Below are 51,076 nucleotides of genomic sequence, written 5' to 3'. Positions count from 1 at the left end.
CCGTCCGCCGCTAGGGTCCGAAGACCCTCGCTCGACTTGCATGTATTAGGCACGCCGCCAGCGTTCGTCCTGAGCCAGGATCAAACTCTCCAATAAAGTTTGTTTCTGGTTCAAAGCTGGCAAATCATTTAATGATAGACTCATCAACGCTTTCGCTGTTCAGTTTTCAAAGAGCATTTTTTGTCGAACGTTTATTACTCTATCACGTCCGGCGTGTTCGAGTCAAGATCTTTTTTTAAGTATCTTTTCTCGTATTTGGTTCATCGCTCGTTGGCGACAAGGAATACTCTAACACATCTGAAATTCAAAAACAAGAGCTTTTTTTAATACAAGTAGACAAACAGGGAGAAACCCGTTGCCATTGGGCTCTCCCTGTCCTTTCGCGGCGAGCTACTGCGCCGTATAGCCTCCGTCGATCACAATTGCTTGACCAGTCACACCCTGGGCTTTGTCACTGGCCAGAAATGCGGCATAATTTGCCACTTCCTCCACGCCGAGCAGACGCTTCTGCGGCACCAGCGGATACAATACCTCTTCCAATACTTTCTCCAGCGGGACGTTACGCGTTTTCGCCAGATCCGCCATCTGGTTCTGAACCAGCGGCGTATTCACATACCCGGGACAAATCGCATTCACTGTAATCCCCGAAGCTGCTCCTTCCAGTGCAGCCACTTTGGTCAACCCGATCACACCATGTTTAGCGCTATTATAAGCCGCTTTTCCGGCAAAGCCGATCAAGCCGTTGATGGATGCCATATTCAAGATACGTCCGCCGCCCTGCTGCTTCATGATCGGAAACACATGCTTGATCGCGATAAAAGGAGCGGTCAACATAATCGAGAGCATCTGCTCGAACTTGGCCGTCGGAAAATCTTCAATCGGCGAGACATGCTGCAATCCCGCATTATTCACCAAAACATCCAGTCTTCCAAAAGTATCAATCGCATTCTCGATGCTCGCGCGAACTTGCTCTTCGCTCGTCACATCGCAACCCCTGCTGATGGCTTCATGCCCCTCCTCCCGCAACCGGGCTGCAGCCGCTTGGGCTGCTTCCTGGTTCAGATCGAGGATCATGACTTTGGCGCCTTCCCTGGCGAACGTCCGCGCGATTTCCAGGCCGATCCCGCTCGCTGCTCCCGTGATGACTGCCACTTTTTGCTCCAATAATCTCTCCATACCTGAGGTTCTCCTCTCTACATTTCAAATCTGAATGACTAAGCTGACTTTACATGAACAAGGAGGCACCGAACGCCAGGATAAAGACAGCCAGCGTTTTTACGACAGTAATCGCAAAAATGTCCTTGTACGACGTCCGGTGGGTCAAGCCTGTGATCGCCAACAGGGTGATCACCGCACCGTTGTGAGGCAAAGTATCCATCCCGCCCGATGCCATTGAGGCAATCCGGTGCAAGAGCTCGGGACTGATTCCCAGTGCATTGGCCATCTCCAGGTATTGCTTGCCCATCACTTCCAGCGCGATAGACAGACCACCAGAAGCAGAACCTGTCACCCCGGCAAGCACGTTCACTGCGATCGCTTCTGACACCAGCGGATTGTTGCTCGCCCCCACGATCCATTCCTTAATCACCGTAAAACCAGGCAGTGTTTTGACAACGTTTCCAAATCCAACCTCGGAAGCCGTATTGAAAATGGCAAGCAATGCTCCTGCAGCCGCAGTAGACAATCCCGCAGCCAATTTGTTTTTTACTTCCCTTGCATTGATCAGCATGGCGGCAATAATCCCCAAGCCAAGCGCGAGAATCAGGGCCCAGGAGGAAGACACCGTTTTTACATTCGCGATCTTGAAGCTCTCCTCCAGCATTTTCGCATCATACCATCCCTCTACCGAGAGGCCGCTGCGGCTGAACAGAAAGTTTCCGACCAATACAATCGCCAGCGGCAGAATCGCCAGCCAAATGTTCATATAGGATTTGTTTTGATTCGCTTGCAGTTCTGGCTCATTGATATGCCCTTCTCCATATCCTTCCCCGGCAGCTGCTGCTTGCTTGCGCCGGCGTTCCAGCCAGTACATCCCCGCTGCAAATACCATGATCGCTCCAATAATCCCGACCAATGGTGCCGCATAGGCATCGGTGCCGAAGTAGGTAGTCGGGATGATATTTTGAATCTGCGGAGTCCCCGGCAAAGCATCCATCGTATACGTGAAGGCACCCAGCGCAATCGCTCCCGGGATCAAGCGCTTGGGAATATTGGCTTCGCGGAAAATGGCAGCCGCAAACGGATAGACGGCAAACGCTACGACGAACAAGGAAACGCCGCCATAGGTCAAAATCGAACAGGCAAGCACGACAGCCAGAATCGCCCGATTGGAGCCCAGGGCTTTGACGATATGATGAGCAATCGACGAAGCGGCTCCGCTCATCTCCATCACTTTTCCGAATACCGCACCTAATAGAAAGATAGGGAAAAAGGATTTCACATAATTGGCTGCGTTCACCATGAAGGTTTCGGTATAGCTAGGCAGCAGCGCAATGCCTGACATCACCACTGCGAGCAAGGTAAAAATCGGCGCGAAAATAATGACCGGATAACCCCTGTAGGCAAAAAACATCAATAATCCCAGAGCAAGAAGAATAGAAAATACCTCAATAAACATACAATGCCCCTTTCGTTCGGCCCGCTCCAGCTCTGGAGGGCCGCTTGTCTTCTCCATCACCTTTCATCCATTCAAAACAGCGTTTAGCCCTTCCCCCTTCCTGCTCAATCTCAAGTAACCGCTTTCATGACCGTTTATAAAAGCAAGTAGCATGCCAATCGCCTCCAAGTTTGTGAAAATCCCTTCTCATCAGGCATTTCTCCACTTCCATACGCCCTGCCTCTCCCAAGACCCCCTCTGTTTTTCCAGAAATCCGGAATTTCCCTTCCGCAATCCCGGAATATCGGAACGTTCCCTTGTATCCGCTACCCCTCCCGATATTCCACGAATCCGGAAAGCAAAAAACCCCTTCTGTATCGACGCTCAGAAGGAGTTCTCTTCTCATCAGGTAGCCAGGCCATGCTTTTCCCATTTCTCATAAAAGGACGACTTGCTGATTTTCAGCAGTTTGGCCGCCTCCAGCTTGTTGCCTTCCGCCTCTTGCATCGCCATCAGCAGCGCCTCTTTCTCCGCACGCTCCAAGGTTTCCTTTAACGATTGTACAGGTCGGGACGGCCGTGACTCCACAGACGCTGGCAGCCAGAGATGTTCTTTTTTCAGTTGATCTCCCTCGAGCAGATGCAGCGCCCGCTCCAAAACGTTGTTCAACTCCCGGACATTGCCCGGCCAGGAGTAGCTGCGCAAAACACTCCACGCTTCATCATCAATCGATTTGACGCTGATGCCCGTCGATTCCACCAGACGCTGGAGCAGATTGGAGACCAGCTCTGGCAGATCCTCCAGCCTCTCCCGCAATGGAGGAATCTCAAGCGAAACCACGTTGAGCCGATAATAGAGGTCTGCGCGGAATTTCCCGTCCTTGATAAGTGCCGGAAGATCCTGGTTGGTCGACGCGATCACGCGGACATCGATCGGCGTGGAACGCACAGCGCCGACTCGTTCCACTTCTTTTTCCTGCAGGACACGCAGCAGCTTGGCCTGCAGCGGAAGGGGCATGTCCCCGATCTCATCGAGCAGAATCGTGCCGTGATCCGCCAGTTCGAACTTCCCCTTCTTCCCCCGCCGGGCTGCTCCCGTAAACGCGCCTTCCTCATAGCCAAATAATTCAGACTCCAGCAGCGAATCGGGAATGGCCGCACAGTTGACCCGGATAAACGGCCCCATCTTCCGCTTGCTCTCCGCATGAATCGCATGGGCAAACAGTTCTTTTCCCGTCCCACTCTCTCCGGTGATCAGCACCGTGGAGTCGCTTTTCGCCACCTTTTGCGAAAATTTCTTCAGCTCTTTCATCTTCTGGCTGTAGCCGACGATCTGATCAAAATGATACGTGGCTCCCAGCCTGCGGCGCAGCTCTTTCTTATAATAGGTCAACTCATCCTTCAACTGTCCGACCATCGCTGCCAAAGAGGCCAGTTCCTTCACATCCTGGAACAGCACCGTTCCCAGAACGGCAATGACCTGTCCCTCATCCATGATCGGGATCCGGTGGGCAATCATCTTTTGCCCTTTGATCTGCTGGATGTCCGCAATTTCAGGAACGCCCTCCCGACCGACGATATGCATGCGGGTATTTTCAATAACCTCCGTCACAGGCTTGCCAATCACATTTTCCTGAATGCCGAGAAACTCCCGATAGCTGCGGTTGAACAAGAGAATATTCCCTTCCTTGTCCGTCACAACCATCGGCTCATGGGCGTTCTCAAAAACAACCTCCAGCAGCTTGCTGATTTGTTGCAGATTCAAGTCCAGGACGATTCCCTCCTCGTTTGGAACATAATTGCTACAGAGTAAAGTTTGCCCTAGAAATGGTGCAGAGGCAAACCTTTTTCCTTCAGTCTTAGAAAACACTCAATTCCCACTCATTGGCCACCCATTCCAGTAACTTGATTCCGGCTACGCTGTTTCCCGCTTCATCGATGGCAGGAGCAAAAATCCCGATTCCGCAGCCTTCCGCGAATGGAAAAGAAGCGTTTTTTCCCACCCTTGGAGGAACCGTAGCGAGAATACCGCCAGATACGCCGCTTTTTGCCGGAATGCCGATAAAGGCAGCCATCTTCCCGGAAGCGTTGTACATGCCGCAGGTGAGCATCAGTGCCTTCGAGATTTTGGCGATTCGCTTGGAGAATAGGGCTTTATTCTGAATCGGATCATAGCCGTCCCGTGACAGAATGAAACCGATGCGGGCAAGGTCAGCCGTGTTCACTTCGATGGAACACTGCTTCAGGTAGACCTCAAGCGCCTCCTCTACCTCTGTCTGCAAATACCCCGAATCCTTCAGATAATGAGCGATAGCACGATTGCGATTCGCTGTTTCCCATTCGGAAGAGAAAACCTCTTCGTTGATTCGTGGACGCTTCCCCGTCAAATCTTCATAAAACTGCAAAAGAGACTCCACCTTGTCCTCCGGTCTCCTGCCGGGAAGCATGGAAGAGATGGTGATCGCTCCTGCATTGATCATGGGATTAAAGGGCTTCCCCGGCTGACTGGATTCCAGACGGATGATGGAATTAAACGCATCGCCTGTCGGTTCGACATCTACCATTTCCAAGACGCGAGTAATCCCCTGGCAGATGCAAGCCAGCATGAAGCTGATGACTTTTGAAACGCTTTGCATCGTGAAGGGCTTCTCCCACTGGCCTGCATGGACGATTCTGCCATCCCATCCCATGATACAAATTCCCAAATCCGAAGCATTCGCATTCGCCAATGCCGGAATATAGGAGGCCGTTTTCCCTTCCTGAGCAAAGGGGAGACAGTGAATCACGGCTTCAGCCAAACGGGCTTCCACTGTTTGATGTTCTCTGGACCACATATCCTGTGTCATGATCTTGCTTCACCTCATAAAAAACAGATCGGGCAGCCATCCTCGCTGCAATACCAGACTCCCCTACTGCTTACTATTCCCCAAGCAGCAATAAATGTGGAAGATGAGGCATCCTTATTCCTACTAATCTTTGAAAGTGTTATAATACTGAACAGATAAATTATTTGAAAATAAGGATAATACTGAAAAATAAACGCAGAATGGTTCTTACTTTTTTAAGGAAGGAACATGCTATGCTGTATTTTTCGAAGGACATTTTATATCATTTTTTACTCATGCTTTTCCCCATTACCATTTACCAAAACTTTCTCAAGGAAGACAATCGGGTTCGCAGATTACTCCACTCAAAGTTTTTGTTCATTGTCCTCATCACATTGATCCTAACCATGTCGAACCCTATCGTGTATCATGAAGGGTTTATTTACGACTTCAGAGTGATTCCCATTGCCATAGCGTTTCTATATGGGGGGATACGGCCGGGTTTGCTCACGATTACCGTGATGCTGTTATACCGTTACGCATCCGGTGGAGGAGGCTTCTATGTAACGCTATTCAATTACATTATAGCGGCAATACTCCTTATTCTCATTCAGCGGAAATTTGACAGCCTGCAAATGAAAACGAAGATCTTCATGATTAGCGGCTTTTACTGGGCGATTGCATGCACACGGGGGGTCACTCTGGTCATGATGGATCAAACGGATCAACTTCCTTTTATGCTTGCTTTCTCCATTCTTACCTTTGTAACGCTCGTTATTATTGTATTCATGATTGAGAATATCAATAAGCAATTCGCTCTGAAAGAGGAATTGGAAAGAACCGAAAGATTAAATGTCGTCAGCCAGTTAGCTGCCTCGATTGCCCATGAGGTCAGAAATCCGATGACTTCGATCAAAGGATTTATGCAATTATTGAAAGAAGACAGCAACCTGAATTCCACCCAAAAATACTATATCAAAATATCCCTGGATGAATTGGATCGGACAGAATCGATCATCAACGAATATTTGTCCCTGGCTCGACCTGTCAGCCCCCAAAACGAACCCGTGAATTTATCGCATGAAATCAAAAATACAATCGATCTGATTACCTCATTCACAAACGTCCACAATATCGAGATCCATTCATGTATAGAAGATTCGCTTTATACGAAAGGGAGAAGAGGCGAAATCAAGCAGGTGCTTCTCAATATCATCAAAAACGGCGTCGAAGCTATGGGTACCAAGGGAATCCTCACGATTCGCGCCTATAATAAGAAATCCATTCATGTCATTGAAATCATTGATAATGGCGTCGGAATGACGCAACAGCAGGTCAAACGCATCGGCACTCCCTTTTATTCCACAAAAGATAAAGGTACGGGAGTGGGCCTATCCATTTCTTATAACATCATCAGGAATATGAAAGGCTCCATCGAAGTGGAATCCGAACTAAACAAAGGGACTACATTTACGATCAAATTACCCGTTTATTACGAAAACTGCACGTGAGGTTTTTCCTCTTGCAGCTTCGCGCTTGCTTGGCGTGCAGACATAAAAAACCCAGCCGCATCCGCTGGGTTATATGAGTTGATCTGCTTATTCACCTATCTCGCCAAATACCCGCCGTCGATAATCAGCGGCGCTCCTGTCATAAAGGAGGCTTCATCCGAAGCGAGGAACAGGATGCCATTGGCAATCTCAGCCGGCTCCCCGTAGCGTCCCATCGGATGAGAGTCACCAGCGAACTGCCAGAACTGGTCCATGGTCACGGCGTTTTGCGTATGCTCCTCCGTAATCTGGTTGGTACGCGTGCCACCCGGACAGATAGCATTGACGCGGATGCCTTCTGCGGCGTAGCGTGTCGCCAAGGACTTGGTCAGCTGCAAGGCACCTGCTTTCGTGATATTGTACAGAACCGTGCTTCGCCCCAGCATCTCCTGTCCGACGAACGAGGAGATGGAGCCCAGGTTGATGATCGACCCGCTCCGCTGTTTTTGCATCTGCGGAATGACCGCTTTGCAGCAGAGAAACATGCTTTTCAAATTGATGCCGATACACCGGTCAAACTCTTCGGCAGAAATATCGGTAATATCCTGGATATAGTGTATTCCTGCGTTGTTGACCAGCACGTCGATCCGGTCATGGCGTTGGATGGCGGCTTCCGATAGCCGGATCGCCGTCTCCTCGAGGGAAATGTCTCCGATGACATACGCATGTTGATCGGGATTGGGGGTTGACTGGATGACAGCCTGGAGCCTTGCTTCATCGAGGTCATTCAAAACAAGCAAAGCTCCTTCCTGCGCGAACCGCTCCGCCGTCGCCCTGCCGATTCCGCTGCCTGCACCCGTGATGATCGCCACTTTCCCCTGCAAACGTCCTGTATGTGCCATCCTATCGCACCTCTTCCTTTACTTCCGGCGTAAACAACGGCTCGCTTACCTGTAATGGCGGACATGCCTCTGCCGGATTCAGTCCCATCGTCAGCAAGCCAATCTGATCGGCGCAGGCATCGATGTTCGGAGGCATGATCGGGGCTGTCGCCGCGTCGCGTACCATCCGTTCCAGGTGATATTCCTTCATCATGCCATGAGCGCCGTTGGCGATCGAGGCCGAACGGGCTGCATTGGAAGTAGCCGCTGCGATCATATGCTTCGCCCTTACCAGGTGGAAGAAGGTCTGGACACTCGGACCATACGTATCGCTATGCCAAGCTGCGTGCATCATCGCCCAGTACGCGCCGTTCAGCTCGGCTGCCATTTCCCCGATCCTGCGCCGGCTATCCGGGTGAAAGGCCTGCGGCTGTGCGAAGCCCTTTGGTTTTTTCGCAGTCAGCAGCTCGCTTGCGTAGTTCAGGATCCCTAGCCCTACGCCGAGGTAGACGGCGGCAAACCCGCCAAAAGACCAATTCGCCCCCCGAATGATAAAGTCGTTCAGGAATTCATCTGTTTGATGGAGGACGAGCTCATCCGGCACGAATGTTCCATTGTACTCTACGGTATTGCTGCGGGTAGCCCGCATCCCCAATGTGTTCCAGACATCGTGCACCGTGACGCCTTCTGCCGTGCATCGATCGATCGGCACCAAAAAGCCAATGCTTGCCTGCGGATTGGGATCTCCCTTGGGATGCGCATACAGATAGACGTAATCGCTGGATTCCACCATGGAACAAAACGCTTTTTTTCCATACAAGCGGTAGCCTCCCTCCACCTTGACGGCTGCAAGGGAAGGGGTATACGAGGTTGCGAGCAAGCTGGAGGAGGATGGCTCGGATACGGATGTACAGAACAGCTTCCCTTCTTGCAGGGCAAGGCCGACTACGCGCTGCTTGACCTGTTCGGAGATATCCGGGTGCTGGAGTATCGCCCCGGTGGCATTGGCATGCATGTTAAAGGAGTTGGCCGTAGCCGCACAGCCTTGCGCCAGCTCGGCGATTGCCGCCGAATACCCCAAGAAGCCGATGCCCAACCCGCCGTATTCTTTGGGAATCGCGATTCCGAATAATCCTTTCTCCCGCAGGATCGCGTAATTCTCTTCTGGTGCAGAGCGATCGCGATCATGCTCTGCAGCCCTTGTGCGAAAGTCTTTTGCCAGTTCCTTGCACAGATCAATCACGCTTTGCTGCTCTTCTGTAAAGCGAAAATCCATGACAATCCCCTCCTGCATGATTTCGGAATATTCGAACTAATGGAGACATTATCTCACACCGTCATATATCGAAACGTTAATGGATTAACAGTATCTTCCTATTTCTTCCTGGATATCCTGACATGCCTTTTTTCTCTGCATAAGAAAAACGCGGGAACCCGCGTCCTTTTGCTTTCGTGGTCCTCAATCTGTAGTGGAGCTGAGGAAAAAGGCGAGAACGCTTAGGCGGGTTGGGATCTTCGCTGGGGGACATCCTGAATGTCAAAAAAACCCCGGAGATATTACTCCGGGGCAACCTGTCTTTCTTCCTGGCTTCGCACCAGCGGCTCTTGCGGCATCCGAACCAACGGCAGGATAAACAACATCCCGATGACGAACAGAATCGCCGAACCTTGATAAATCGTCAGCAGGGAAAAATGCTCCTTCAAAACCCCTGCCGCACTCATCGTGATCACCATCGAGCCGGTGAACAGCGGCGTCAAAATGCCGTTTACGCGACCGATAAAGGCGCTCTCCGTATGCTTCATGATCAAGGTGTTGATCCCGATATGAATGCACGGCAGCAACAGTCCTCCGAGCAGGCAGATCGACAGCGTCAGCCACTGCGTCGTGGAGATTCCCATCACGCTGAAAGCAACGGCATTGCCCAACAACCCGATCATCAACAGTCTTTGCGGCGGGACTTTCTTGGCGAAGGTCATCGCCAGCCCCCCGCCGACAATCATCCCGACACCTTGGACAGTCAGCAGCCATTGCAGACTTTCCTTCGGGAGACCCAGTCGTTCGGTAACCACAAAAATACCCAGCGGTTGAATCATTCCCAGACCCAGGCCCGCCGCGGCAAAACAGAAGCCGAGGATGCTCAGTACCCGGTTCGTCTTCATGTAGCGAAGACCGCTGGCCATTTCTTGCAGAAGCTGTGACTTCTCTGCGTTTTTCTCCGGCATCGGATCAGGCGGCAAGGAATACAGGACCGCAGCCGAACAGAGAAAAGCCACTGCGGTAATCCCCATCGCTACTTCCAATCCAAAGCTCTGAAACACAAACGTACCCATAATCGGTCCCAGGACCATAAAGAGCGCGAACAAGGTCTGATAGGCGGACATTCCGGCTTGCAGCTGCTCGGCTGGCACATGCAGCTTGAACAGCTTCATTCCGGACGGCTGTGAAAATTGGGAGAGAATCGCGGAAATCAGTGTCGCAAAAAAGACGGCCTTCCACGTCCCAAAAACAAATGTCACCAGTACAGCAAGAACGGACGCAGCACTCAGCACATCACACCAGACCATCGTCCGCTTGGGCCGCCACCGGTCGGCAAAAGTCCCTGCCAAAAAAGAAAATAAAAAGATCGGGGCATACTCCGCTACCGAAATCATGGAGACGGCAAACGCGTCGCCTCCGGTGCGCTCCATAATAAAAAGCAGAATCGCAAAGTTGCGCACCCATATTCCGATTTGCAAAAACAAACCGGATAACAAAATCGATCGCACGTAACGATTTCGCAGTAAACCTGACATAAAAAAACCTCCTCATCCCTACATTTTCTGGACAGGAGGTTTACATATTTTCACAAAAAAGAAGACAAAAATCCCCCTAATACGGGTGGGAGCTACCTTCTATTTGCCAATATGCATACTAATCCTATCCAGAAAATCGCAAGGTCATATATTCGACTGCTTTCTTGGAATCGGTATTAGATGATCATTGGCGTTTTAGGTCATCCCTTCGCATTAGAATGAACATAGGATACCATAAAAAGTAAAAGGAGCACAAGGAAAAAATCTCAGGAATCCTTGAACCTCAAAAGCCTCATGCTGTTCAAGATCACGATGAGAGCAGCCCCGGTGTCGCTGACGACAGCCAGCCACAGGGTCAGCCAGCCAGGGAAGATCAGAATCAGCGCCGCCAGCTTGATGATGATCGAGAACCAGATGTTTTGCTTGATGATTCGCAGAGCTTTTCGGCTCAGCTTCACAGTATGCGGCAGCTTTTCCAGATTGTCCGCCATCAGCACGATGTCGGCCGTCTCCATCGCCGTATCGGTCCCCGCTCCTCCCATCGCAATCCCCAGATCCGCAGTCGCCAAAGCAGGAGCATCGTTCATGCCATCCCCTACCATCGCAACGACCTGGCCTTTTTGTTGCATCGATTTGACAGCTTCCACCTTCTGCTCGGGCAACAGCTCGGCCTGGAAACGGCTGACCCCAGTCTGTTCCGCCACCTTGCGCGCTGTACCAGCGTTATCCCCGGTCAACATCACAATCTCGCCAATCCCGTCCGCCTTCAGCCGCTGGATCGCACGTACCGTAATCTCCCGGATCGTATCCGCGACTGCGATCAACCCGATGATCCGCTTGGCCGTGCCTACGACGATCAGGGAATGCCCTTCTTCCTGCAGCTTCTCGATCGAATCTTCCCAGTCAGCAGTCGAGACCCCCAGCTCTGCAAACAGCGCAGGTTTTCCGACGTAGTAGGTCTCGCCTGCGATCACGGCTTCCGCGCCTTTGCCGACGATGGCCCGGTAATCGTTCCCGGTCAGCGGGGAAAAACCCCTCTTCTGCGCGTAAGTGACAATCGCCTGCGCGATCGGATGCTTCGCTTGTTCCTCCACCGTTCGGGCGATCCGCAGCAATTGCTCCTCGGACTCCCCTGCAGCGGTCAGCACTTCTTTGACCTCGGGTTTGCCTTCCGTCAATGTTCCTGTCTTGTCAAAAGCGATGGCCTGGATGGCACCTGCTTTTTCCAGGAACGCCCCGCCCTTGATCAATACCCCATGGCGCGCTGCATTGCCAATCGCAGATACAATCGCTACCGGCGTAGAGATGACCAGTGCGCATGGACACGCCACAACCAGCAGCTCCAGTCCCTTGTAAAACCATTCTCCCCATGTGCCGAAGGAAAACAGCGGCGGAAAGACGATGACAAGCATTGCCAGCACCAGTACGATCGGGGTGTAGATCTCGGCAAATTTGTCGACGAAAGCTTGTGTCGGCGCCTTCTTCTCCTGGGCTTCTTCGACCAGATGAATGATGCGGGAAATCGCCGTATCCTCGACGAGATGGGTCACCTTCACTTCCAATGCTCCGCTTTCGTTGACCGTTCCGGCAAAGACCACATCGCCTGCTGTCTTGTCGACCGGAATCGATTCCCCTGTAATCGGGGCTTGATTGACGCTGGAAGTCCCGATGAGGACCTCGCCGTCCAGAGGGATTTTTTCCCCCGGCTTGACGACGATGATCTCGCCTACCCGAATTTCCTCCACTTGCTTGCGAGTCAGGGAATCGCCTGTTTTCACCCAGGCTTCGGACGGCGCCAGATCCATCAGATTGCGGATCGAATCCCTGGTTTTTTCGATGGAGCGCGCCTGCAGCATGTTGCCGACGGAAAACAGCCAGACGACTGTCGCCCCTTCCAGCCATTCTCCGATCGCAGCAGCCCCGATCGCAGCAGCGCTCATCAGGACGTTCATGTCCAACGAACCGCTTTTGATCGCGTAAAAAGCGCTGCGGGCAGGCTTGTAGCCTCCCGTCACGATCGCCAGTGCCCACAAGCTGATGGTGACTGCCTCAGGAACACTGGTAAAAGAACCGATAATGCCCAGCAACAATAAAATACCGGAGAGGATCGTCAGTTGCGTTCCCGTACGATCAGCGGATGCTTCCTTGGCACCCATGCGCCTGGCGAGCGGGCTTGCCGTGTATCCCGCTTTGGAGACCTCCTGCATGACCGCTTCCTTCCCCAGCCCTTCCTCTACGATATGCATCTTTCCTGTAGAAAAATTGACGTTGACCTCTTTGACTGCCGCCAAGGTCCGCATATGCTTCTCCAGCGACTTGGCGCATGAACTGCAATCCATCCCATGTATGCGATATACTGCCGCTCCTGCAGATGCCGCGAACGGCACGGCCTGCTCCTTGTGATCGCCTAGCCCGCATGAAGAGTGATCATGATCGTGTTCGTGGTCATGCTTATGGGCATGTTGTTCTGAACTGGACATCGTCGCTCACCTCGATCCCATTCCCTTGCTCCATTCATTTTATGCACGAATCATTCAAATGGATATTTAATTATTATAATAGTCAAACCAAACACATCATTCAAGTGTAGATTTGAATTTTTCGCCTATTTTTTGTAATGAAAAAGAGACCTCTCTACAAGAAAAGTCTCTACCACCATGCCCTGTCGCTATTCTTTTTATTCCTTGGGTCCCTTTTGCCACTTCGTCCCGCAATCCAGACAAGTGCAGTGAATCACCTTTCGTCTTTCCAGGATCAGCCTCACGATGAAGAGCAAAAACGCCCCGGTCAGACCGAGGAACAAAAAAATCACCGGAGTCCCGTTCAAGCGAATCCCGATCCAGGCGATCACCATTAAGACGAACGCGTAAATGACAACGTATAGGACGCGGTTGATCGATTCCTTGAAATCAATTTTCAGCGATTTGCATTTCGGACACTTGCCGTGTACTTCCATTCTCTTTCTCCTCCCGTGTCGAACACCGATCCGATGTATAAACATGTCCATCTTACACGAAAATGCGGGCTGACACTACTACGTCACGGAACTGTACCTTTTGCCTTTTCACTTATCGCTTGAGTGTTATAATAGGAGGACATTGAGTGTAATGAATAAGAGGTGATTTTCCATGGCGTCCAAACAAAAGGACGACGTCTGTGAAATTCAATGCTTCGATGATGAAAAAGTGAATCGTTTGCGCCCCTTGGCACACGAATCAGAAGGCGTTGCAAAAATCTTCAAGGCTTTGGCCGACGATACCCGTGCCAAGATCATTCATATCCTGTCTTTGGAAGAGGAGCTGTGCGTCTGCGACATCGCAGCCGTCATCGGCAGTTCCATTGCGAACACCTCTCATCATTTGCGTCTGCTGCGCAACATGGGGTTGGCGAAATACCGCAAAGAAGGCAAGCTGGTCTTCTACTCCCTTGATGACGACCATGTGCGCCATCTGATCTTTGCCGGCGTCGAGCATGCCAAAGAACAAAAGGCATTGATCCCCAAAGCATGAGCTTTCAAAAGCTTTGCTCCATCGGAGTTCCGGTGGGGACAAAGCTTTTTTTACCCCTTCCCTTTCGGTACTGGAAATAATAATATAGTACCATTGTTACCAAAACGAATCCACCGCGACGGGAGGGACGATTTCCTTTGAAAAAAAGACTGCAGCAAGCGGCATTGGAGCTGATCGTGAAAAAAGGATTGAAATTTACGATGAACGATCTTGCTGCTCTGTTGGGGATTAGCAAGCGTACCATCTATGAGCATTTTGAATCCAAAGAGCAGATGATCAGCGTGATCGTCGATGAGGCCATAGCGGAAGTCAAGCAGGCGGAAAAAGCGATTTATGACCATCAGGACTGGAGTTCGGTGCGAAAATTAAAGGAGGTTCTCTCCATTCTTCCCAGCGGACTGCATATTGGCGATGTCCGTCTGCTGGACGAAATGAAGCGATTTGCTCCGGAAGAATGGAAAAAGATCGATCAATTGCTGCAGGAGGAATGGGATACGGTAACGGCCATTATCCACGAAGGCATTGCCAGCGGCGAGCTGCGCCCTGTCCATGTGCCAACTGTCATTCAGATCATGCGCGGAGCCTCGGGAGCTATCTTTGACCCCGGATTTTTAATCCATTCCACGGAGTCACTCACCAGTGCCGTACACACGATGGTGGATACGTTGCTCTATGGCATCACAACACGAAAAGACGAAAGGAGCGAGTAACAATGGCTTGGGTCTACTTGATGTTTGCCATTCTGCTGGAGGTGGCGGGGACAGTGTCGATGAAGCTGTCACAAGGGTTTACCAAAGTTTGGCCCTCTACACTGATGGTCGTTTTTTATCTGTTGGCGTTTTCCAGTTTGAACTTTTCCCTGAAGCAAATTCCCGTCAGTGTCGCCTATGCGATCTGGTCCGGCATCGGGACTGCCGCGATCGCTGTGATCGGCTTTCTGGTATTCCAGGAATCGTTGAACGTGTGGAAAGCTGTCTCTATTCTTCTGATTATCCTTGGTGTCATTGGATTGAATATCGGTGGAGAAGGTGCATCCTCATGACTGTATCAAGCCCGAAGCAGCCTGACATGCGTATTTTGCGCTGGTTTTTCCTTGTCACGGATGTGGCGTTTATCCTCTACTTCGGTTTCACCGCAGCGGGTCTGATTCCGGTAGAGTACGCCTACTCTGATTATACGAACCCTATCCTCGTTGCCTGGAATTGGTCCTTCTTTCCTTTGGATATGATGATCTCGGCTTCGGGACTCGGCGCTATTTATTTGCATCGAAAAAAGGCTCCAGCATGGAAGTCTGCAGCCTTTCTTTCGCTCATTCTCACCTTTTGCTCCGGTTTCATGGCGATTTCCTATTGGGCCATCCGGTTGGAATTCGATCTGACCTGGTGGATCCCGAACCTTGCTCTTATGATCTACCCGCTGTTCTTCCTTCCTGCCTTTTGGAGAACGGCTTACGTCAGTGATCCATTAGCCAAATAGCTGTGATTGCTTGCGGAGGAGCGCCTGGTACTCTTCTGGGGTGTCGACATCCAGGCCCCAGTCCGCTTGCTCAAAAGAAACGGCTGCCATCTGCTGCTTGTATCTGCTGACTACCTCCTTGCCTCCTTGATCCCCGGACACTTGGGACAGTTCGTCAAAGAGAGAGGAAGCGAACAAGACCGGATGGCCAGCATTCCCGGCGTACAACGGGCGGACGATCCGCACTCCCTCTGCATGGCGGCTGCGATAGGCGTCGACCAATCCCTGCACCACCGCATCGGGTACGAGAGGCTGGTCCGCCAAAAATACCAGTGCTGCATCGGCGCGCCCCCGTACTGCCGCAACCCCGACACGCAGGGAAGCAGCCATGCCCGTCCGGTAATCCGGATTGTCGACGACCTCGACTTGCGGCAGATCGCTAGTCAACTGACGCATTCTTGCGCTGTGCTCCCCTGTGATCAACACGACGGGGTGCAAGCCGCCCGCGACTGCCCGCTCCACCGCGTAGCGAAACAAAGGCTTTCCGTTCAACTCCAAAAAAGGCTTGGCGGCTCCCATGCGCCTCGACATGCCAGCAGCCAAGACAATCGCCCCGATATGAAGTGTCATTGTCCACTCCCCCTATTCGATAGAAGCCAGCATTTTTTCCATCATTTCCTTGGTGAGCGGTCCGATCATTTTGTACTGGATCACGCCCTGCGAATCGATGATGTAGCTGGTCGGGATTGAGATAGCTTGATACAGGCGCGAGATTTGCTTGCCCTCGTCCAAAACGACCGGAAACGTGATGCCGTATTCCTTGAGGAAAGCGGCTACCTGCTCCTCGCCCTGTTCCGTATCAAACAGGTTTACGGCTAGGATCGTCACGCCCTGGTCTTTTTCCTGCTCGTAAAATGCCTGCATATCCGGCATCTCGGCCCGACACGGCGGACACCAGGTGGCCCAGAGGTTGAGGATCACCTTCTGACCCTTCAGCTCCGACAGCCGAATACGCTCATTCTCCAGCGTGCGCAATTCAAAGTCGGGGGCAAGCTCCCCTTTGTTCAAGCCGACCTTGAGCGAACTTTGTCCGCTCGCTTGTCCTGGGGCGAGGGAAGAGCTTCCGGAATTCAGCATCCCCCAGCCGATCAGTCCGATAATGCCTGCAATCGCTACCCATCTCTTCCGCTGCACTGTCCCTGCGGTCAGCCAGAGGAACAAGATCAGGCTAAGTCCCGCCTGTGCAGCGTCATACAGCCAATCCTGCCGAAAAACAACAGCCCAGAGCAGATGTCCGGCTCCCCAGGCCGTGACCAGACCCAGAAAAAGCGTCTTTCCAAACAGCTTCACCGGGATTTGCCGCTTCCTGATCTGGAAAGCCAGGTAAGCGGCTGCTGCGAGAACTGCCAGCCAAACCCCGGAATCTCCTCCTGAAAAATAGAGCAGGGCGGCAGGATTTTCCCAAACATTCAGTGGATGAAAAAGGGCGTAGCTGAACTTCCAGATGAGCAGCGACGCAATCACTGCCGTACTGACCATCTCCGTGATCTCTTTTCTCAAGGCAGCTTCATTCTTCAGGGAAAAGAAGATCGTCAGATAACCAAGCAAACCCGCCGCAATGTAGAGGATGGTTGTCATTTTTATTAAAAATGGACCCAATTGGATGACATCTAGCAATCCGTCAACTCCCCGCTCTCGTATTTATCTCCATGTTACCTCCATGATACAAGAGATGAGTAGGCTTGTAACGTCTCATAGTACATGTCGCCTCTACATGAGAATGTCCATCCAGATTTTGACGACTGTGGCTGTAATCAAGATCGCCAGAATTCCTTGCAATAGCTTGGTGTTCATCTTTTTGCCGATGGCAGCTCCGATCGGCGATGCGATCATACTAGCCACAATCATGACCAGCGAAGGTAACAGCAACGTATGACCACCCATCAGCTTCCCTGCTGTGGAGCCGATGGAAGAGATAAAGGTGATTGCGAGGGAAGAAGCAATCGCGACCCTAGTCGGAATTTTAAGAATGACAAGCATCACAGGAACGGTTATGAATGCACCCGCTGCCCCTACGATCCCTGACAAAATCCCGATCACACCGGCCAGCACGGCAGCCAGCGGCTTGTTGAATGCAAGCTTGGTGTAATCCTCCAGTTCATCCCCTTTTTTGGGCATAAACATCATCACCGCAGCGATCAAGGCGAGAAAGGCATAGACTAGATTGATCACCTGGTCTGGCAGGTACTTGGAACCAAAACCACCGGCGAAGCTTCCCATCATGATGACGATCCCCATCGTCAGAATCAATGACTTATTGATATATCCGCCTTTGCGGTAAGCGAACATCCCTGCCAGTGTGGCAAAAAAGACCTGAACCGCACTGATCGCCGATACCTCCTGTGCGGTAAAGGCGGCAAATCCCAAAGCAGGCGGGATGTACAAGAGCAGCGGATATTTGATAATCGACCCGCCAATCCCCACCATGCCGGAGATCGCGGACCCTACGAAGCCGATGGCAAACAGCATGATGATCAACCCCACGTCCATAAGGCCCATTCACTCCTTTCTTTGTAGCTGGAGCGGCAATTACGCTTGCCGCTCCGGTACCGATCATGCTGCATTACTCGCCTTTTTTAATCCAGAACTTGAACACACCAGCTTCTTCTTCACTTTTCAGCAGTTCATGCCCCGTAGAGCCAGCCCACGCTGTCAGGTCGTTTTTCGAGCCTTTGTCTGTCGCATGCACTTCCAGAATCTCTCCTGGTGCCAGCTCATCCATCGCTTTTTTGGTACGTACGATTGGCATCGGGCAAGCAAGTCCTTTTGCATCAATTACTTTTGTGCTGTTCATAATCTATACCTCCATTTTTTTGTGTGATTTGGTTTTGATAGGGTTATTCATGAGTGTGGTGCAGGGCACAACGGTTCGGACCGATCTCCAGCTCTTGCTGGCGCTCTGCGGTCGCTTCCTCCACCCCGCGATTGATCGCGATAATCTCCTCGAAGTTGGGCGGTGTTTCCGTCTTGGCCTGGGCGACAACCTGATCGACGAACGATTTCTTGTCCTGCTGGTTCATCAATTCATTGGCAGCCCGAATCACACCCAGCTGTGCTCCTACGTAGCCTGATTCATTCACTTCTCTGTCCAATTCGGCGTAGTGGCCGGGCAATACGATGACATCATCCGCCATGGCAGCCATTTTTCCATACACCGTGTCATACAGGTCCTGCGCCCATTCGGCTGCCTTGCCTCCAAGGTCCGGGCGTCCCAATCCACCTACGAAAAGGGTATCGCCGGAGAACAAGAGCTTGTCATTGACAAAGAAAGAGACACTGCCGGGGGTATGTCCCGGTGTTTTCACTGCCAATACTCGCAGGTCGACCTGGGCAAAGCGGATGCGGTCATGCTCCTCCAAGGGCTTGAAGGAAAAAACAGCGCCCTCGCTTTTCATCATGTAGTAATCGGCTCCAGTCATCTGCGCCAGTTGTTTTCCTCCTGAGATGTGATCCGCGTGCAAGTGGGAATCGACGATGTGCGAGATTTTTGCACCCTCATGTTTCGCGGCATCCAGATAGACATCTGTGAAACGGGATGGATCAATCACCAGCGCTTCCCCACCGGATACCACCATATAGGAAAGGCAGCCTTTACCCAGACGCAGAAATTGGTAGACTTTCATGCGTTCATCCGCGAAGACCAGCACTTGTTCCAGATACTCGCTCCAGGACTTCATGCCGCCTTGCAGGTAGGCTACCTGCTCCAGTCCAGCTTCTGCGAGCTGCTCTGCGACGAACTTGGAGGAGCCTTCCTTTGCACAGACGACCAAGAGCTTTTTATGGGCTGGGATTTGGTCCAGCACCCCGTCTACACCGTCGATCAGGTCAAAATACGGAATATTGATGCTCTCTACTTGCTCTCCTTCGATTCTCCAATCCTGATAGTCAGTCTGGTTGCGAACATCGAGAATAAACAATTCTTCCTTGTGCTTTACCATTGTGCCAACATCTTTTGCCGTCATCATGGTGATCATTTTCGTTTCCTCCTTATATAAAGATCGCTTGCTTCGCTTATTTTCCGGTTTCGACCGGACCATTCCAGCCTGACATGCCCGGCAGGACGTTTTTCAGCTTGGAAAAACCCTTCTCGGCCAGGAAACTACATGCCAGATCACTGCGGTTACCCGTCCGGCAGACGACCATGATTTCTTGGTCCGGGTTCAGTTCACCCCATCTGCCTTCCAGCTCGCCATAGGGAATCGCTTTTGCGCCCGGGATGTGGCCATCTGCATATTCATCGGACTCACGCACGTCGACAACGATGATCGCTTCGCGTGCTTCCAGCTTTTGCAGTAGCAGGGCATTCGAGATGGTCTGTGGATACGTGGACGGATCATTGGCTGCCTGCGGGCCAGCCTTTCGCAGATAATGCTTGAACACATCGCCTTCTGTCTCCGTACCCAAGTATTCGTTACCGGTCGTTTTTGCCCAGCCCTGAATATCGGCTACAGAGCCCTTGTCAGTCGCCTGCATCTCCAGCACCTGACCTGCTTCCATTTGTTCGATGGTCTTTTTGGTTTTGACAATCGGCATTGGACAAGCGAGCCCTTTGCAATCCAGAACCTTATCTACTTTAAAGTCCATGATCTCACTCCTATATTTTGAAAGTGGGTTCCTTATACCTACGGGGGTATTATTTGGAGTAAAAAAATTTCGCTCTCCTTAGAAAGCCTGTTGGCGGTTGATTCGTTTTTTACCTATACCCCTATAGGTATATTACATGGCTCGAATGTACCTGTCAAGCGCCAAGTTCCTTATTCTCTGTAAGGGCACGATTACCGGGAAAATTCTTGCATTCGCCTTCTTTTACACCTAGAAACGCCACTTTCAGACCCTATTAAGCACTTGTTTAAGTCCAAAAATAATAGGAAGGGACACGACTGGCCCCTTCCTTACCATACTTTCAACTATAGATTTTCGGCACTCTTCAACGCATGCTCCCAGCTAGGAAAATAAAACAACGCGTTTCGCATCAACTCAGGATCGTTTTGCTTCACTTGCTTTTTACTGAGTGAATCTCCATTGGACTGCCTTTGACGGATGCGGTGTATGACCTCATCAGCTCCCAGGGTAATTTCCATTGGCCAAAACTCCTTTCCAATTGATGGTGATAGTTCTAGCATTCTCAACCATTCCTTGATCTATACTTTTTCTCTGAAATTCCTACTCCACATAAAAAGCCGAGCGGAAGCAGGATTTCTCCCGCTTTCACTCGGCTTTCCTAGACTAGCACCATTATGACAGCAATGCAGCAAACACTTGATTGTCCAAGGCAATCGCCTTATCGATGTTCATGGTTTTTTCGTAGGCTGGGTTTTGTGTGATCGCAGCCCCCCAGAACATGGATTCAAATACGCCTTCGATGCGAACCTCGATTTTGGACAGCGGCATGGCGATGCCTTCGATTTTGTCCTCGAGGATGTGCGCCTCTCCGACAATCGAGTAGACGGTGCCCAACGCGATCATGGTCAGCGAAACGCGAGGATTGGCCTTCACATTCGCCGCAGTACGAGAATTGTTGGTAACGGCGAAACGGATTGTTGTCGGTGTATGCGCCTTCACCCAGGAGATGGCGGATGTGTTCGGCGTGTTGCTCTCCGCATCGATCGTGCTCAGCAGAATCAAAGGCTTGTCATTCATAAAGTCCATCTGTTCTTGCGACAATTCTTGGGGAATTTGTTTGCTCATTGTATGGTACCCTCCTTTTTCTATCATGCTTCTTATGATAACAGCGAATCTTTCGGGCTTAAAGATATTCCCAACTCTATTTTGCCAAACATTTCCCCCAAATGATCCATATTGAAGGTAATATGCATCGATGAGGCTTGCACATCCCTCCAGTATCGCTGCAACGGATGGCTCTCATACATGCTGCTCGCACCGCTGTAGTCGACGATGGTCTTGACGGCTTCTTTGCACAATTTCGCTGTAAAGCCATAGTTTCGGCGCAGTCGCAGACGCTCATACGTATCGATAGGCGTATCCGTGCTCAGACGGGTCAGCGATTTTTCAAAGAGAGCGATGGCCGCATCCAGCGTGGCGGATACCTCTGCGACCCGGATCTGCTGATGCGTGAAGTCCGCGATTTTTGCCTGGCGCACGCTTGATTTCGTACGGATTCCCTCCCGCCACAATTCATAGGCTCCGACACTCGCTCCCAGGAGGGCTGCTGTCAAACTGACCGGAATGACCGCGTACAAAGGATTTTTGTAGAGCGGAAGATCGTTGATGAGGTTCCCCGGCCCCACTCCCCGCTGACACCAGGCGACCATGTCGAAGGTTCGATGCTCCGGTACGAACACATCGTTCAACTGCAGGTTTTTACTTCCCGTCCCTCTCTGCGCGACGGTGTGCCAGGTATCGAGGATCGTGTAATCCTTTTTCGGCACCAGCATCATCATGGCGTAGGGCGGAGACCCTTCCTCCTGTGACGGAACGCTGCCAAACAGCATCGCCCAGTCGCTGTGGTCGATTCCCGATGAGAAGCCCCAAATCCCGCTCGCGCGAAAACCGCCTTCTACGCGGGACACTTGTGACTGCGGAGAGCCGAACGACGACGCGATGCAGGCGTCGGGATTCTCCCCCCAGACCTCCTGTTGAGCTTGATCGGGGTAATAGGCGAGCATCCAGGAATGAAGGACCAAAAGACCAAAGCACCAACCTGCTGACGGGTCAGCCTTGGCGATTTCAAAAGTCGTTTTATACATCGTCTCCACACCCAGCTCATGCCCGCCCCAACGTTTGGGCATCAAGGCGCGGATCAGGCCGGAGGCGATAAAATCATCAATGTTCTCCTGTGGTTGGCGGCGAAGCTCTTCGGATAGCTGAGCGCGGGATTGAATGCGCGGAATCATGCTTATCGCCCGTGCGACGGCTTCATCATGCGTAATGGTAGACAACGTAGGTATCCTCCCTGCTTGAGATGACTTATCTGTATGGTAGTAGAAATCAAGAGTGTTTTGAAATATTGGGAGATTATCTCGGTAATAAGGAAAGCTTATTACAGGATACCTGCATTCCACCGACATGTTATGATAAAACCATTACAACGAGCTCACGGGAGGTCTCTATGGACATACGCCAACTCCGCTATTTCATCGCCGTTGCCGAGCATCTCAACTTCACGGAAGCCGCAAAAAGGCTCTACGTGGCCCAGCCAGCCGTCAGTCAGCAGATCGCCTCTCTGGAAAAAAGGCTGGGCGTCAAGCTGTTTCGCCGCAACAAGCATTCCGTTGAATTAACCAGCGCAGGCAGCGTCTTTTTACAGGATGCCAGAGAGATTGTGGAGCGGTTGGCCTTGTCCATCGAGCATGCCAGACAAGCGGAAGCAGGATTGGTGGGAACGATCAACATCGGGCTTTTAAGTGTCTCTGTGCGAGACTTTTTGCCCTCGGTCGTTCGTGCTTTTCGCAGCAAATACCCGCAGGTCACGATCCATTTCCGCTTTGAAAACATCGGACAGCTTACGAACATGCTGCTGTCAGGCGAGATCGATCTCGCCTTTACTCTCTCGCACGGATTGCACAATCTGGGCGGTGTTACCTACAAGCCTTTATGGACTCAGCCTTACTCGATTATCCTTCCGCACGATCATCCGCTTGCTGATCAGCCCAACCTGTCGATTGCCCAGCTGGAGCATGAACCTTTTGTGATGCTGGAACGCGAGGAATCACCACAGGGCTATGACTACGTCCTGTCGATGTGCGCCAAGCACGGCTTCTCTCCCCGGATCGTCAGTCAGGCCTCCCGGACAGACGCGGTGCTGATGATCGTCGACGCGGGCATCGGTGTCACGATTCTGTCCCGGCATTTGCTGCTCTACGCCAGTCCTACCCTGCGTTTTATCGATATTCAAGGCGAGGATCATTCCGTAGATGTGGTAGCCTCCTGGAAAACAGCCAATGCCAATCCAGCCGTTCCTTTGTTTATCCAGGAGATGGAGACAGCTCTGGAACGAATACGCGCCAATCAGGCCTAGATTTCTACAGCAAATTCCTTTACAAATACGGCGTTGCCGGCAATTTCGACTGCCAAAGCGCCATCCTGATCAGGGGTGACGGTCACTCGTACCCGTCCATCCCGCCCGATTTCCTGTCCTTGCTCGATGACAAATGAACGCGGTCCCGTCTTGCCCGGATCGACAAAGGTTACGTAATACGCCCCCATCACACCGGAAGCCGTACCGGTGACGGGGTCCTCCACTGTGCCGGAAAAAGGCGAAGAGAAATGGCGGGCATGCATATCAGAGCCCTGATCGATGGTCTCCAGGCATATGGGATGAATCGATGCACGCGGCATCTGCGTCAGCGCCTCGGGGAAACGGGAATTGTCCGGCTTCATCCGTTTGCAGGCGTCCAGCGAAGCCAGCGGCACAATCAGCGTCCACAGCCCTGTGCTGCCGTACTGGATCGGCAAATCTGTCCGGATATCCTCGACTCCGAGACCGAGCACCGCTGCCAATTCCTCGACAGAGCCTTCAAACGCCGTAAACTGTGGGGCGGCCTGCTGCATCGTGATGCGAATCTCCCCGTGCGGCGTGGTCTGGATGCGCACAGGCAAGATCCCGGCTTCCGTTTCAATCAGGATCTCTTCTTTTTCTTCCAGGAGCCCCTGCGAAACAAGGGCAAAGACCGTCGCCATCGTCGCGTGTCCGCACAGATCGACTTCATGCCCCGGAGTAAAAAAGCGGATGCGGACATCCGCCTTGTCAGAGCGAATCGGAAAGGCGGTTTCATTAAAACCGACCTGAAAAGCAATCTTTTGCATCTCTTCTTCCGTCAGTTGATCTCCCTCCAGCACGACCCCTGCCGGATTTCCTTTGTTCGGGATCAAGCTGAAGGCGTCATAATGCAGGACTTTGATTTGTTTCAGCATGGTTCTGCTCTCCCTCTCTCCTCTTTTTTCCTCTCATCACATTCTCTCACATCCTGCAGCTACAGCAAAACACCCTTGGTCCGTCAGACATGCGAACGCAAGGGTGCTGCTCTATAAATCACCATGGAAAAACGGTTTGCTCAAGTGATCTGTAGTCTCCTTTCGCTGGCTGACGAATAGGTCGCGCAGCGAAGCCTGTTCATCCATCGCTCTTACTGTACGCGTCAGGATCTGCTGCCGGAGCTGCGGATGATCGGTGGGAATCGCCATCTCCGGCAGACTGAGAGAATAGCAGAAGTCCAGACATTTGAAACGGTACGCCAGACATACAAACGGCACTCCCGCTACGGCGCTCAAGACATTGGCGTGCAATTTGAAATTGATCGTCGCCTGACAGCGGCTGAGCCGGCGCATCATCTCGCTGTGATCATGCAGCTCCAGATCAAGCGTGACATGCTCGGGAGCGCCAATCTTCTGGTAGAGACGTCTGATCGCCCCTCGATCCGGTCCCCACATCGTATAGAGGTAGATGCCAAACCCATGCTGAATCAAGGTCTTCGCCACCTGCGCCAACGCATCTTCGACCACAGCCTCGTTCTTTCCGTAGATGCGGTTGTACGTGGTCCCCCAGTTGATGCCGACCATAGGCGGGTGCTCCTCGCCGTGGACGATCCCATCCGGCGGAGTCATCAGCATTCCGGGATCTCCGCTGATCTGCAAGCTGCCGCCCACTCGCATTTCTCGCAAATATTCATGCGTAAGCGGTCCGCGCACGCCGAAGTATTGAGCGTGCTCTCCGATCTCACGCAGCATTTGTTGCATCTTCGGGCTCTCCTGAAAGGAAGCGGTAAGAAGTTTTCCTGTCGCATCGAACTTCACGGGAAGCTGGCTATCATAGCCGCTCCCCCAAATCACCAGTCTTTTTTTCTGCTGTACGGCCCGGTGCGCCACATCCACATAGCCGGGGACAAGGAGCGAGCCCCCGCCGAGAACCACCGTATCGTAAGGACGAAAATCATGCAAATCCACACCCGGCATTGAAGGAATCACCTGGTGAGTCTGTGTGTTGAGGTACTTCGTAGCCAAATCCCGAAACACATGCCACATCAGCTCATCGCCCAGATTGTCGAATCCGATCCAGCCTACGTAGAGGATTTTTCTCATGTGGTCCCTCCTCCTTTTTTCTTGCTGCGCACCGCGGAGTAGAAGGCAAGCAGCTCCTCGCTTTTCTGTCGGATGTCAAAGCGGGTTCTCACCCAGTCTTTTCCCTGTTCTCCCCAGCTTTGCAGCAGGTGGCGATCTGCAAACGCCTTGCGCAGTGCTTCAGCAATCATGCCCGGGGAAGGCTTGCCTACAGATTGGTGATCCCCGAAGTAATACTCCCAGGCCAAGTCGTAGATATCCGGCGTAACAAGCCCGACATAGCCATGGTTTCCGATCGCCAGGACCGGTTTTCTGCAAGCCATGGCTTCCAAAGCAACTCGGCCAGTACCCACGACCAGATCGCTCACCTCATAGTAGGGTTTGACATCGGTTTGTTCACCGGCGATGTGTACATAGGGATAACCCTTGAGTTTGTTTAAGGCCTGCGCCAACTCCTGGACGAAATGCGATTGGGCCCCCGTGCCGACAACAACGATGTGCAGGTTGGGGATGTCGTTCAAGGTCTTGGTGGAGCGCAGCAGCATGTTGCAGACAGACGCCTTCTGCCAGGCTAAACGGCTGACGTATGTGACGATGAAAGCGTCTTGAGGAAGGGAGGAGAGCGTGGTCTCACGCAAATTTACCGTAGAGGCTGTCTCAAATTCCTGGAGGTCCACTCCATTGGAGATCACCGTGGATTCGACTCCGTGTTTCTTCCAGAAGCTTTGAACCGGCTTGCTTACACTGATCATCGCATCGCACCGCTGTGCAAGTGAGACAGCTTCGTCGACCGGATAATACGTGCCATGCATGGTAAACACAATCGGAACTCCCAGCTCTGCCGCCGCTTCCGCAGCCAATAGACCGGAGGGTGTCTGGTGCACATGAACGATTGAGATGTTTTCTTCCTTTATGATGTCTCGAAAGGTTTGCTGTTGCTTCTCTCTTCGCATCGGCAGAGGCTCATTCGACTGCTCGATGAGGTGCAGACGGAAACCGGCGTCCGCAAATGCACGATAAAAGGGGCCGTCAGCCCCTGAGTAAAAAAGCTGAACTCCGCTCGAACGCAGCGCTTTTCCCAAGCTGAGGACATGGGTTTCGGTACCGCCCGTACCCATGCTGTCCATCACCATCAGGATACGCTCTGAGCTAGTTGGCATCGTTACTCTCCTTTCTTCTGTAATACTGCGCGGACCGCTGGCTGTCGTGGACGCGGTAATAGTACAGCGGCTCGGGCAGATTCTCGATCTGTGCCTTGCTGTTGAGAGCTTTGGCGATAAATTCGTAATCCTCCGCCCCAGTGATGCGACGAGTCGGTCCACCGATTTGATCGAACAATTTGCCGCGAAACAGAATCGTCCCGTGGCAGACACAGTGCCCTCCTCGTCCGTAAACGCGGCGAATCTCTTCTCCGTAGCGAATCCACGTCGCCCGCTTTTTTTCAGCAGGCGCGTGATCGGGAAAAGCATAGTAGTTCGTCCCGACCAGTTCCGCCTGCGGATTTTGTTGCAGATATTCGACCTGCTTCGCAAAACGCTCCCTGTCGGAGTAATCATCCGAATCCTGGACGGCGATAAATTCCCCCTGCGCCAGGTAAAAGCCGGCATTGATCGCTCCGGCAAACCCGATGTTGCGAGGCAATGTCAGTATTACAGTCTGTCGATCTTCGCTCCACATATCGCGGTGTTCTTCCACCCACTCGCGTACGACCTGCACCGAATCATCCGTCGAAGCATCATCGACAAAGATGATTTCCCAACGGGGATACGTCTGCATGCGAATGCTTTCCAGACACTCCCGCAGATACTTGGCGCGATTGTAATTGGTAATCACCAAGCTGACCAAGCCTTCTTTTCGCTCTGTCATACTGCGGCCTTCCCTCCTTGTTTTTGTCTACTTTGGATGCCCTCCTCGGTACTGCTTGCTCCAATAGTGGAAAGCCTCCATGTGATCTCCAAGCATTTGTGCCACCGCCGGAGAATGGCCTCTTTTTGCAAGGTGCTTTTCCGGACGAAACCGATTGAGAGAAAAGCTGTCGACGGCGTGAACCAGTTCTACCCGCAAGCCCCCTGTCAGAGCAGCCATCTGCGCCAGTGGAGGACAAGCGAGCAGTGACCAGTCCAACGAAGCAAACGCCTCTTTTCTCAGGGCGAATGGAACGGCAAGCATCGACCCCGTACCCAAATCCTTGCGATCAGCAACAAAGTTAAGCGCTTGACGGGCAGCGACGACGACATTCCCGGAATGCGACTCGAAAAAAGCGGATTGATCATTCAAGGCGAGATCAATTCCCTTCTCACACCCGAAGACAAAGGGATACAAATCCTGTGCCGGCAATACAAAATCGGCGTCCACAAAAAGCAGAATGTCCCCTGCTGCAATGCTTGCTCCTATTGCCCGCCCGGAATCAACTCCGAGAGGATGGGCAAATTCTACGGTGACAGCCCCGCACGCACGCGCCTTTGCAGCCGTACCGTCTCGGGATCCGTTGACCACGACGATCACTTCCAGCGGATTCAGCAGCTTCACCTCACGAATCACGGATTCTATTGTGCTGGCTTCATCCCGTGCCGGAATGATGACAGACAGACGCGCTCCCTTGTCGACTTTAGGCCTTGGCTGCGCACATTCCGGGAGAGATTCCTGAAAAAGCTCCTCCCTTCGTCTTCTTCCGTCTGTCAGGCCGTTTCTCTTGGGAAGGCTGGCTGCGAAGTCCATCTGCTCCCGGATCACCGCTTTTTCAAAAAAGGAGCACTCCCCTTGGACGGCTCCATAAAGCTGCGGATTATAGGGAATGGCATTCCGCATCGGCTCCACCGGCTGCACCCCGATTCTCACGCCTGTTTTTATCCATTGATAAAGAGCATGCGCCGGTTGCTGCAAAAGCTCTGCGCTGATCCGTCTGAGCGCATGTTGGGTCATAGCGTGAGGAGTCCCAAATAGAGAGGCGGTCCCCAGGTCTGTCCTGCCAAGCAACTCATGGAAAAACAGAATCAGACTGTCCAGGGGCAAAGACGTTCTACTCCTGTGGTGACGCCTGCCTTCGCATGAGAGAAGCACTTGCACCCTGCCATGAAGAATCGGAAACAAGAAGCGCTGCAGCTCCATGGCCGAATAGAAGCGATCTTCCCCCAGAAACAGGAGGACCGCCCCGCGGGCATGACTGGCCGCGAGCGCCCTGCCTGAAAAGGGGTTTACCTGTAGTTCCGGTTCGACAGGAACCATTCGTGTCTTGGCACGGACAGAGGTGGGAATCTCCGGTATCAGGTGACTGGCGGCGGCTACGACTATATCCGCGGAGCCAAGCTGTTGACTGACCGCCACCATTTTCTGCAGATGGTGTGTGGTGTACATCGCAGAGATGATCGCAGATACCGAATGCGCTGCCCCTCCCTGTGCAGCTGTTCGCATGCTTAGACGACCCGTACGAATGTGATGCGTTCTAGAGGAAAGGTGACATTCTGCCCTCCGCCGTAACCAGGTGCACTTGCGGCTAGCAAAGTCGCTGTACTGTCTGTTACGCGGCTCAGCACGCCAGTCGTCACTTGGAGGCCTGTTGCGATTTCTACCGTCTGGCCGATATATGTGGTCAATTTTTCTTGAAAATCCATCGATTCTTCTCCTCCTTACAAAGCTTGCACGTAGTTGATTTGGCCCAAGGGGACGATGACTTGCGTACCGCCCGGCTCGTTGATCTCCACATAGTCATCGCCCACTTCTCTCAGAACTCCAGCCAGGCTTCCCGCATCCGTCGCGATCTCAATCGACTGATGGAGATAGCCCTGAAGCACTTTGCGAAACTCTGACTTTTCGGGCGGACATGGGGGTTCCTCAACCGGAGGCTTTGGTTTGCTGGATCCTCCCCAGATGAGTTGCCGCAAGCCTTCAAAGTACGCTTTTATCTCCTGTTCATGAATAATCAATTTCATTCTCTTCATCACTCCAATACCTGTTTGAATCGGCGCCACCTCGTACAAGGTATACGGAAATGATCAAAGACGTGGTAAGACAAACGCATATTTTGTTGCAGATTAGTGCAACTGTCTTAAACTTTTGTTCCAAAATGAGGAAAAAAAAGACGCTTGCCGAGCCTATCACTCCCTTTCATTCGGAAACAGGATTTTCCGCTTGCATTTTGGGATGGATACGTTTATTGTTTTTTCGTTGAGAATGATTTTTATTATCATTATATTAGCGTTCACTTATATGACAAGGGGATGTTTTTTCATGCGAAAACAATGGGGTTACCCACTTACCGCGATTGCACTCAGCTCCTCGCTGGTATTCACAGGCTGCGGAAGCAACGAATCGAAGACGACATCCGAGGTGAAACCAGAAGCTGCTGCCCAATCTGAGCAAAAGACTGCCGCGGCTACAACTCCTGAGCTCGATGCAGCCATTGCCGATTACCATAAATGGGTGATCGAGCAGACCGATTTGTTTGTCAAAGCTACGGATGGCTTCACACAAGCTGTGAAGGCCGGCGATATAGAAGCAGCAAAAAAACAGTACGCGCCTGCTCGCATGTACTTTGAACGAATCGAACCGATTGCTGAATCGCTTGGTGACTTCGACCCCTGGCTCGATGCGCGTGAGGGAGACGTCCCTGCTGAGGAATGGCGCGGCTATCACCGACTGGAGAAAGCATTGTGGGAAACGAAGTCTGTCGCCGGCCAGGAAAAGATCGCTGACCAGCTGCTCCAGGACGCGAAGCAGCTGCGCGTGAAGGTGGAAAGCGTGGAAATCGATCCACTGATGCTCGTCACTGGAGCCGTCGAACTGCTCAACGAAGTGTCTTCCAGCAAGGTAACGGGAGAGGAAGAGCGCTACTCTCATACGGATCTCTATGACTTTGCCGCCAATGTACAGGGGGCCAATGAAATTTTCAAAGTGCTGCAGTCTTCCGTCGCGAACAAGGATCCTGAACTGGCGAAAGAGATTGAATTGCGGTTCCAGGAGCTGGATCAGGCCTTGGCTCCCTACCAAAAAGAGCAGGGTTACGTTCTGTACACCGAATTGACCGAGCCCGAAGTCAAAAAGCTTAGTCAGGCCCTTGATGCACTGGCTGAACCTCTATCCAAAATGGGCACGATTCTGGGAGGGTAAAGGAAATGAACCGTCAGACAGAGACGAGCCAAAAGAAACTGACGCGGCGCGACGTACTCAAAATGGCGGGGATTGGTGGAATTGGTCTGTTGGTAGGCGCGGGAGGCATGAAGACCTTTTTCCCGCAGCTTACACAGACTGAACCATCAGCATCCGCAGCTGCCTCCAAAGACGGCATCATCCCTTTTTACGGAAAAAACCAAGCAGGAATCATCACTCCCATGCAGGACTTCATTAGCATGGCTGCGTTCAATCTGACCACTTCTTCGCTGGGAGATGTCCGGAAGCTGTTCCAAAGCTGGACTGTTGCTTCTGCTCGTCTCACAGCAGGCCAGTCCGTCGATGACGAGATCGACAATCCGCATCTCCCTCCTGTCGATACAGGGGAAAGCATAGGCCTCGCTCCCATGAAGCTGACGATTACGTTTGGGCTGGGAGCATCCTTTTTTGATGATCGTTTTGGTTTGAAAAGCAAAAAACCTGCCCCGCTGGTCGATATGCCGCGCTTCAACAGTGATGAAATCAATCCAGATTGGTCCGAAGGCGACATAGTGGTTCAGGTTTGTTCTGATGATCCACAGGTGGCGTTTCACGCCATGCGAAATCTCGCGCGTATCGCCAGAGGCAAGGCCGTGCTTCACTGGATGCAGGAAGGTTTTCAGCGTACAGCATCAGCCGATCCCTCCGGCTCCACTCCGCGCAATCTGCTGGGCTTCAAAGACGGCACCAACAATCCGATCGCTTCGGAGCCGAAGCTGGCGGACGAAATCGTATGGGCGAACTCCGCAGAAAGCCCATCCTGGATGACAGGAGGCACCTACATGGCGATGCGTCGGATTCGGATGCGTATCGAGGTGTGGGACCGCTCCTCCCTGGAAGACCAGGAGGCCACATTCGGCAGACATCGCCATTCAGGAGCACCGATCGGCAAGTCTGGCGAGTTCGACGATCTGGAACTGGGACGCAAGGACAGCACGGGAAAGCCGCTTATCGCGCCAAACTCCCACGTCGCCCTCGCCCACATGGACGGAAAGGTGAAAATCCTGCGCCGCAGTTACTCGTACTCCAATGGCATGGATGTCAAGACAGGGCAGATCAACGCGGGGCTGCTGTTCATCTGCTTCAACCGCGATCCGCGCAAACAATTCATTCCCATGCAGCAAAAGCTCGCATCCGCCGACAGGCTCAACGAGTACATCACGCATGTCGGCAGCGGCTTGTATGCCTGCATGCCGGGTGCCAGGGAAGGCGGCTACATCGGCGACACGCTATTTTAAATCATCATCCGGGATGGAGTGAACACCTTGAAACGCTACCTGCTTTTCCTCTGCATGACGTTGATGCTCCTGTCGTCCTCTTGGCAGATCGCATCTGCCGCTGCCTTGCCTGCTGACCAGTTGAAGCAGTTGATCGCCTACTCCAGCGATGCCTTGATCAGCAGCGGGGACCAGAACTGGGACGAGGTCTCCCAGGCCGTAAAACAGATCCGAGAGCTGTGGGAGTCAAATGAGGAGAATACTCCAGAGGCTGCCGCATTGTCCGCTGCCCTGACAGAAGCCGAACTGGCATTGAACGAGGCAGCTGTATCACCCGAACCTGCCACACAGGCGATCTCCAGCCTTGCTAAAGCAGCCGATCTGTACGTCACCTCTCGAGAAGATGCTGCACAGCCCAAGGAAAAGGCGCATAAGCAAATCGAAGCGCTCCTCCCCATCCTCAAAGAGAGTTCTGACGCTGTAGCAGCCCAGGATTGGACAAGGGCCAAGGAATCCTACAACCGTTTCGTCAAAGGCTGGTACAAGGCAGAGGGACTCGTGCGCGCAGAGAATACGAGTGTCTACGGAAACATGGAGATCAAGATCAGCGGCGTGCGTATCGCCCTGAATACCGAACCCCCTGATCCCGCCAAAAGCGAAGCCAAGCTGCAGGAATTGACGCAAGCTGTGGAAGACTACCTCTCGGGAAAGGCAGCTGCCGAATCAGACACCTCCGCTGCTTCAGCCGACCAGCCGTCCATCTCCTCTCTGATGAAGCTGCTTGACGAGGTCCAGGCTGACATCGACAACAAGAAGGCTGACTTGGCCGCCGAGAAGATGGATACCTTCATTTCGACCTGGCCCGTGGTCGAAGGCGTTGTGATGACCAAGTCACCCGGTACCTACAGCAGCATCGAGAACAAAATGGTAGCTGTTCCGACCCATCTGTTGTCCAATCCGCCCCGCTGGGAAAAGGCGTCTGCTCTTGTAACGGCCATGAAAGATCAGCTGGAGCCTTTTGCTGCTGTCTCCTCCTACACCGCGTGGGATGCAGGCCTTATCTTGTTTCGTGAAGGGCTGGAGGCGATCCTGATTATTCTCGCTCTTCTCGCCTTCTTGCAAAAATCAGGAAATGCAGACAAACGCAAATGGATCTGGTCAGGAGCGGCGATTGGACTTGTGGCCTCCGTAATCCTGGCTGTCATTTTGAGCATCGTGTTGTCCAATCTGTCCACCGGCAGCTCGCGAGAATTGATGGAAGGCATTACCGGGCTCGTCGCTGTCCTGTTCATGCTGACGATTGGCGCCTGGCTGCATAGAAAATCCAATCTGCAAACCTGGAACCGCTACGTGGAACGGGCCATTGGACGTTCACTGGCCAAGGGGGCCCTTTGGTCGCTTGGCCTGACTGCCTTTCTGGCTGTCGCACGCGAAGGAGCCGAGACGATTATTTTCTACTTTGGCATGGCCGCTTCCATCAGCATGACGGATCTGCTTACTGGCATTGCATCCGCCCTCATCCTGCTTGCGATCATCGGCTATGCTTTTATGAAGCTAAGCAGCCGTATCCCGGTGCGTCCTTTCTTTTTCATTGCCAGCATGCTGCTCTACTATATGGCCTTCAAATTCATCGGGGCGAGCATTCATTCCCTGCAAGTGACGGGTATGCTGCCTGTACACAGCTCAGAATCTCTCTTTCATGTGCCGGATCTCGGTGTGTATGCGAATTGGGAGACGACTGTGCCACAGCTTGCCGTGCTGCTGATTGTGCTGCTCAACCTGTTGCTGAATGGACGGAAGAAATCTGGCAAAGTGCTTGCCTCTCAATAAGGAAAACCCCGATCCTCCTGATGGATCGGGGTTTTCGCTTATTTCGTCACTGTCACATAAATCGTAACGGTTTTTCCTTCATACTCTGCAATGATTTCCACTTCACCCGAAGAAATAGCCGTAATGACACCGTCTTTCACGACAGCAATCCCTTCGTCACTGGAAGTCCACTTGGCCTCGTCAGACACATCGGCTTTGGTCCGATCATTGTATAACGCATTCAAGGTAATGGACTGTTCATTATCCACAGACAACTTCACAAAATTTTTGTTTGATGAAAGGCGCTCCAGGATTCTTTCCTCGATCACGGAGATGCTCATCGAAACCTTCTTGCCTGTAATCACGGTCACAAAAGAAAAAGACCCATATGTCAGTTCTACAAACCTGACATGCGGGTCTATAAACAATAGTCGCATCATTTGGGCATGATTACTTCTTCGCTTTGTGCATCTTGCAGCAAATCAAACACCCGATTCGGGCTGACCGGCAGTCGATCAATCTTCACGTGAAAGGGAGCCAGCGCGTCCACGACGGCGTTGGCAATCGCGGCAGGAGTAGAAATGGCTCCACTCTCGCCCACACCTTTTACCCCGAGCGGGTTGCGGGTAGAGTAATATTCCTGTTCGCCCTGCACCGCGACAGGCACCTCCATCGAGGTCGGCAGCAGATAATCCATATAGGTTCCTGTCAGCAACTGTCCGTTCTCATTGTGGACGACCTCCTCGTACAGAGCTGTTCCGATCCCCTGCGCGAATCCGCCCTGGACTTGCCCCTCCACGACCATCGGATTGATGACACGTCCACTGTCATGGACGATGTAGTAATTCTTGATTTTCACAAATCCCGTCTCGATGTCCACTTCCACCACTGCTGCATGAACCGAAGAAGAGTACGTCACGGTCGGTGGAACGAAGTAATGCGTCGCTTCCAGGCCCGGGTCCATCCCTTCCGGCACCTTGCAGCGCATTCCTGGCGCGGCGGCAGCTGCCAGTTCGGGGAAGGTGATCTTTTTCTCTGGCTGGCTGACCGCATAAATGACCCCGTCTTTCATCGTCAATTCCTCCGGTGCGATCTCCAGTACATTGCCCGCTACAGCCAGCATTTTCTCACGCAATTTGACAGAAGCCAAATGCGCCGCGGAGCCTGCATTTACCGCACTGCGGCTGGCATACGTCCCCGCCCCGTAACCCAGAGCGACCGTATCTCCGTTTTTCACGGTGACGCGATCCAGGCTTACCCCAAAGACATCTCCGGCTACCTGGCCGAATACCGTCTCATGGCTTTGGCCTTGCGAAGAGGACCCTACGTGCAGGATCACCTGGCCGGACGGGTCAATGCTGACTTTTGCCCCCTCAAACGGCCCGACACCCGTTCCCTCTACATTGGAAGAAAAGCCGATCCCGATGTACTTGCCTTCTTGTCTCCACCGCTCCTGATTCGCCCGGATCTCCTTGAAGCGAGACATCTCCAAGGCCATCTCGAAGGCTTCCGGATAATTGCCGCTGTCATAGATCAACTCGCCGCCGTCTTTATAGTACATCCCTTGGCTGTACGGCATTTCTTCGGCCGGGATGATATTTTTCAGCATGACCTCCACAGGATCCATCCCGAGTTCACGGGCGATCATGTCGACGATGCGGTCCATGGCAAAGACCACTTCCGGTCTCCCGGCACCGCGATACGGTACGTTGGGGGTTTTGTTCGTCAGAGCGATGCGGCAGGTCAGGTCGAATACCGGTATCTTGTACGCCCCGCGAAAATGAGCCGCGCTGTTGTAGGCACAGGTCAGGGCAAAGTAGTTGATCGCTCCTACGTCCAGCACGAAATCATCTTTTACGCCCAGGATGGTTCCGTCCTTGGTATAGGCTACCTCCAGGGCGTGAATCTGGTCACGGGAATGACGGGCGCCGCTCATATGCTCCATCCGGTCTTCGATCCAGCGCACTGGGCGCTTCAACTGCTTGGCCAGATACGCCAGCAGCACTTCCTCCGGATAAAGGCCTCCTTTTGGACCAAAACCGCCGCCGACATCAGGAGCGACCACGCGGATATTCTGCTCGACCAATCCGAGCAGCTTCGCGACATAGTGGCGGATTTCAAAAGGCATCTGCGTAGAGCTCCAGATGTTGAGAAAGTCCGTGCGATTGTCATACGAGGCGACCACCCCGCGCGTCTCGATCGGATTGGACCCGACGCGAGGAGAAGTAAAACGTCCTTTGATTACGTGGTCGGCTTTGCTTACTGCCTCTTCCCAGGAACCTACGGGGAGGTGGAAATAGGCTTGCATATTGTCGTCCAGATCGTCTTGAACCAGCGGAGCGCCTTCCTTCAGCGCTTCAAAGGGATCAACCACGGCTGGCAGCGGTTCGTAGTCGATTTTTACCAGAGCAGCAGCATCCTCTGCGATATAGCGGTTTTTCGCTACGATGCAAACGACATTTTGCCCTACATATTTGACCTTTCCCGTCGCCAATACAGGCTCGACATTATGCTTCATGATCGGCTTGATCTGATCTTCGATATGCTTCGGCAGGCGACAGTGCGACTCCATCTCGGACATGAGCCCCACTTTCCCCACCAGATCCTCACCGGTAATGACTGCATAGACATCATCCAGAGCCAGCGCTGCGGATCTGTCGATGCTTTTAATCCGGGCATGGGCATACGTGCTGCGGATGAATGCCGCTTCCGCCATATTGTCCATCCGGATATCGGCTACGTACTGTCCGGTCCCTGTCACAAAACGATAATCTTCTTTGCGTCGAAAGCTTTGCCCAATCAGGTTCGCCATGGATTCAACCTCCTTGTTTGGCAAGCGCCTGGGAAGCTTGCTCAACAGCTTTTACAATATTCGCGTACCCCGTACAGCGGCACAGGTTGCCAGAGATTGCTTCGCGAATCTCCCCTTCGCTCGGATTCGGATTCTCCTGGAGAAAATCAACCAGGGTCATCATGAAACCAGGCGTGCAAAAGCCGCATTGCAAGGCGTGATTGTCAGAGAAAGCCTGCTGCAGCGGGTGCAGGCTGCCGTCCTCCCTTGCCAGCGATTCTACGGTATCAATCGCAAAGCCATCAGCTTGCACTGCGAGCATCAGGCAGGAACGAGCCGCTTTTCCATTCACCAGTACGGTACAGGCCCCGCACACGCCGTGCTCGCAGCCCAGATGCGTTCCCGTCAGGCGCAATTGCTCGCGGATAAAGTCGGATAGCAGCATACGGGTCTCGACTGTCTCCGTGCGTTTTTTTCCATTTACTGTAACCGTAATCTCCATGGTTTTCATCGCGAAATCCCTCCTGCCCGTTGAATCGCTGTTTGCAACGCCCGTTTGGTCAAGGTTTTTACCAAGGAGCGTCTGTAGCTTGCCGATCCGTGCAAATCACCGTCCGGATCCACACTTTCACTCGCCATCTCGCCAGCCTCTTCCAAGAGGGAATTGTCTGCTGCCTTGCCAATCAGGAAGTCCTCGACAGACTCCAGCACACAAGGAACCGGGTTGGCGCCGCCAGCTGCCAGACGGGCCAAAGCAATTTCCTGATTTTCATTCAGCTCGACCACAGCGGCTACCTCTACGAGAGCAAAATCTCCGTGACGACGCGCTACCTCCGTGAAAGCATAACCGGCCGCATTCGAAATGACCGGGAAACGGACTTCTTTGATCATCTGATCCGGCTGCAGGGAGGTCAGCAGATACGTCAGGAAAAACTCCTCCGCTGCCAGCGTCTCCTCGCCGTCCGCGTGCGCAATCACAATCTCCCCGCGCAGTGCGGCCAGTACACACGGCAGTTCAGCAGAAGGATCTGCATGCGCGATGCTGCCTCCGACCGTCCCTCTTTGCCGAATCTGCGCATGTCCGATCCATTTCACCGCTTCCAGCAGCAACGGGCAATGCTTCGCGACCAAAGGCGACTGTTCCAGCTCGACATGCCTGGTCAAAGCTCCAATCGCCAGATAGCCATCCTCCTCGCGAATGTAGGAGAGCCCCTCCACCCTGCCGATGTCAATCAAGTATTTTGGCGTCGATAGCCGCATGTTGAGGACGGGAATCAGGCTTTGGCCTCCCGCAATAATTTTGGCATCCTCGCCCAGGTCAGCGAGGTATTGCAGCGCCTCTTCCAGACTTGCAGGTCGCAGGTATTCAAACGAAGCTGGTTTCATCATGCTCCCCCATTCTTCACTTGTTTTTCGATCGCTTTGAAGAATTGGCCCGCCATGAATTTGGCGATTCCCCCCAATACACGCCCTCCTACACTTGCGATCATTCCGCCGATCTCCGCATCACAGTTCCAGACCAGCGTGCAGCCTTTATCGGTCGGCAAAAGCTTGCAGTCCATCTTCGCTTTTACATGCCCGGGAGAACCGCTTCCCTCTGCCAGCAGCATGTAGTGCGCCCCCGCTTCGACATCCTCCAGCTTGACTTTGCCGGTGTACTCCCCTTTTACAGCAGCGACTCCAAGCTTCATCACGACGTCGTATTCCCCTTGGCCTGTCAGATCCAATCGTTCGCAACCGGGGATAGCCCCTTTTAAAATTTCTGGATCGTGTAGAGCATCCCAAATATGCTGTACACTGTTCGCAAATTTTGCTTCTCCTGACAATTGCATCGTCTGTGTCACTCCCTCGCTGTTTTTGGTTCCCCTGTCTTTTCCTTCAGTTTAGTCTTGATTTTATATAATTTAAAATACATAATCACTTATGAATTGATAGACAATAAGGCATAAGGGGTGGGTTGTCCGTGGATCTGTTGCAACTGAAGTATTTTCAAGTCGTCGCCCGTCTGGAACATATGACCCGAGCTGCTGAAGAGCTTCACATCTCTCAGCCCTCTTTGAGCAAAATGATCAGCAGATTGGAAAAGCATCTGGGAGTCCCCTTGTTTGATCGGCATGGCAAGCAAATTCGCCTGAATCGCTTCGGAAAAATTTTTCTCAATCGCGTCGACCGCGTCTTTGCTGAACTGGAAGAGGGTCAGTATGAACTGGCAGATCTCACGGGTCTGGAGCGAGGACAAGTCATTCTTGCCGCCTCTACCGGCCGCTTGCTCCCCGAACTGTTAAGCGCTTTTCTCAAAAAGTACCCCCATGTCAATATCAAGCTGCTCCAAGGCACTTCACAGGAGTGCCAAAATCTTCTGGAACGCGGGGAGGCGGATTTGATCATCACCCACCCCTTGATTCGCGATCCCAAATTCAAGAATGTCCCCCTGCTCCATGAGAAAATGTTTCTGGCCGTCCCCCCCAACCATCGCCTGGCGAATCAAAAGAAGGTCTGGCTTCGCGATGCTGCTGAAGAAACCTATATCAGTCTCGTCATGTCCTACGAATTGACCCAGACTACTTTGGACATGTGCCAAGACAGTGGTTTTGTTCCCAACATTGCCTTTGAATGCAACGATGCGGAAGTGATTCTGCGCATGGTTCACAACGGACTTGGCGTCGCTTTGATCCCGCAGCACTGGTGGAAGCACGGGTACATGCCCAAGGATTCACCGGTCTACCTTCCCTTGGAGGACCGCCATTCCCAAAGGATTATCGGTCTCTCCTGGGTGGAATCCCGGTATATCACGCTGGCTGCCCGCGAGCTGATCCGATTTACGATCGATTATTTTGAGCATACCTACCCATCGCTAGCGGAGAAGTCGGCTAATCAGGCATGAATTTTGCTTTTGCCATGCAGCGCGGCCGCCTGTCTGCCGTTGCGCATGGCCAGGAGCTGGGAGACGATGCTGAGTGCGACCTCATCCATCGTCTCGGCTCCCAGATCGAGACCGACCGGGGCATGGATCGGACCGCAGGAGAACGTTTTTCCTATCTGGACAAGCATCTCCTCCGTTCGGGACAGCGGTCCGAGTACCCCGATAAAGCGCGGACGGCTGCGAAGAGCCAGCTCCAGACTGGCTTGATCCCGCTCCAGATGATGGTTCATAATCACCCACCAGCTATCCAGCATCTGTGCCGGGTCTGCATCAGCTGGAGACTGGACGAGATGATGGGCCGCTGGAAAAGCCTGAGGAGTATTAAAGCCTGCACGAGGGTCCAGCACCGTGACGGAAAAGCCGCTGCGTGCCGCCAATTCTGCCACCGGGCGAGCATCCAGGCCCGCCCCTGCAATGACCAATCGCTCGCTGGGTCTTACCACATCCATATAGTAGCGTCGGGTCCCGAACCGCATGACCTCAGCCCTGGTTTGCCTGCCAAAACGGGCTCTCGCCTGGTCCAGCACTTCTACCGGAAGACGATCCACATCTCCGAAGGCCCGTCCATCCCGTTTCATGAGGACACGGGCGCCGTCTACGATCTCCAGGATCAGTGCAAAGCTCTCATCCTGTTGGAGCGCTTCGTCCGTCAGTCTCCAAAAAGAGTCATCAGGTGTGACAGGAAGGATGCCCACCTCCAAAGTGCCCTTGCAGCCGATACCCAAGCTCCATACTTCACTTTCGCTCAGATCGTAGCGTTGCAGATGCGGCTTGCCTGTCTGCATCACCTTTTCCGCCCAGCCGTACAGATCCCCCTCCAAACAACCGCCGCTTATTGTCCCGAAGATGTGTCCATCCTCTGCCATCATGATTTTGCTGCCGGGCAGCCTGTAGGCAGAGCCTTCGACATGCATCAGCATCAGCAGCGTCGTTTTGCGGCCTTCTTGCCATGCCGTATGGATTTGTCTCATTACCTCGCGTAATTCCTGCAATCGTGACACCGTTGCATCCCTCCTGTAGCCGTCCCTCTTTGTTGACTTTTTAATAGCCTTTGCGCATGAGTCCCAGGCAAAGAATGAGTGAAATCAGAATAAAGCTCATCAAAGCCAGGAACCCGCCGGTAAAGGAACCTGTCATCTGGCTGACGGCACCGACGACCATCGGACCGATAGCTGCCAGCGCATAGGAAATACTTCCGAATATTCCGCCAATTCTTCCCATTACTTGCGGCGAAGCAACCTTATGCAGCATCGTCATGGTCAACGCAGCAGGCATCAGCAATACGCTGATCAGCAGGATGCTGAGAATCTGCGCCATGAGAGCGCTTGCGGTAAACATCGACATCAAAAGAAACAAGATAATACAGGCACTCGCTCCGCCGACGAACACAGCCCTTTTCATATAGCGGTCAGACAGGAAGCCGGAGCCCATCTGCACCAGAATCGCCAACCCATACCCGGCCGCATTGACGAATGCCGACTGAACGAATGGAATGCCCTTTACTTCTGTCAAATAACTGGGCAAAAAGGTCGAGATTCCGAAAAAACCAATGGAGATACATCCGTATACGGTGGTGAGCACCCAGAAAACAGGGTTTTTCAGAACTGCTTTTACCTCACCGGTGCCAGCCAATTCCTTTTTGTTTGTCGAGACACCTTTTTCGATGTACTCTTTTTCCGTGGTGTTGACCGCGTAGTGATGGCCTGGACTATTGCGAACCATCGCCCAGAACATGATCAGCGAAAACAGGGAAATCGCTGCGAGTGCATAGTAGCTTTCCCTCCAGCCGTAAGACTCTGCCACCATGGCAATGGTCGGAAGGCCAATCACCGGTCCGAGAGAATTCCCGTTGAACCAGAGCGCCTGTGCTTTTGCCTGTTCATTGCTGGGGAACCATTTAGCAGTCAAAGTCAGGGCGATCGGATACAGCACCCCTTCACTAATACCGAGGATCGAACGAGACCAGAGCAGCGCAGAGACCGATTCCGCCAGGCCGCCCAGGACCATCGCGAAAACCCAGAAGAAAATACCGATGAGCCCGCTTTTGAAAGCTCCGATCCGGTCGACCACAAATCCCCAACCTAGCTGACCGATGGCATACGTAACGAGGAAGATGCTGCTCAGTGAGCCTTTGATCGCGCCGTCCGTAATCCCCAAATCTTGCAGGAAGGGCTTGTTCGCCAGCAAAATATTGATGTTGGACTTGTCGATCATCGAAACCGTAAATAAGATAAGCAATGGTAATCCGACATAAATCCATCTTGCCCTTGTCATTTTTTCCGGCAATGTTCCTGCAGCAGTACCCATTTGGCTCAAGGCAATTCCCCCTATGAATAGAATGATGATGCATATCGAGCATTGTACTGTTCATTTTTCATAATTTGAAATATAAAAATAATTATTACTTCATGCGCTTGCGATCATATAGCGGGGAATACGAGAAGCAAAAAACCGCGAAGAATCCGGACAGAAGTCCTTGATCTTCGCGGTTATACGCTTAATAAAGCAAGTAAGAGTGATCTCTGTAATACCGTATGAACTTGGTTTCTGTTTTTTCTTCCAGATGCCGCCACTCTTTTTCCAGTAGCATTTGATCTTCCGTGCTGATCTGATAAGCAGCAGCCGTATCTCCTCTGCTTTTCAGATACTGAATGCGATAAGCCGTGGGAGGATGCGTGCTATCCAATCTCACGTCCGCGCTTTGTTCCATTCTTCTAACCCGTTCGATTTCACTGGCGGGAATTTGCCCAAACTGGGATCTGATTTCCTCGGCTGCGCTTCCAATAGCGCCGCCCGTCAAGATGCGTTGCATGGCAAAGGCAAAGATGTGCTCCAGGTGCAGCTTTTCCAGCAGAGCCAATTTGGCCTGAAGCCCCCCTACCTGAACAGCGAGGCTGTCTGCCAAATACTCCGCGCGCTGCTTGTTTTGCCAAAGTAAATGGGCCAATACAAACACGATCCCTTCAATTCCTTTGGACAAAAGCAGCAATAGCAGATTGATTGGAACCATTGCCAACTCAACCAGACTGCCGTTGCGCTCAAGAATCTGATCTGGCTTGATGAAATACCGCCATTCCATTAACGTGCGGATCGCAGTCCCCACAAAAACGCCGCGTGTGGAATCGCCATTCACGCCATGCCCCAGCTCATGTCCAAGGAGCGCTACAAACTCCTCTGGTTTCAGTACGCTAATCAATGGCACGCCAAGATGAATCACGTTTTTTCTGGACAGGCCATAGCTTCCGAAAGCTGCATTATACGCAAAATCTATTGTAATGCCATCAACCTTTTTTGCTCCCATCTTTTCGCTGATCTCATCCACAATTCGATAAAGGGTAGGAAATTCGGTCCGGCTTACGATATCCTTCGGCATTTTCCCGATCCTCGGCCTCGTCACCCATGCCACGATCAGGCATAGCAACGCTGCAGCCATGAAGAAAAAATTTCCCCACCCTGCGATTGCCAGCCAAATCCCGCAAAACAGGATCACCACGCTGGTTAGATGGACGGCTCCCGCGATCAGATAGGCAAAGACTACTCCCAAACTCGTCGGTTTGGACATGGGTTCGGTCATGACCGATTGCAGAAGCTTTTCGCCAGCAAAGTTCCCGATTTTCAGATAGTAGCGCTCAAATAGTGTCGGGTTCTTTGCCTTGTGGAGAGGGTTTAGATTCCAATTGCAACCCTGGCACCATGGTATATATCCTTTGACAGCAACAATTTCCTCCCCGCATTCGGGACAGGCTTGCTTTTGTACAGACAGCACCGATTCGCTTGTAACCACCATTCAACACTCTCCATCACTTATGATCAGGGTATTCTTATACAGCCATTTAACTATATATTTGAAAAATTTCCAACAAAAAAACAGACATACGATTCATCACCGCAGTCTGTTTCCCTGTCATTTATCCTGTTATGTCTGGGGTTCCTTCATTGGACCGTGTCCGCTCAGCCGCAAGCTGCCTGTAATGCTCGGTCAGCTCGGGATATTCTTTGAGCGCCTGCTTGCCTTTTTCACTGATGCCATAGATGCCACGACGGATCTTTTCAAACCACCCATCGTAATTCATCTGCAGGATCGCTTGTGTCTTTTCACCCGTCCCCGATTGGCGCAGTGCTTTTGGAGCCGAGGGGCCCAAAAAATCCAGCCAAAAGGCGATCTGAAGGCAATTTTCCTTGTACGCCGTCATAATCTTCGTCTGGGAGCTTCCCCCCACGTTGAAATCTCCATGCCTGCCCTCTATTTCACGGAGTACCCGTTGGCGTTTTTGCTTGCTGCGCTGCATGCTCTTGGCCCGATCGAACGGCGCAGGTGAAAATACCTCTGCCACAGTGCCGCCCTGTTGCAACGAGACGAGCAGCAGACCGCACTCCAGCCTGCGCACCAGGTGGCAGATGTCTTTCCACTTTCGCGAAAACAAGCTGATTTTAGGTTTGGGGACCGCGATATAGACAAGCTCGGTCAGGCGTTGTCGTTTCGTTGCCTGGACCAGCAGCTCCACACTCAGATGGCGCTTCATCTCCACGATAATCAGTTCGTCGTCTTTGACCGCGGTCAGATCACAATGCTTGACTTCCCCTTTGACCTCATATCCCTGTTTTGTGAAATGCTTCACAAGTGGCTCGTAAAGATCGACTTCGTACATTTTTTCAGGATTTTTTTTATGGTTTACTCTTCTAGAAACCATAGCGGATCATCACAATCCTCGTCCCCGTTGTAATTGATCAAAATCTCTTCCCCGGCGGTGATATCCCGATAGGCATAGAAATCAAACGTATGGTTGTCAAAATTGATCTCGTACGTGGCATTCGGCTCATAGGAGTGGTTGAACAGCATGCCGTATCCCAGCAAAATGCAGGTGTGGTTCGCTCCATACTCGAACGCGTAATCAGCCAGCAAGGTCTTTTCGATGTGCTCGTGCTCTTCATTCAGATAAGGCAAAACAGGTGCCTCATGAAGCAGTTCACCTTTTGCAATGTCACGTGTCGCAAAAACGCCTCTGTTCAACTCACCATTGCTCAGTTTGGAAGTTTTTATTTCTACCATTTTTCATCTCCTGTGTTCCGACTCTGGAATCATCAAGCTCCTTGTAAGCATGACAGGTGATCCCAGGGAAATCAACCCTTTTGTCCCAGACAGAAAAAACCAGCTCAACTCTCACAAGAGAGGTTGAACCGGTTTTCCAACAACTACGCCTTACTTTTTGGACTCAAGCTGTCTGCAATGACCGCGATGGCATCGTCACCCGTTACCGGTATCCAGAGAAGGGTTGTATATATACAAGCCTTGATTTTATACCTGTTGTCCATCATCGTTCCGGAATCTGCCGAAGACGCTTTCACTTGGCAGGAGCGACGGTGCCGACTCTGCTTAAAAAACGATTCATCAAAAGCGGCAGCGACACCAGAATGGGCGGATCATCTGGACTCGGCAGATGGAGCATCACCTGCTGATGCGGGACCACCGAATCGGGCTTCACTGTAATCGGTTTATGCGAACGGGTACGCAAGGTGGTATGCGGCAACAAAAAATCGATTGCCTGCGTCCCCCAAGGTATCGAAGTTGCCATTAAATAGTAGACGCCCGGCTTGACGTCCGCAAAACAGAAATCTCCGAGAGAGGAAAGCAAGGTCCCATACAGGGGCAGCCCTTCAGGAATCGGCTTGGGAAACAATCCGATCAGGATCACACCCTCAAACGGCACGATCGAGTGGACTGTTCCTGAAATTCTGCCGTATGTCTGAACAGCAGGCTGTGGGCCGCGCCAATCCTCTAATTGCCGCAAGGAGCGAAAAAGCGTCTCAGCTTCTACGGAAGAATTCCGAAAAGACGAGGGCGTCACACCGACTCTCTCCGTAAACCTTGTCGTGAAGGTTCCCAGGCTCTGCTGGCCGATCTCCAGCGCAATATCGCGTATGCCCAGATTGGTGCGCAGCAATAAATCCTTCGCTTTCTGCAGCCGCGCCGCTGAGACGTAGTACAAAGGCGGAAGACCTACCCTGGCTTTGAAGATGCGGGTGAAATGATAGGGACTGTAGGAGACCTCTTTTGCTAAACGATCCAATAGCAGAGGCTCATCCAGATGCTGATGAATATAGGCAATTACCTCGTCGATTTCAGAATAACGGTCGACCACTATTCGCGACACTCCCATCCGCCCTTGACCATTCAAGAACAATCGTTCGCATCTATTTTATCATGGATCGGAAAATTATGGAACCGCCTTTGGACATAAAAAAGAGATGGGGCCAATCAGCCCACATCCCTGCTCCCATCTATTCTTTTGGCACTGCATTTTCATCCATGTATATCAGCTCCCAAATATGTCCATCGAGATCCTGGAAGCTCCAGCTGTACATGAAGCCGTGATCTGCCAGGTCATTCGCTTCCTTGCCGCCAGCCGCCAAGGCTTTCTGAACCAGCTCGTTTACTTCCTCCCTGCTGCTCGCGGACAAGGCTACCAGGACTTCTGTACTCTTTGTCGCATCAGCTACTTCCTTTTTGGTGAACGTTTGGAAAAAGCTTTTCACCAGCAGCATGGCGTAGATATTCTCGCCAATCACCATGCAGGTTGCCTTTTCATCGGTAAATTGTGGATTGAACGTAAATCCCAGCGCAGTAAAGAACTCGACTGACTTCTGCAAGTCCTCGACAGGCAAATTCACAAAAATCTGCTTTGCTTGATAACCCATGTCATTCATTCCTCCTCAGTATCATTCCCTCTGATACCATCTTAACAGGATATCGCCTACTGGATTTCTTCTCGATTGCGCTTCTTCCCCTGGTTCATTGCCTTAGATTTCATCAAAAAGGGATAAGCATCCAATCTCCTGGTTTACCTCCTGCATACACAAAGAAGAAGTCTGTTGAAAAAGGAGAGGTGAACATGGAATTCTGGATTGGCCTGCTGCTCTTTGGGGGTATCATGGCAATCGTCCTGTACCGACACTGGGATCGCAGACAGGATGCAAAGTGGCATGCTCACGTCCCCAATCAGTTGATCGTCAGCTTTCATGATGGTGTGACGCCCACTCAGATCGAGGAGATTCACAAAAAGGCGAAATGTGAAATGATGGATCACGATCCCGAGTTGGGGATCTATAAGATTTCCTCCAAGCGAAAGATGCGAAGAATTCTGAAGCATTATCAGGGCCTGGCAGAAATCGCGTTTGTCGAGCCCAATTATCTGTTCCAAGCTTCCGCTGCTCCCAATGATCCCTATTTCTCGCTGTATCAGTACGGCCCGCAGCGAATAGCCGCTCCCGCTGCCTGGGATGTCACACAGGGAACTCCGGCCGTCAAAATTGCGGTGGTGGACACAGGTGTGCAATTGGACCATCCCGAATTGCAGCCCAAACTCGTACCAGGCTACGACTTTGTCAACAACTCCCCCCAACCGATGGATGGAAACGGTCACGGTACCCATGTGGCTGGCATTGCCGCTGCCGCAACCAATAACAGCTTTGGAATTGCTGGAGTCTGCCCGCTGGCATCGATCATGCCCATCCGCTCCTTGGACAATACGGGAAGCGGGGAATTGATGAACGTCGTACGCGGAATCGTCTACGCGGCCCAACAGGGGGCACAGGTAATCAACCTCAGTCTGGGCTCTCCCGCTGCCTCCGCCTCGCTGCAATCCGCGATTCAATATGCCTGGGATCGCGGGGCGGTCATCGTTGCCGCCGCGGGAAATGCCGGTTCCGCTCTTCCCAGCTATCCGGCCAACTACCCCAATGTCATCGCAGTCGGCTCCACCAATGAGCGCGAAGAGAAATCCGCATTTTCCAATTACGGCCGCTGGGTAGATGTCGCGGCACCCGGCGAAAACATTCTCTCCACCTATCCAGGCAGCTACTATGCCTACCTAAGCGGGACCTCCATGGCTGCGCCGCACGTGTCCGGTATTGCCGCCTTGCTGGCTTCCCAAGGGAAAACAAACGCACAGATTCAACGGGCCATCAAGACCACCTCGGACCCGATCCCCGGCACCGGCACCTACTGGCTCTACGGCAGAGTCAATGCGGCCAAAGCGGTTCAAGCCACTTGATAAAAAAAGCAGACCTTGTATCTCGACAGGTCTGCTTTCCTCTATTATTATTCGCCCAAATCTACGTTGTGGTACACTTGCTGGACGTCTTCCAAATCGTCCAGGGCATCGATCAATTTTTCAAATTGAGCTTGGGAATCTTCAGGAAGCGTCACTTCATTTTGCGGCAGCATCGTAATTTCCGCTACGCTAAATTCTGAAATCCCTGCCTGTTTCAATGTTTCTTGCACAGCGTGGAATTGATCCGGTTCGGCGTATACAATGACGGATCCGTCTTCATCCAGCACATCGCGAACGTCTACATCCGCTTCCATGAGGATTTCCAGCACTTCATCCGCTGATTTGCCTTCGAGACCGATGACGGCAGTCGCATCGAACATATACGCGACAGATCCGCTTACTCCCATATTTCCACCGTTTTTGTTAAAGGCAGCGCGCACTTCGGATGCTGTGCGGTTTACGTTGTTGGTCAAGGCATCCACAATCACCATGGAGCCGTTGGGACCAAATCCTTCATAACGGAGCTCGTCGTAGTTTTCGTCAGAGCCGCCCTTCGCTTTTTCAATGGCACGGTCGATAATCGCTTTTGGCACATTGTACGTCTTCGCGCGCTCGAGAACGACCTTCAGTGTGCGATTTGATTCCGGATCTGGCTCACCCTGCTTGGCAGCCACGTAGATTTCACGTCCAAATTTTGCGTAAATGCGACTGGTGCTTGCATCTTTGGACGCTTTCTTTTCTTTGATATTGTTCCACTTACGACCCATACCGTTCCACTCTCTTTCATTCGTGTAGAATTGTTTTCTATCAGACATCAAAAACTATAAAAAGTTCATAAGCATTTTGCTGACGAACCATATGAATAAAAGCTGCCTCTCATCTAGCACTAGATTATATTATACCTCAATTTCATCATTTGCAATGCGGGTTTCCGGCAAGTTCCAGCAACCTGCGCCACAGCAAAAAGCCGCCCCGATCGACAGGCGGCAAATTTTTAAGCAGGCTCTTCTTTCCGAACCAACCGTTCCAGCAGCAGGCAACTGGCTACACCCATCAGCAGACCGTTGCTGATTAAGGGACTCAGGAAAGGAGGTACAAGGAACAGGAAGGAAGAGGGAATAAACATGCAACCCGTACCGATCATGATGGAGATGCCCACGATATACAATTGTCTTTCTCCCAATCCGTCACGCCCGATTTCTTTCAATCCCATGCCAAGCATATTCACAAAGGAAAGGAAGATACTGGCGTACCCTACAGAGACCGGAATCGAGGCAAACAACCCCGTTACAGCAGGAAAAAAGCTGATCACCACCAGCAAGACATTTCCCAAGAGAAAAGGCAGCTTTTCTTTCATCCGCGTGGTCATAATAAACCCTGCCGTATACGAGAGCGGTACAAAGCTGACTGTAGCAAAAGTAGCCGATAACAGCTGGCTGCCTCCCATAATCAAGCCAGTGCGCTTTTCATTTACCTCATTCTTATTCTCGAGTACTTGACCCACTGCTTCCATACTGGCAATCATGTTGCTCAGCAAAAGCAGAGTCACGATCACCGATGTGAGAATAATGCCTCCATCCCATTCCGGCCAGCCAAATGAAAACACTCCAGGCAGGGTAAACCACGATTGGCTGGCTTCTCCGAATGGTTCCTGAAGTCCAAAAATTTGAAATAGCGACCACCCAAACAGGATCGAAATCAATACGGAATAGTTGCGCAAAAAAGGCAAGCTGCTGCGAGCAAGAATGAATGACAAAATCAGCGTAGCGATAGCGATAGACGTCGCTTTCCAGTCAAAAGAGGTTGACGCAGTGCCTAGAATCCCATTTACAAAGGGGCCGCTCATCTGCACAACCAAGAGAATAAAATACGTGCCGATGACCGCAGGCGTAAACAGTCGGCGAATCACGGCAATCCATCCGCAAATGCTCATGATGACAAACAAGACGCCGCTGAAGACAAGGCCCAGTCCAAGCGCCGGCAGAATGGACCGAGACTCCTCTCCCGTTGCTGTGCCGAGTGACCCGAACAGAAGAAATACTCCCCACCAAAGAGCAGCGGGGCCTTCCATGATCGGCAAGCGGTGTCCCCACCATGTCTGTACAAGCGCGACGATCCCCAATACGAATAGCGTGCGTTGCACAAACTCGCCGATTTCCAGGGGGGACATGCCATAAGCCTGACCGATCGCCAATGGAGCCACTACGCTTCCAGCGAGGATAAACATGGCCCATTGCAAGGTTGACAATGCCAATCTCATTTTATAGAACCCCGAATTCCTCGTCACGCAGATTGGTAATAAACATATGTCCAGGAGCGTGCGTAATCATAATTTCCGGCTTCGACTGCATCGCGACGGCTTGCGGTGTAACTCCACATGCCCAAAAGACGGGAACCTCTCCGTCTCGGATGGTGACGGGATCACCGAAGTCGGGCCTGTCGATTGCTTGAATCCCGATGACACTGGGATCGCCGATGTGTACAGGAGCCCCGTGAACGGCTGGAAAACGAGACGTCACCTGTACCGCCCGCACCACTTGCTCATGAGGAACCGGACGCATGCTGACCACCATCGGACCTGAGAATGCACCAGCGCTCTTGCATGCGATATTGGTGATGTACATCGGTACATTGCAATCTTGTTCGATGTGTCGGACCGGGATGCCATTTTCCAGCATCGCCCTCTCAAACGTAAAGCTGCACCCCAATAAAAAGGCGACCATGTCATCTTGCCAAACGTGTTCAATGCTGGTTGTTTCTTCGGTCAGCACGCCATTTCGATACACGCGATATTTCGGAATGTCCGTGAGCAGATTGGCATCCGGCGCAACCAGCGAAGGGATCGCCGACCCTGCGTCGGTTACATCCAGGACCGGGCAAGGTTTGGGATTGCGCTGACAAAACAATAAAAAATCAAATGCAAGCGATCGCGGCAAAATGGCCAGATTCGCCTGTGTATATCCGTTCGCCATGCCTGCTGTTGGCTTTTGCCAACGTCCTTCTCTAATCCATTGACGAGATTCTTGCGGAGTCATAGCAGCTATGGAACTCATGCAGGATTCCTCCTTCAGCCTAATAAAGTACCGCAGTATATGATGATATCATACCTGCGGCAGGATTGGTCATTCGTTTATGACATCAGTTTCGGCAATTCATTTATCAAGGTATAGATGCCCATGATCGCCATGGAGACTACGACGATTCCGCCGAAAATGGTCATCCACATCGGATGCTTGTAGTCGCCCACGATTTTTTTCTGATAGGCGGCAAACAGCATGACACCCAGTGTGATCGGCAAAATCAATCCGTTCAAGGCTCCTACCAGCACGAGAATCTTAACCGGGCGGCCGACGATCAGAAACACCAGCGTTGAAACCGCAATGAAGCCGATAATGATCCATTTGTTGGCTCGCTCCAGTGCCGGATGAAAGGTGCGGATAAAGGAGACAGATGTATAGGCACAGCCAATCACGGAAGTAATAGCTGCAGCCCAAATGACAATCCCAAAGATCTTG

Annotated in this window: 52 protein-coding genes and 1 rRNA gene (1 of these 53 running past the window's edge); 11 read left to right on the top strand and 42 right to left on the bottom strand. The window is 52.2% G+C overall.

The window, feature by feature from the left end; genetic code table 11:
* From EDM58_RS11145 to EDM58_RS11125, 5 genes are all read right to left on the bottom strand, one after another.
* A 16S ribosomal RNA gene (locus EDM58_RS11145) occupies positions 1-96 on the bottom strand; the annotation flags it as partial.
* Positions 97-390: 294 nt separating this feature from the next.
* Positions 391-1,176: a 3-hydroxybutyrate dehydrogenase gene (locus EDM58_RS11140; RefSeq protein WP_122913397.1), complete on the bottom strand. Its 786-nt coding sequence runs from the start codon at positions 1,174-1,176 to the stop codon at positions 391-393.
* 49 nt (positions 1,177-1,225) lie between these two features.
* Positions 1,226-2,617 carry a GntP family permease gene (locus EDM58_RS11135; RefSeq protein ID WP_122913409.1) on the bottom strand — a complete coding sequence of 464 codons (1,392 nt, stop codon included), beginning with the start codon at positions 2,615-2,617 and terminating at the stop codon, positions 1,226-1,228.
* Positions 2,618-3,001: 384 nt separating this feature from the next.
* Positions 3,002-4,366 carry a sigma-54 interaction domain-containing protein gene (locus EDM58_RS11130; protein ID WP_122913408.1) on the bottom strand — a complete coding sequence of 455 codons (1,365 nt, stop codon included), beginning with the start codon at positions 4,364-4,366 and terminating at the stop codon, positions 3,002-3,004.
* Positions 4,367-4,454: 88 nt separating this feature from the next.
* On the bottom strand, positions 4,455-5,441 hold the full coding sequence (locus tag EDM58_RS11125) for a glutaminase (protein ID WP_122913396.1): 987 nt from the start codon (positions 5,439-5,441) through the stop codon (positions 4,455-4,457).
* Between the two features lie 200 nt (positions 5,442-5,641).
* On the opposite strand from EDM58_RS11125, the gene EDM58_RS11120 reads away from it, so the two are divergent.
* Positions 5,642-6,931 (top strand): ATP-binding protein, encoded by a 1,290-nt coding sequence (locus EDM58_RS11120; protein WP_122913395.1) that lies wholly within the window; start codon positions 5,642-5,644, stop codon positions 6,929-6,931.
* A 95-nt stretch (positions 6,932-7,026) separates the two neighbouring features.
* Here EDM58_RS11120 and EDM58_RS11115 read toward each other — a convergent pair whose 3' ends face one another.
* From EDM58_RS11115 to EDM58_RS11095, 5 genes are all read right to left on the bottom strand, one after another.
* Complete coding sequence (locus tag EDM58_RS11115) at positions 7,027-7,812, bottom strand: SDR family NAD(P)-dependent oxidoreductase (RefSeq protein ID WP_122913394.1); 786 nt, start codon at positions 7,810-7,812, stop codon at positions 7,027-7,029.
* A 1-nt stretch (position 7,813) separates the two neighbouring features.
* Positions 7,814-9,067 (bottom strand): acyl-CoA dehydrogenase family protein, encoded by a 1,254-nt coding sequence (locus EDM58_RS11110; protein ID WP_122913393.1) that lies wholly within the window; start codon positions 9,065-9,067, stop codon positions 7,814-7,816.
* A gap of 281 nt (positions 9,068-9,348) precedes the next feature.
* On the bottom strand, positions 9,349-10,584 hold the full coding sequence (locus tag EDM58_RS11105) for an MFS transporter (protein ID WP_122913392.1): 1,236 nt from the start codon (positions 10,582-10,584) through the stop codon (positions 9,349-9,351).
* A gap of 266 nt (positions 10,585-10,850) precedes the next feature.
* Positions 10,851-13,064, bottom strand: coding sequence for a heavy metal translocating P-type ATPase (locus EDM58_RS11100; protein WP_122913391.1), 2,214 nt, complete (start codon positions 13,062-13,064; stop codon positions 10,851-10,853).
* 197 nt (positions 13,065-13,261) lie between these two features.
* Positions 13,262-13,540: a hypothetical protein gene (locus EDM58_RS11095; protein ID WP_122913390.1), complete on the bottom strand. Its 279-nt coding sequence runs from the start codon at positions 13,538-13,540 to the stop codon at positions 13,262-13,264.
* 172 nt (positions 13,541-13,712) lie between these two features.
* Here EDM58_RS11095 and EDM58_RS11090 point away from each other — a divergent pair, with 172 nt between their 5' ends.
* The 4 genes from EDM58_RS11090 to EDM58_RS11075 all read left to right on the top strand — a co-directional run bounded on the left by EDM58_RS11090 (position 13,713) and on the right by EDM58_RS11075 (position 15,569).
* On the top strand, positions 13,713-14,093 hold the full coding sequence (locus tag EDM58_RS11090) for an ArsR/SmtB family transcription factor (protein WP_023556814.1): 381 nt from the start codon (positions 13,713-13,715) through the stop codon (positions 14,091-14,093).
* A 137-nt stretch (positions 14,094-14,230) separates the two neighbouring features.
* Complete coding sequence (locus tag EDM58_RS11085) at positions 14,231-14,803, top strand: TetR/AcrR family transcriptional regulator (RefSeq protein WP_122913389.1); 573 nt, start codon at positions 14,231-14,233, stop codon at positions 14,801-14,803.
* Positions 14,804-14,805: 2 nt separating this feature from the next.
* Positions 14,806-15,135 carry a DMT family transporter gene (locus tag EDM58_RS11080; protein WP_122913388.1) on the top strand — a complete coding sequence of 110 codons (330 nt, stop codon included), beginning with the start codon at positions 14,806-14,808 and terminating at the stop codon, positions 15,133-15,135.
* A 26-nt stretch (positions 15,136-15,161) separates the two neighbouring features.
* Positions 15,162-15,569: a DUF5360 family protein gene (locus tag EDM58_RS11075; protein ID WP_122913407.1), complete on the top strand. Its 408-nt coding sequence runs from the start codon at positions 15,162-15,164 to the stop codon at positions 15,567-15,569.
* On the opposite strand, the gene EDM58_RS11070 is transcribed toward EDM58_RS11075, so the two are convergent.
* The 9 genes from EDM58_RS11070 to EDM58_RS11035 form a co-directional block, all read right to left on the bottom strand.
* Entirely contained in the window at positions 15,558-16,178 is a 621-nt protein-coding gene (locus tag EDM58_RS11070; RefSeq protein ID WP_122913387.1) for a nucleotidyltransferase family protein, read from the bottom strand. The genes EDM58_RS11075 and EDM58_RS11070 overlap by 12 nt on opposite strands.
* A 12-nt stretch (positions 16,179-16,190) precedes the next feature.
* The gene (locus tag EDM58_RS26180; protein ID WP_246000659.1) at positions 16,191-17,225 is read right to left on the bottom strand and encodes a redoxin domain-containing protein; all 1,035 of its coding nucleotides are present in this window, start codon (positions 17,223-17,225) and stop codon (positions 16,191-16,193) included.
* 93 nt (positions 17,226-17,318) lie between these two features.
* Entirely contained in the window at positions 17,319-18,098 is a 780-nt protein-coding gene (locus tag EDM58_RS11060) for a sulfite exporter TauE/SafE family protein (protein WP_122913386.1), read from the bottom strand.
* Positions 18,099-18,171: 73 nt separating this feature from the next.
* Positions 18,172-18,402 carry a sulfurtransferase TusA family protein gene (locus EDM58_RS11055; RefSeq protein ID WP_122913385.1) on the bottom strand — a complete coding sequence of 77 codons (231 nt, stop codon included), beginning with the start codon at positions 18,400-18,402 and terminating at the stop codon, positions 18,172-18,174.
* Positions 18,403-18,445: 43 nt separating this feature from the next.
* Positions 18,446-19,582: an MBL fold metallo-hydrolase gene (locus tag EDM58_RS11050; RefSeq protein ID WP_122913384.1), complete on the bottom strand. Its 1,137-nt coding sequence runs from the start codon at positions 19,580-19,582 to the stop codon at positions 18,446-18,448.
* A gap of 37 nt (positions 19,583-19,619) precedes the next feature.
* A complete protein-coding gene (locus EDM58_RS11045) occupies positions 19,620-20,192 on the bottom strand; it encodes a sulfurtransferase TusA family protein (protein WP_122913383.1) in 573 nt (190 codons plus the stop codon).
* A gap of 323 nt (positions 20,193-20,515) precedes the next feature.
* Positions 20,516-20,689 (bottom strand): hypothetical protein, encoded by a 174-nt coding sequence (locus tag EDM58_RS25680; RefSeq protein WP_183187479.1) that lies wholly within the window; start codon positions 20,687-20,689, stop codon positions 20,516-20,518.
* 154 nt (positions 20,690-20,843) lie between these two features.
* Positions 20,844-21,296, bottom strand: coding sequence for a pyridoxamine 5'-phosphate oxidase family protein (locus tag EDM58_RS11040; protein WP_183187478.1), 453 nt, complete (start codon positions 21,294-21,296; stop codon positions 20,844-20,846).
* A gap of 32 nt (positions 21,297-21,328) precedes the next feature.
* Entirely contained in the window at positions 21,329-22,507 is a 1,179-nt protein-coding gene (locus EDM58_RS11035; RefSeq protein WP_183187477.1) for an acyl-CoA dehydrogenase family protein, read from the bottom strand.
* A 170-nt stretch (positions 22,508-22,677) separates the two neighbouring features.
* Here EDM58_RS11035 and EDM58_RS25505 point away from each other — a divergent pair, with 170 nt between their 5' ends.
* A complete protein-coding gene (locus tag EDM58_RS25505; protein WP_183187476.1) occupies positions 22,678-23,586 on the top strand; it encodes a LysR family transcriptional regulator in 909 nt (302 codons plus the stop codon).
* Here the strand turns inward: EDM58_RS25505 and EDM58_RS11015 are convergent.
* The 7 genes from EDM58_RS11015 to EDM58_RS10990 form a co-directional block, all read right to left on the bottom strand.
* Positions 23,583-24,479, bottom strand: a complete 897-nt coding sequence (locus tag EDM58_RS11015; RefSeq protein WP_122913405.1) for a PhzF family phenazine biosynthesis isomerase — start codon at positions 24,477-24,479, stop codon at positions 23,583-23,585. The genes EDM58_RS25505 and EDM58_RS11015 overlap by 4 nt on opposite strands.
* A 114-nt stretch (positions 24,480-24,593) precedes the next feature.
* Positions 24,594-25,646, bottom strand: a complete 1,053-nt coding sequence (locus tag EDM58_RS26175; protein ID WP_246000657.1) for a polysaccharide pyruvyl transferase family protein — start codon at positions 25,644-25,646, stop codon at positions 24,594-24,596.
* Positions 25,643-26,785, bottom strand: a complete 1,143-nt coding sequence (locus EDM58_RS26170; protein ID WP_246000656.1) for a glycosyltransferase — start codon at positions 26,783-26,785, stop codon at positions 25,643-25,645. The genes EDM58_RS26175 and EDM58_RS26170 overlap by 4 nt, the downstream gene beginning before the upstream one ends.
* The gene (locus EDM58_RS11005; protein ID WP_122913378.1) at positions 26,775-27,491 is read right to left on the bottom strand and encodes a glycosyltransferase family 2 protein; all 717 of its coding nucleotides are present in this window, start codon (positions 27,489-27,491) and stop codon (positions 26,775-26,777) included. Before EDM58_RS11005 ends, EDM58_RS26170 begins: the two co-directional genes overlap by 11 nt.
* A gap of 27 nt (positions 27,492-27,518) precedes the next feature.
* Entirely contained in the window at positions 27,519-29,036 is a 1,518-nt protein-coding gene (locus EDM58_RS11000) for a glycosyltransferase family 2 protein (protein WP_246000655.1), read from the bottom strand.
* Positions 29,037-29,038: 2 nt separating this feature from the next.
* Positions 29,039-29,236, bottom strand: a complete 198-nt coding sequence (locus EDM58_RS10995; RefSeq protein WP_023558586.1) for an LSm family protein — start codon at positions 29,234-29,236, stop codon at positions 29,039-29,041.
* 15 nt (positions 29,237-29,251) lie between these two features.
* A complete protein-coding gene (locus EDM58_RS10990) occupies positions 29,252-29,554 on the bottom strand; it encodes a DUF2642 domain-containing protein (protein WP_122913377.1) in 303 nt (100 codons plus the stop codon).
* 298 nt (positions 29,555-29,852) lie between these two features.
* Between EDM58_RS10990 and efeO the strand changes: the two genes are divergently transcribed.
* The 3 genes from efeO to EDM58_RS10975 are packed head-to-tail and all read left to right on the top strand — an operon-like array spanning position 29,853 to position 33,817.
* Positions 29,853-30,731 carry an iron uptake system protein EfeO gene (efeO, locus tag EDM58_RS10985; RefSeq protein WP_122913376.1) on the top strand — a complete coding sequence of 293 codons (879 nt, stop codon included), beginning with the start codon at positions 29,853-29,855 and terminating at the stop codon, positions 30,729-30,731.
* Between the two features lie 5 nt (positions 30,732-30,736).
* Positions 30,737-32,008, top strand: a complete 1,272-nt coding sequence (gene efeB / locus EDM58_RS10980) for an iron uptake transporter deferrochelatase/peroxidase subunit (RefSeq protein ID WP_122913375.1) — start codon at positions 30,737-30,739, stop codon at positions 32,006-32,008.
* An 18-nt stretch (positions 32,009-32,026) separates the two neighbouring features.
* A complete protein-coding gene (locus EDM58_RS10975; RefSeq protein ID WP_425455615.1) occupies positions 32,027-33,817 on the top strand; it encodes an FTR1 family iron permease in 1,791 nt (596 codons plus the stop codon).
* Positions 33,818-33,855: 38 nt separating this feature from the next.
* Here the strand turns inward: EDM58_RS10975 and EDM58_RS10970 are convergent, their stop codons facing one another.
* The 5 genes from EDM58_RS10970 to EDM58_RS10950 all read right to left on the bottom strand — a co-directional run bounded on the left by EDM58_RS10970 (position 33,856) and on the right by EDM58_RS10950 (position 38,419).
* A complete protein-coding gene (locus EDM58_RS10970) occupies positions 33,856-34,137 on the bottom strand; it encodes a hypothetical protein (RefSeq protein ID WP_183187475.1) in 282 nt (93 codons plus the stop codon).
* 95 nt (positions 34,138-34,232) lie between these two features.
* Entirely contained in the window at positions 34,233-36,608 is a 2,376-nt protein-coding gene (locus EDM58_RS10965) for a xanthine dehydrogenase family protein molybdopterin-binding subunit (RefSeq protein WP_122913372.1), read from the bottom strand.
* A 4-nt stretch (positions 36,609-36,612) separates the two neighbouring features.
* Positions 36,613-37,098, bottom strand: a complete 486-nt coding sequence (locus tag EDM58_RS10960) for a (2Fe-2S)-binding protein (protein WP_122913371.1) — start codon at positions 37,096-37,098, stop codon at positions 36,613-36,615.
* Positions 37,095-37,973 carry an FAD binding domain-containing protein gene (locus EDM58_RS10955; RefSeq protein ID WP_122913370.1) on the bottom strand — a complete coding sequence of 293 codons (879 nt, stop codon included), beginning with the start codon at positions 37,971-37,973 and terminating at the stop codon, positions 37,095-37,097. The genes EDM58_RS10960 and EDM58_RS10955 overlap by 4 nt, the downstream gene beginning before the upstream one ends.
* Positions 37,973-38,419: an SRPBCC family protein gene (locus EDM58_RS10950; protein WP_122913369.1), complete on the bottom strand. Its 447-nt coding sequence runs from the start codon at positions 38,417-38,419 to the stop codon at positions 37,973-37,975. Before EDM58_RS10950 ends, EDM58_RS10955 begins: the two co-directional genes overlap by 1 nt.
* A gap of 131 nt (positions 38,420-38,550) precedes the next feature.
* On the opposite strand from EDM58_RS10950, the gene EDM58_RS10945 reads away from it, so the two are divergent.
* The gene (locus EDM58_RS10945) at positions 38,551-39,471 is read left to right on the top strand and encodes a LysR family transcriptional regulator (RefSeq protein WP_122913368.1); all 921 of its coding nucleotides are present in this window, start codon (positions 38,551-38,553) and stop codon (positions 39,469-39,471) included.
* On the opposite strand, the gene EDM58_RS10940 is transcribed toward EDM58_RS10945, so the two are convergent.
* The 7 genes from EDM58_RS10940 to EDM58_RS10910 all read right to left on the bottom strand — a co-directional run bounded on the left by EDM58_RS10940 (position 39,462) and on the right by EDM58_RS10910 (position 46,206).
* A complete protein-coding gene (locus tag EDM58_RS10940; RefSeq protein ID WP_122913367.1) occupies positions 39,462-40,511 on the bottom strand; it encodes an XdhC family protein in 1,050 nt (349 codons plus the stop codon). The two genes, EDM58_RS10945 and EDM58_RS10940, sit on opposite strands and share 10 nt — an antisense overlap.
* 40 nt (positions 40,512-40,551) lie before the next feature.
* A complete protein-coding gene (locus EDM58_RS10935; protein WP_246000668.1) occupies positions 40,552-41,817 on the bottom strand; it encodes an MFS transporter in 1,266 nt (421 codons plus the stop codon).
* Between the two features lie 190 nt (positions 41,818-42,007).
* Complete coding sequence (locus EDM58_RS10930) at positions 42,008-43,297, bottom strand: M48 family metallopeptidase (protein WP_122913365.1); 1,290 nt, start codon at positions 43,295-43,297, stop codon at positions 42,008-42,010.
* 121 nt (positions 43,298-43,418) lie between these two features.
* On the bottom strand, positions 43,419-44,129 hold the full coding sequence (locus tag EDM58_RS10925) for a DUF2161 domain-containing phosphodiesterase (protein ID WP_342769005.1): 711 nt from the start codon (positions 44,127-44,129) through the stop codon (positions 43,419-43,421).
* Between the two features lie 53 nt (positions 44,130-44,182).
* Entirely contained in the window at positions 44,183-44,560 is a 378-nt protein-coding gene (locus tag EDM58_RS10920; protein WP_122913363.1) for an SET domain-containing protein, read from the bottom strand.
* 292 nt (positions 44,561-44,852) lie between these two features.
* Entirely contained in the window at positions 44,853-45,653 is an 801-nt protein-coding gene (locus tag EDM58_RS10915; protein WP_246000666.1) for a helix-turn-helix domain-containing protein, read from the bottom strand.
* Between the two features lie 136 nt (positions 45,654-45,789).
* Positions 45,790-46,206: a VOC family protein gene (locus EDM58_RS10910; protein WP_122913362.1), complete on the bottom strand. Its 417-nt coding sequence runs from the start codon at positions 46,204-46,206 to the stop codon at positions 45,790-45,792.
* A gap of 194 nt (positions 46,207-46,400) precedes the next feature.
* Between EDM58_RS10910 and EDM58_RS10905 the strand changes: the two genes are divergently transcribed.
* Complete coding sequence (locus EDM58_RS10905; protein ID WP_122913361.1) at positions 46,401-47,561, top strand: S8 family peptidase; 1,161 nt, start codon at positions 46,401-46,403, stop codon at positions 47,559-47,561.
* Positions 47,562-47,608: 47 nt separating this feature from the next.
* Here the strand turns inward: EDM58_RS10905 and EDM58_RS10900 are convergent, their stop codons facing one another.
* The 4 genes from EDM58_RS10900 to EDM58_RS10885 form a co-directional block, all read right to left on the bottom strand.
* Positions 47,609-48,328, bottom strand: coding sequence for a YebC/PmpR family DNA-binding transcriptional regulator (locus EDM58_RS10900; RefSeq protein WP_122913360.1), 720 nt, complete (start codon positions 48,326-48,328; stop codon positions 47,609-47,611).
* Positions 48,329-48,555: 227 nt separating this feature from the next.
* Positions 48,556-49,821, bottom strand: a complete 1,266-nt coding sequence (locus EDM58_RS10895) for a purine/pyrimidine permease (RefSeq protein WP_122913359.1) — start codon at positions 49,819-49,821, stop codon at positions 48,556-48,558.
* A 1-nt stretch (position 49,822) separates the two neighbouring features.
* Positions 49,823-50,614, bottom strand: coding sequence for a putative hydro-lyase (locus tag EDM58_RS10890; protein ID WP_122913358.1), 792 nt, complete (start codon positions 50,612-50,614; stop codon positions 49,823-49,825).
* Positions 50,615-50,691: 77 nt separating this feature from the next.
* Positions 50,692-51,076, bottom strand: partial view of an NRAMP family divalent metal transporter gene (locus EDM58_RS10885; RefSeq protein WP_122913357.1) — the end only. The gene runs 803 nt beyond the window's last position; the window shows 385 of its 1,188 coding nt (coding positions 804-1,188); its start codon lies off the right edge, out of view; the stop codon is at positions 50,692-50,694.

It is taken from the genome of Brevibacillus panacihumi, assembly GCF_003710985.1.
GTDB classification, from domain to species: Bacteria; Bacillota; Bacilli; order Brevibacillales; family Brevibacillaceae; genus Brevibacillus; species Brevibacillus panacihumi.
Note: the sequence above shows the minus strand (reverse complement) of the source record. Positions and strands in the feature narration are given on the sequence as shown.

Excerpts from the sequence above, each read along its gene's own strand:
- EDM58_RS11140 (WP_122913397.1), bottom strand. The coding sequence starts at position 1,176 with ATGGAGAGATTATTGGAGCAAAAAGTGGCAGTCATCACGGGAGCAGCG.
- EDM58_RS11135 (WP_122913409.1), bottom strand. The coding sequence starts at position 2,617 with ATGTTTATTGAGGTATTTTCTATTCTTCTTGCTCTGGGATTATTGATG.
- EDM58_RS11125 (WP_122913396.1), bottom strand. The coding sequence starts at position 5,441 with ATGACACAGGATATGTGGTCCAGAGAACATCAAACAGTGGAAGCCCGT.
- EDM58_RS11120 (WP_122913395.1), top strand. The coding sequence starts at position 5,642 with ATGGTTCTTACTTTTTTAAGGAAGGAACATGCTATGCTGTATTTTTCG.
- EDM58_RS11115 (WP_122913394.1), bottom strand. The coding sequence starts at position 7,812 with ATGGCACATACAGGACGTTTGCAGGGGAAAGTGGCGATCATCACGGGT.
- EDM58_RS11110 (WP_122913393.1), bottom strand. The coding sequence starts at position 9,067 with ATGGATTTTCGCTTTACAGAAGAGCAGCAAAGCGTGATTGATCTGTGC.
- EDM58_RS11105 (WP_122913392.1), bottom strand. The coding sequence starts at position 10,584 with ATGTCAGGTTTACTGCGAAATCGTTACGTGCGATCGATTTTGTTATCC.
- EDM58_RS11100 (WP_122913391.1), bottom strand. The coding sequence starts at position 13,064 with ATGTCCAGTTCAGAACAACATGCCCATAAGCATGACCACGAACACGAT.
- EDM58_RS11095 (WP_122913390.1), bottom strand. The coding sequence starts at position 13,540 with ATGGAAGTACACGGCAAGTGTCCGAAATGCAAATCGCTGAAAATTGAT.
- EDM58_RS11090 (WP_023556814.1), top strand. The coding sequence starts at position 13,713 with ATGGCGTCCAAACAAAAGGACGACGTCTGTGAAATTCAATGCTTCGAT.
- EDM58_RS11080 (WP_122913388.1), top strand. The coding sequence starts at position 14,806 with ATGGCTTGGGTCTACTTGATGTTTGCCATTCTGCTGGAGGTGGCGGGG.
- EDM58_RS11075 (WP_122913407.1), top strand. The coding sequence starts at position 15,162 with ATGCGTATTTTGCGCTGGTTTTTCCTTGTCACGGATGTGGCGTTTATC.
- EDM58_RS11070 (WP_122913387.1), bottom strand. The coding sequence starts at position 16,178 with ATGACACTTCATATCGGGGCGATTGTCTTGGCTGCTGGCATGTCGAGG.
- EDM58_RS11060 (WP_122913386.1), bottom strand. The coding sequence starts at position 18,098 with ATGGACGTGGGGTTGATCATCATGCTGTTTGCCATCGGCTTCGTAGGG.
- EDM58_RS11055 (WP_122913385.1), bottom strand. The coding sequence starts at position 18,402 with ATGAACAGCACAAAAGTAATTGATGCAAAAGGACTTGCTTGCCCGATG.
- EDM58_RS11050 (WP_122913384.1), bottom strand. The coding sequence starts at position 19,582 with ATGATCACCATGATGACGGCAAAAGATGTTGGCACAATGGTAAAGCAC.
- EDM58_RS11045 (WP_122913383.1), bottom strand. The coding sequence starts at position 20,192 with ATGGACTTTAAAGTAGATAAGGTTCTGGATTGCAAAGGGCTCGCTTGT.
- EDM58_RS25680 (WP_183187479.1), bottom strand. The coding sequence starts at position 20,689 with ATGGAAATTACCCTGGGAGCTGATGAGGTCATACACCGCATCCGTCAA.
- EDM58_RS11040 (WP_183187478.1), bottom strand. The coding sequence starts at position 21,296 with ATGAGCAAACAAATTCCCCAAGAATTGTCGCAAGAACAGATGGACTTT.
- EDM58_RS25505 (WP_183187476.1), top strand. The coding sequence starts at position 22,678 with ATGGACATACGCCAACTCCGCTATTTCATCGCCGTTGCCGAGCATCTC.
- EDM58_RS26175 (WP_246000657.1), bottom strand. The coding sequence starts at position 25,646 with ATGAGAAAAATCCTCTACGTAGGCTGGATCGGATTCGACAATCTGGGC.
- EDM58_RS26170 (WP_246000656.1), bottom strand. The coding sequence starts at position 26,785 with ATGCCAACTAGCTCAGAGCGTATCCTGATGGTGATGGACAGCATGGGT.
- EDM58_RS11005 (WP_122913378.1), bottom strand. The coding sequence starts at position 27,491 with ATGACAGAGCGAAAAGAAGGCTTGGTCAGCTTGGTGATTACCAATTAC.
- EDM58_RS11000 (WP_246000655.1), bottom strand. The coding sequence starts at position 29,036 with ATGCGAACAGCTGCACAGGGAGGGGCAGCGCATTCGGTATCTGCGATC.
- EDM58_RS10995 (WP_023558586.1), bottom strand. The coding sequence starts at position 29,236 with ATGGATTTTCAAGAAAAATTGACCACATATATCGGCCAGACGGTAGAA.
- EDM58_RS10990 (WP_122913377.1), bottom strand. The coding sequence starts at position 29,554 with ATGAAATTGATTATTCATGAACAGGAGATAAAAGCGTACTTTGAAGGC.
- efeO (WP_122913376.1), top strand. The coding sequence starts at position 29,853 with ATGCGAAAACAATGGGGTTACCCACTTACCGCGATTGCACTCAGCTCC.
- efeB (WP_122913375.1), top strand. The coding sequence starts at position 30,737 with ATGAACCGTCAGACAGAGACGAGCCAAAAGAAACTGACGCGGCGCGAC.
- EDM58_RS10970 (WP_183187475.1), bottom strand. The coding sequence starts at position 34,137 with ATGAGCATCTCCGTGATCGAGGAAAGAATCCTGGAGCGCCTTTCATCA.
- EDM58_RS10965 (WP_122913372.1), bottom strand. The coding sequence starts at position 36,608 with ATGGCGAACCTGATTGGGCAAAGCTTTCGACGCAAAGAAGATTATCGT.
- EDM58_RS10960 (WP_122913371.1), bottom strand. The coding sequence starts at position 37,098 with ATGAAAACCATGGAGATTACGGTTACAGTAAATGGAAAAAAACGCACG.
- EDM58_RS10955 (WP_122913370.1), bottom strand. The coding sequence starts at position 37,973 with ATGAAACCAGCTTCGTTTGAATACCTGCGACCTGCAAGTCTGGAAGAG.
- EDM58_RS10950 (WP_122913369.1), bottom strand. The coding sequence starts at position 38,419 with ATGCAATTGTCAGGAGAAGCAAAATTTGCGAACAGTGTACAGCATATT.
- EDM58_RS10935 (WP_246000668.1), bottom strand. The coding sequence starts at position 41,817 with ATGGGTACTGCTGCAGGAACATTGCCGGAAAAAATGACAAGGGCAAGA.
- EDM58_RS10930 (WP_122913365.1), bottom strand. The coding sequence starts at position 43,297 with ATGGTGGTTACAAGCGAATCGGTGCTGTCTGTACAAAAGCAAGCCTGT.
- EDM58_RS10920 (WP_122913363.1), bottom strand. The coding sequence starts at position 44,560 with ATGGTAGAAATAAAAACTTCCAAACTGAGCAATGGTGAGTTGAACAGA.
- EDM58_RS10910 (WP_122913362.1), bottom strand. The coding sequence starts at position 46,206 with ATGGGTTATCAAGCAAAGCAGATTTTTGTGAATTTGCCTGTCGAGGAC.
- EDM58_RS10905 (WP_122913361.1), top strand. The coding sequence starts at position 46,401 with ATGGAATTCTGGATTGGCCTGCTGCTCTTTGGGGGTATCATGGCAATC.
- EDM58_RS10900 (WP_122913360.1), bottom strand. The coding sequence starts at position 48,328 with ATGGGTCGTAAGTGGAACAATATCAAAGAAAAGAAAGCGTCCAAAGAT.
- EDM58_RS10895 (WP_122913359.1), bottom strand. The coding sequence starts at position 49,821 with ATGAGATTGGCATTGTCAACCTTGCAATGGGCCATGTTTATCCTCGCT.
- EDM58_RS10890 (WP_122913358.1), bottom strand. The coding sequence starts at position 50,614 with ATGAGTTCCATAGCTGCTATGACTCCGCAAGAATCTCGTCAATGGATT.